This is a genomic window from Pseudomonas fluorescens group sp., from assembly GCF_020093335.1.
Classification (GTDB): Bacteria; Pseudomonadota; Gammaproteobacteria; order Pseudomonadales; family Pseudomonadaceae; genus Aquipseudomonas; species Aquipseudomonas petroselini.
The window spans coordinates 1-54777 of record NZ_JAIOKW010000017.1; the positions used below are offsets into that span (position 1 = coordinate 1).

Sequence of the window (54777 nt, forward strand, 5' to 3'; positions counted from 1 at the left end):
CCTCACCCCCCCCCATTCGGCAACATCCCATTCGCCAAATCATCCACCACCGCCTTCGCCATCTCCCCCAAATAATGCGCCGCCCAGGCAAAACGATCCGCGCCCGTGTCCATGGCTGCGTCCAACGCCAGCATTTTGGAACAGTGCAGCAGCTCGGAGGCATGCTCCAGGGCATCGCGAATGGGTACACCGGAATTGACGCGGAATAGACGGTGGCGGTTGGGCTGCTTGCCGCAGGTGGCGAAGGTGATGATGCCGAGGGTTTTGTTGAGGGGTGGGTTGATCATTGGGCACCTCCGGAATGCGTGGAGGTGTTGAGGATGGTGTTGTGAGGGTACGGCCTTTCAGAAATGCTCATTGGCTTGACTCCTAATGTAGAAAAGAGCCGCCACGTTCGTTTCCAGGCGAATGGGTGGCAGCTATGCGCAGGCTGGAAAACCGGGACAATAGGAACCCGGCAGACCCGAAGGTCTCCCGCGCACAGCCGCCATAACACGGATATGCTGGCACAAAAACACCAGCAGTCGTGATAAAAATAGTGGCACCTGTGCGCTATTGTTCCACGGGTTTCCAGGCCCGACCGTCGAATGTCGACGACACGCCAAAAGTAGCCTAGAGATTGATTAGCAGGAAATCGGCTTTGTGGCTAAACGTGTCTGATGTGGTAGAGAAAATAAAATTAAATGAAACACCAAAAACTCTTTATTCAAAAAACATAAAAGCAGCTGACGAGACCAGTACATACATGAAACCCCAACCAAAGATATTAAACTTAGATTCCTTTTACTCGGACATACTAAAAGAAGACGAATTAGGAGCAACCATCCGCACGCACATTTATATAGAGTCAGCTCTTGAGCAGCTGATTGAAATACTAGTCTCAGATTATGAACACATCAAAAAAATGCAGCTCGACTTTTCTCAAAAGGTAAACCTAGCAGTTGCGATCGGGATGCCAAAAGAGTTCGCCCCCGCACTTTTAGCAGTTGGGACGATTCGAAATAAATTTGCGCACAGGATTGACACAAAAATTGACAAGGAGAAAACAAACAACCTTTACAAACAGTTTTCACCTGATCAAAAAAGTGCGATACATGTATCATTCAATAATACGCTAAAAAATACTCCACTAGGTCAAGTGAGGAATTTTTCCGAAATCACACCCAAAGAGCAATTTGCAATTTTGTCGGTAGCATTAGTAATGCAAATCCTCACCCTAATACAGACACACAGCACATAAAAACAAAAGAGAGCCGCATTGATTAGAATCTAACAATACTGCATTAAAGGCGTAAACCTCAGCGAGAACTGCGCCACTAGTATGAAATTTACAGCATCAACTCATAAGGCCCCAGCGCCTTACTAGTCTGCACCAACCCCTGCCTCATCAACATCTCAAGATAATTTCCCGCCGCCATCGGAGGCCGCTTCAACGCCCGCCTTTGCTTCTGCGCCGCTCCCAACACCGCCGCCTGATCCAGATCCCAGAGATCCGAAATAAAGTCATCCGGATGCATCGGCTCAATGTCGTAGGCAGCCAGTATATGCGGCGGGAAGTCTTTCAAATTGAAGGTCACGATAACCTCAGCTTTACTCCGAATCGCCGCCGCCAGCACGTGACGATCATCAGGATCGGGCAGATCCAAGCTCGAACACAGATCCTCATATCCCGTAACCAAAGCGTCAGGTATCGCCTTGTCCATCATCGCTGACGTGCAATTCACTTGCTCAGCCGTGAGATCGGGTCGGTTCTTGAGTACGTTGCGCTTCCACTCCTCATGAATCTGGCTAGTCCATCTCGCTCGATACAACCCTGACAAGCCAAGCCACATCAGCAAATCCCTGAGGGCCGCCGGGTAGAGAACGCAGGCATCATATACCGCGGTAAAAGGCGAACACCTCATCCGTCATACCCCATTCCCAACTCCTGGGCCTGTTGCGCCAGCGCTTCCATTGCTTCCTGGCTTTCCTCATCTCGCCGCTGCTTGAACGCCATCAAATCCGAAAACCGGATGCGCCGATGCCGACCGGTTTTTGTAAAGGGAATGGCGCCTTCCTCCAGCATCTTGACCAAGTGCGGTCGTGAAACGTTAAGCAGGTCGGCGGCCTCCTGCGAGGTGAGTTCGGCATGCACCGGGACGACCTTGACGGCATTGCCGATCGCCAACTCGCCCAGGATATCGACCAATAAGCGCAGTGCTGAGGTTGGGAGTACGAGCGTGTGGGGTTTGTCTTCTTTGTCGAAAATGTCGATGCGCTGGGTTTCAAACTTGGTCGACAGCAGCGAGGCCAGTTCGCGTTGGCCTTGCACGGCGGCTTCGACTTCCTTTTCCAGCGGAAGGATCGTTTTGGGAAGGTGGTTGGTGATCATGATGCAACTCCGGCGACGCTTAATTCAGTTACGATCAACGCTAAACGAAACAAACGAAAATCGCAATATTCGAAACGGAAATACCGACTGAAGCCCTGTCCACTTTTCCCACACCAACCGCCGAATTAAGCCGATATCAGATTCTGATTACCCCTCGTAGGCTCACTCCCTCGCACAAGGAAGTGAGCCTTCATGTCAGAACGCTTGTACCCACCCACCGAAGAGGACTTACGCAAACGACGGATCCTGACCCCGCAGCCGTCGCGTGTGCCGTATTCGCCGTCTGTTGATTTTTTCGAGCCATCCCCTGCCCCGACACCCACGCTAACCAAACCTCCCGGCTGCGTTTTCATCAAGCCCTGCCAACTGCCTGACGGCATCACCCATTACTTCAACCCGGCCGGGTATGTCCCGTTGGAGCTGATCAAGGAGTACGGCCACTTAAGCCTGCTGGGTGGGCGTGAGGTGGATAGCAGGGGCGCGGTTGCCTTGCGCAAGATCGGCGGCAGCGCATTGCCCGCAGGTTTGGGGCAGTTGGCATTACGCTCGGCGGTTTGGGAGTCGGCGGCCACTGCCGTCGGGGCCGTCGCCGGTGGCCTGTTGACGGGTTTGGTGGCGCTGGCTTGGCCGTCGGAGCTGGGTGACAGCGCGTTCTACAGCGAGGAGCAGTTGCGTTCGATGCAACGGGCGCGCTCGCAGATGCGGTTGCATATCGAGCAGCGCGAGGACGGCACGCTCAAGGGGTATGGGTTTTACACGGGCAACCATGCCGATTGGCAGATGATTGATGTGGTGCAGTTTCAAAGCCGTGGCGATCAGTTTGTGGCGGATTTGGATGAGGGCGTGGAGCTGATCTGGACACCCGCCGCTGATCCCAGTGACACGCTGGGTATTCCAGCCTTGGAGGCTGCGCCGCAGGCGCCGGTGATCTGGATTTATCCGCCGACGGAGAAAGCCGCGCAAATTCTGGTGAACCCGATTTATCCGCCGGAGTATCGGGATTTTATTCTGGTGTTCCCGGCGGAGTCGGGGGTTCGGCCGCTGTATGTGGTGGTAAACCAGCCAAGGAAAGGGCTTAGAAACCCAGACCATGATTACTTTTCTCCACCCGAAACCGAAGACATAACAGGCTTCCCGGGTCTGATTCCCCAAAAGCCTGTGACACCAAGAAAAGGCGGAGCCGGCTTACGTGAACGTTGGATAGACGCAAAAGGAAGAAAAATATTTGAGTGGGACTCCAAAAAAGGCGAGCTGGAAGTCTATCGAAACAGCGATTTGGCACACCTCGGCGCATTTGATCCTTATACCGCCGAGCGTCGAGGACCGGCGGACCCGAAACGTCGTATTTACAGATAAAAAGGAACTCGGAAAATGCTGATGAAAATCAGACTGCGATGGTACGAAAAACACAGTAATGACTTGAAGGCGGATGAGTACTCAGCCGATATCGCAGATCCAGACAATGTTTTTGAAGCATTGGGTTTAGGCGAAGAAACCGCGATATACGCCGACGTATTCAACGTTCAGCCTAACTGGATTACGATTATTCAGCCGTACTTCCAGCACATGATCGAACCCGACCATCACGACTACCAACTGTCCTTCCGCTACCAAGGCGCCTGGCCACCGCCCCCAAAGCAACCCCAAAAGACGTCCTAATGCAATGAAACCCGCACTGCAAAAGCCCCTCCTCTACCGCTCAGTCAACACCCGAACCCATGGCGTGCGCCACGGCAGTTGCCGCGCCTACCGGTATGAGCGGCACACCAAAAGCGAAAAAGACAAACAATCAAACCGCGGTTCGATGCATAGCCATCAACGGCATGGCTTTGATTACACCCCGCTGTTCCGGTTTCTCCTGTCCAAAGTCGGCCACCCATGGGATCAGGTGTTCAGCGAAGCCAAGGCCCGCCTGGATCGTCCAGATCCGGTATTCTGGATGGTCGCGCAACATGAAAGCGACAAGCAGGATTACGTGAGAACGGATGAAAACAGCTACTACAGCGGCTTGTATGTCGACGAAGGCGGCCTGCTGCAAAAGGTCAACCCACAGCTGACGCCCGAGCAGATGAAACCCTGCTGCAACTGCTGCACCCACACCTTCAACGGTGTGGTATGCCCACAGGGTCTACCCCACAATGGCTAACCCTCAACCCGACTTAACCCCACTCCCCGCCTCCGCCACCGGTACCCGATTCGCCGGGTCCGTCACGTCATACACATGCTGCTCACACCCCGAACCCTTGAACTGGAATTCCACCAGGTACACTTTTGCCCTCTCCGGGCGGAACGTATTCATCGCCGGCCCGCAGGTGTAGTAGTAACCCGTGCGGGTGTCGTTCGCGTAACCCGATACCGTGAGTTTCTTGCCGGGGTCGGCCTGGATTTCCAGTTGTGGAAAACGCTTGAACGTGGCGCTGGCAACGGTTTGGTTGAGCTTGGCGATCCAGTTGAAGACCTTGCCTTCGCCGGTGTCCATCACCGTGCCGAGGGCTTCCATGCGTGGGTCGGGGTCGCCTTCGCGGCTGATCGAGAAGTCGACGGCAGGAGTGCCGCCACTGGACTTCATGATGACCTTGGCGTGTTCCGCATCCACAGCCACGGTTTTCTGGCGAAACTGAATGCCGTCCTTGAGCAGGCTGGGCGATGAGTCACGTTGGTTGGATTGACAGGCGCCCAGGGCCAGGGCGAGGGAGAGCAGCACGATTCGCTTCACGGGGATGTCCTTATCGGGGAAGAGTGTGATGACTGGACCCGAATTTAAACGGATTGTTCCGTTTTAGGAGGGGATTAGCGGTGCGGCCGTTTCAAGTGCGGTCAAACACCAACCGCGCGCGCAACCCACCCTGCTCCCGGTTATGCAGCGCCAACCGGCAGCCGATCTTGCCGACGATCATTTGCACAATGGCCAACCCCAAGCCCGCGCCATTGGCATTGCCCCGGCTGTAGAACCGTTCGAACAGGCGCTCCATTTGCGCCTCATCAATTCCCGGCCCCTGGTCTTCCACGCTCAGGCAATGAGCACCAATCACCACCTTCACTTCACTGCCTGCCGGGGAAAAGTTAAGGGCATTGGTCACCAGGTTCTGCAATGCAATCGCCAACGCCGCCGGTTCGGTTTTCACCCAACATTGCTCCTCCCCTTCAAGCACCAGTTCCACACCTTTTTCCATGGCCAAAGGGGTCAACTCGGCAAGTTCTTCGCGCACCAGTTCAGTCAATTGCACACGCTCACACACGGGGTTGTTCAACTGCGGCTCGATGCGGGCCATGGTCAGCAGTTGGCTGCCGATGCGGGTGGCGCGGTCGACGCCGTTGACCAAAAAGTCCAACGCCTCACGTCGCTGCGCCTCAGTGATGGCACTCTGCGCATTCTGGGCGTGAATCCGCAGGATCGCCAACGGTGTACGCAGTTCGTGGGCGGCGTCGGCGATGAAGCGGCGTTCGCGCTCCAGCAGCTCATCCACTTGCACCAACAGCCGGTTAAGCGCGGTTTGCATGGGTTCAAGATCGCTGGGCAAAGGCTTGAGGTGCAAGGGTTGCAAGGTCTCGGCAGTTCGCCCACGGATGGACAGGGCCATGGCGCGCAAAGGTTTGAAGCCCCAGCCGATTACCCACCAGATCAACAGCGTCAGCAGCGGCACGCCGATCAGCGTCGGCCAGAGGGTGTGGCGCATGATGCGCTGGATCACGTCCTGGCGAATGTCATCGCGCTCGCCGACCCAGATCAGCAATCCCTGTTGCGGATCGGCAAGGAGGAAGGCGCACCAGTCATTGCCGTTGTCCATCAGGTCGTGGGAACCGAGGGTCGTCGGCGGTGCCGCCAGCACGGGCGCTTCGGCGGAGCGCACGAGCAATTCACCCGCGCTGTTCCATACTTGGAAGGTCAGGCGGGTTTCATAGGGGTGGGCCACGCCATCTTTACCCACGCGACTCATGGCCTGGTCGAACGCCTGGTACAACCGCTCCCAATCCGCTTCCCCTGGATCCCGTTGGCGCAGCACGCCTTGCAGCAGGCGCGCGCTCTGGGCGAGCTGGGCGTCGTAGACTTCTTCGATTTCATGGTGGCTGTCGCGCAGCACCAGCCAGCTGATCAGGGCGTCACCCGCCAATATCAGCAGCAAGACCGGGATGAGGATACGTGCACGAACCGAGGTCATGGTTTGAGCGCCAGCACATAGCCGACACCGCGCACGGTGCGAATCAGCTCGGTGGATAACTTTTTGCGCAGGTTGTGGATCAGCACTTCCAAGGTATTGCTCTCGACCCGATCCTGCCAACCGTACAGCGCGCGGGACAACCGCTCGCGGGTCACGACTTTGCCGGGGCGCACCATCAGTTGGTGCAGCAGTTGGTACTCCATCGGGGTGACGATGATGTCGGCGTCCTGATAGCGCACTTGCTGGGTGGCCGGGTCGAGGCTGATGCCGGCGTGTTCCAACATCGGTTGTGCGCGGCCCTGGCTGCGGCGCAACAGGGCGCGCACGCGGGCTTTGAGCTCTTCGACGTCGAAGGGTTTGACCAGGTAGTCGTCGGCCCCCGCGTCCAAGCCGGCGATGCGCTCGGCGGTACCGTCGCGGGCGGTGAGGATCAGCACCGGCACGTCATGTTGCTCGGCGCGCAGTTGCTGCAACAGGTCGAGGCCGTCGAGGCGCGGCAGGCCGAGGTCGAGCAGCAACAGGTCGAAGCTTTCCGTGCGCAAGGCATGCAGGGCCGCAACGCCATCCTGCAACCAATCGAGGGTGTAGCCTTCGGCGCCCAATGCCACGCGAATGCCTTGGCCGAGGGCACGGTCATCTTCGACAAGGAGTAGGCGCATAGCAGAATCTCTGTAGGAATCGGCGGCATCATGCCGGGTTCTGGCATGGGTTATTTCGGCAAAGATGTTACGGCGCGTTGCCAACTAAGGTTGCGCTAAGGTTGGTTTTGCACTGTGAAACCTCCCACCTCTGCTGAGAGCTTTTCCATGCGCAAAATTCTCCTGCTGTCCCTGATTCTCGCCAGCCCCCTGGCCGTCGCCGGCCCGCAGTGCACCACCGCCGAGCGTTCGCAATGGCAAGACGAAAAAGCCTTCCAGGACAAGCTCAAGGCTGAAGGCTACACAATCAGCAAGTTCAAAGTCACCGATGGCAACTGCTATGAGATCTACGGCTTCGACAAGGACAAGCGCAAGGTCGAGATCTACCACGACCCCGTCACCGGCAAAGCCGTGAAGACTGAGATCAAGGGCTGATGCCAGGCGAATCCCTGCGCCTGTGGGACCCGCTGGTGAGACTGTTTCATCTGTCGATCGCCGGGGTCTTTGTCGCCAATTACTTCTTTAACGAAGCAGGCGATGACTGGCATGTCTGGCTGGGCTACTACGCCATGGCCTGGCTGCTGGTGCGGTGGGTGTGGGGATTTGTCGGACCGCGCAGCGCGCGTTGGGCGGACTTCTGGCCGACGCCAAAGCGCCTGACGGCCCACATGCGCTCGCTGCTCAACGGTCGGCCCCAGCATCGCCTGGGCCATTCGCCGATTGGCGCGCTGGTGATGCTGTTGATGTTGCTGGCGCTGCTGAGCATCGGCATCAGCGGTTTCCTGATGCAGGAAGTCGACGCCTTGTGGGGAGCCGATTGGCCGCTGCAAATCCACGAAACCGCTGCCAACGTGCTGCTCGGCCTAGTCTGCGTGCATGTGCTGGCGGCGGTGTTCGAAAGTATCCAGGTGCGGGACAACCTGCCGTTATCCATGCTCACCGGTCGCAGGAAGCGCCTGCCGGATGAACCTGCGCAGTAATCCTTTATCCACAGGTCCCCTATGCGCTCCGCCTTATTGATTTGCGGCCTGCTGGCGTTGTTTTTCGCCGCCTGGCAGAGCCATCCGCCCCATATATTGGCGCCGTTTGCCCAGGCCAGCCCGAACACCGCAAAAGTCGCAGCGCCGGCGCAGTACAGCAGCCGGTTCGTGTCCACCCAGCTCACCGACTTTGTGCACTCGTCGTCCGTCACCGCCCTGCCCGGCGGCGACTTGATGGCGGTGTGGTTCGCCGGCTCCCGCGAAGGCGCGGCCGATGTGCAGGTGCGCACCGCACGCTTTGATGCACGCAGCGGCGAATGGGGCGCCGAACAGGTGCTGGCCACGCGCGAAAGCACCCGCGACGGCACCCAGCGCTACATCCGCAAGTTGGGCAACCCAGTGATCGCCCTGGGCCCGGATAAACGCCTGTGGATGTTTTATGTGTCGGTGTCAGTCGGCGGCTGGGCTACCAGTGCGATCAACCTGATGGTGTCGGACGACCTCGGCGCCAGTTGGTCGGCGCCAAGGCAACTGGTGACTTCGCCGTTCTTCAATATCAGCACCCTGGTGCGCGCCGCGCCGGTGTTCCATGCCGACGGTTCCATCGGCCTGCCGGTGTACCACGAGTTCATGGGCAAGTTTGCCGAATACCTGTACCTGAGCGCCGATGGGGCGGTGATCGATAAATTCCGCATCAGCCGCGGCAAGAATTCCCTGCAGCCGACCATCGTGCCGCTGGATGGCCAGCGCGCCGTAGCGATGTTGCGCTATGCCGGTGACACCCATCACCGCGTGCTCGCCAGCCGCACCGAAGACGCCGGGCAAACCTGGAGCGAGCCGTATCCGTTGGAGCCGGCCAACCCCAATTCATCGCTGGCAGCAGTGGCCACGCAGGACGACGGCTTGCTGGTGGCCCTCAACGATCTGCAGGACGGCCGCTTCAAACTCAGTCTCTATGGCACCGACGCCCAGCTCAGCCAATGGCGCACGGTGGTGCAGCTGGATGAGTCTCCCGACCCGCTCGGCCAGCCATTCTCACCCGAGGCCTATAAAGAAATCATCGGCGAAGGTTTCCGTGCTTCCAGCGGCGCCCGGCGTTTGCCGTTGGAGCAGCGCTTCCTCAGCAACCTCGACTACCGCGTGTGCAAACCCCGTGGCTGCGATTTCGAATACGAGTACCCGTATTTCAGCCGCAGCCCGGACGGCATGTACCACTTGGTCTACTCGTGGAATAACACCTTTATCAAACATGTCAGCTTCAACGAAGCCTGGCTGGCGGAGCGGCTGTGATGGTTTATTTGTGGCAGGCGCATTTGAGTTTTGTACTGTTGGGTTTTGTGTTCCTGAGCCTGTTTCGATTCACCGCGCCGTGGCGGCCGTGGTTGCTGCCGCTGTTGGCGGCGGTCAGTTTTATCCCGGTCAATGAATTGCCGCTGGCGGCGTATGTGCGCAGTTTTACCGATGACCTGGCGATCAGCACGTTGGTGTTGCTGGCGTGGGTTGCACTCAGTCGACTGGGCGTGGTGCAGCCGCTCAATCGACGGCACCACGTGCAGACGCTGATGGTGTTTGGGCTGTTGAGCCTGGCCCTGTACCCGGCCACGTTGGGCCTGACCTATTTCGATCCGTACCGCTGGGGCTTCAACCCCCGGCCGATGATTGTGCTGGTGGGCGCGGCCGCACTGCTGATGCTGTGGCTGCGCAATGCCCAGGCGGTGTGGATGCTGGCGATCGGCACGCTGGCCTTCGCGCTGCGGCTCAAGGCGTCGGAAAACTATTGGGATTATCTGGTCGATCCGCTGTTGGCGGGTTACTGCATCGTCGCTGGACTGATGCAATTCAAACTGTGGGAGGGGGCTTGCTCCCGATGGCGGCGTGTCAGCCAGCACCTCCGGCACTGAACCACCGCCATCGGGAGCCCCCCTCTCCCACATTGGATTTGTGTTGTTTTAGAGAATGGGAAAAATGATGAGTGCGTTGCAATCACGCCGCCTGCGCTACGGCGTGGGCGCGATCGGGTTGGTGTTTGCCTTGCTGGCCGCATTGCGGCTGGTGTTTGTGCTGGGTTTTTCCGGCCTTGATTTGAGTACCCCGGCACTGCTGGAAACCCTGGGCATCGGCCTGCGTTTCGACCTGCGCCTGGCGGTGCTGCTCCTGCTGCCGCTGGCGCTGCTGGCCTGGATTCCCCGCTGGAACCTGACCACCCTCCCGGCCCTGCGCTGGCTGGCCCGCGCCTATCTGGTGGTGGCGCTGGCCGTGGTCGGCCTGGTGTACATTGTCGACTTCGGCCACTACGCCTACCTCGGCGTGCGCATCAACGCGACCGTGCTGCGTTACCTGCAAGACGCGCAGATTTCACAACAGATGGTGTGGGAAACCTACCCGGTGCTGTGGATAACCGCGTGCTGGCTGGCGGCGGTGGCCTTGTGGGTGTGGGCGCTGGTCTGCCTTGAGCGGTTGACCCTGGACCGCGCGCCCAGCACCCGCGGCAAACTGTCATTGGTGACTGTTTCCGTCATCGGCGTGATCGGTGTGCTGCTGGCCCTGCTTGGCCGTGTCGCCCATCTCAACCTGGAGAACCCGGTGCCGCTGCGCTGGAGCGACGCGTTCTTTTCCGGCAACCCGCAGGTGGCCGCCGTGGGCCTGAACCCGGTGCTGTTTCTGTACGACACGCTCAAGGTCGGCCAATCGCAATTCGATGAGGTCCAGGTGCGCGAGCATTACCCACAGGTCGCCCACTACCTGGGCGTCGACCGCCCCGATGCCCAGCAACTGAACTTCATGCGCGAACAAGGCGTGCAGCCCTATCGACTGGCCGGCGAGCGAGCGCCCAACGTGATCTTCGTGATGCTCGAATCCCTCGGCACCAGCGCTGTCGGCGCCTACGGCAACCCACTCAACCCCACGCCGAACCTAGACAAACTGGCCACGCAAAGCTGGTTCTTCAAACACTTCTACGTGCCTGTCACCGGCACCGCCAAGACCGTATGGGCGAGCATCACCGGCGTGCCCGACGTCACCCGCCAGGAGACCGCCACGCGCAACCCGCTGATCACGCGGCAACACACGCTGATCAACGCGTTCGAGGGTTACCAGAAGTTCTACATGATCGGTGGCAACGCCGGCTGGGCCAATATCAATGCCTTGATCCGCCAGAGCATCGACGGCGTGCAGATGTTTGAAGAAAGCCATTGGCGCTCGCCACGGGTAGACGTGTGGGGCATTTCCGACCTGGATCTGTTCAAGGAAGGTGACGAACTACTGCGCGCGGTCCCGAAGGACCAACCCTTCTTTGCCTACCTGCAAACCTCCGGCAATCACCGTCCGTTCACCATTCCCAAGCACAACGATGGCTTCCAGGTCCGCGACGTGACGCTGGAGCAGGCCCAAGCCGCCGGTTCACGCAGTGTCGAGCAATACAACGCCGTGCGCCTGCTGGACTACAACATCGGCCGGCTGATGGAAATCGCCAAGGCGGGCGGTTACTACGACAACAGCATCTTTGTGTTCTTCGGCGACCACAACACCCGCATCAGCCAGATTCCGCACATGGCGCCGGCTTTCGAACAACTGGGACTGGAGAGTAATAACGTGCCGTTGCTGATCCACGCACCCGGCCTGCAACCCCGGGTGATCGAAGAAGCCGTCGGCCTGGCGGACTTGCTGCCCACCGTGGCCGGCTTGGCGGGTGTGCCGTTTAGTCACGGCACGATGGGGCGGGATATCCAGCAACCGGCCCCAGAAGGTGAACGCATGGTGCCGCTGGTGTTGCGCGAGGGGACCTTCCCGGTGATCGGCGGCGTGACCCGCCACTTCCTGTTGCAGATGCAGCATGACGGCAGCTCACCGACCCTGCATGACCTGGCATCGCCCACCCCGCGTGACGACGTGGCCGCGCTGCATCCCGATGAGTTTAAGCGTTTGCAGGGGCTGACCCGAGGCCTGCATGAGAGCGCGCGGTTGATGCTGTTCAGGAATGTGCGGGAGTGATTATTTGTCCTGGAACGTTTCGAGGTACGCCAGGATGTTCTCGATCTTCTCCTGGTCACTGATGCCCCAGAAAATCATCCGCGTGCCACTCACCACTTTCTTCGGGGCCTCGATGTAGGCCGCGAGTTTGTCGCGGGTCCAGACCACACCGGAGTTCTTCATCGCATCGGAGTACTGATAGTCAGCGGTCGTCCCCGCAGGGCGTCCGATGATGCCGTTGAGTTCCGGGCCAAAGCCGCCGCGCGCGCCTTCGCCGATACTGTGGCAACCGCCGCAGGTCTTGGCGAAAAGCTTGCCGCCCGCCTCGGCATCGCCCGCAGCAAACGCCGAGTGGGTATTGAGTAACAGGACGAGGGAGAGTAACGCGTACTTCATGATGGCTCCGCATCGGGCAAGGAGTGAGCGATTATGCCTGTATCCGCTGCGCTGCGCCGTTCGAGGAAACACTCTCTAAACCGCTCTAAAACGACCACCCATCGCCCCACAGACATCCAATCGAACCTATTCCAACCCATTCCACTCCACCTTACTGAACCCATGATGGAGGAGTAAGGATCATGGCTCAGCCATCGATTTTGGTACTGGAAGACGACGAAATCATTCGCGCGTTAATGGTGGATGTGCTGGAAGATTTCGGTGCAGTCGTCACGTCTTTTCCTTCGGCGGATGAGGGAATGATTTACCTGGAGCGGGCCGATGATCCGGTCGACCTGATTGTCAGCGATATCCAGATGCCTGGTTTACTCAATGGCTACGATTTGAGCCGCGTGGTTGCACACCGCTGGCCGTCGGTGCCCGTGCTGCTGACCTCCGGTAACACGAAAATTGCGTCGCAGCTGGGAGGGTCGGTGCGGTTTCTGCCCAAGCCGTGGAGCACTGAGCACTTGATTGAGTGTGTGCAAACAGCATTGACACAGCAAGGCATGTCCATGCATTGATAGCTTCGCGATATCACGCTTACCGAACTTCGTTGCAGGCTCGGAGGTCATTATTGATGCAAGGAGCGACTTTTCTGATCCGTCGGTCAGCCTTTTCGCCTTGTGCGCTCAGTTGCCGACGACGAGTTGTGTAGAATTGTCGCCCATTTCCATGCGTCATTCATGGCCGAGAGGCCCACAGTTCGAGCTCATTCAATGCATTCACAGGCCCCTGACGTCGGTGCGCCCTCAACGCTGGAAGCGCTGCGCACCGGTACGGCCCTGCTGCACGTGGCGCTGGAAAAGCGCTTGCCGTTTTTTTCCGAGCGTTTGGATGCCAGCTGGTATCAGCGCTTACTCCAGGCGTACTACGGCTTTTATGCGCCGATGGAAGCGGTACTGTACGACGGTGAGTTGATCCCCGAAGGCTTCGACCCGGTGATGCGGGTGAAAACGCCTACGCTGGTGAACGACCTTCACGCCCTTGGCCTGAATGACCGCGCTATCAACACCCTGCCCCGCTGCGCCAACCTGCCGCCCCTGGATACTCCCGCCGCCTGCCTGGGTGCCCTGTACGTGCTGGAAGGCGCGACCTTGGGTGGCCAGGTACTGCGCCGGGAAATGGCCGAGCGCCTGGACGTGAGCGGCGACAACGGCGGCGCGTTCCTCAACGTATACGGCGCCGAGACCGGCCGTCGCTGGAAAGAATTCCTTGATTACCTGGGCCGCCTGCCGCTGGACGCTCTCGCCAGACAGCACGCTGTGGACGCCGCCCGTTCGACATTCAGCTGCTTTGAGCAATGGCTCGACAGCCAGGAGGTACTGCTATGAAACCCGACGATTTTGAAGAGCTGCTTGCCAACTGTGCCGACGAGCCCATCCGCTTTCCAGGGGCGATCCAGCCCCACGGCGTGTTGCTGACGTTGTCGGAGCCGGACCTGAAGGTCATTCAGGTCAGCGCCAACATCGGCACCTTGTTCGGGCATGCGCCCGAAGCGCTGCTGAACCAGCCGCTGCACACCCTGGTGGGCACCGAACACGCCAAGGCCGTCGCCGCCATGGCCGAAAACAACACGTTTTTCGATGCCCCGCCGCTGCACGTCAGTTTTAACGGCGCGGAGTTCGAAGGCCTGCTGCACCGCCATCAAAACGTGCTGGTGCTCGAGTTCGAACCCCTGCTCAAGGATTTTCGCCCACGGGCCCTCAACGGTCGCACCAGCGACCTGGGCAAGATGCTGCAACGCCTGCAGTCGGCAAAAACCCTGCAAGCGCTGTACGAAATCAGCGTGAATGAAATCCAGGCCATGACCGGCTATGACCGTGTGCTGATCTATCGCTTCGAAGAGGAAGGCCACGGCCAGGTGATCGCCGAGGCGTCCGCGCCGTCCATGGAGCTGTTCAACGGACTCTTCTTCCCTGCGTCCGACATCCCGGAGCAAGCCCGCGAGCTGTATCGCACCAACTGGCTGCGCATCATCCCGAATGCGGCCTACGAGCCAGTACCCCTGCTGCCCAAGCTGCGCCCGGACACCGGCCAGCCGCTGGACTTGAGTTTTGCCACCCTGCGCAGTGTGTCGCCGATTCACTGCCAGTACATGCAGAACATGGGCGTGTTGTCGTCCATGAGTATCTCGCTGATGAAGGGCGACAGACTCTGGGGCCTGATCAGCTGCGGCAACCGCCAGCCACTGTTGGTGCCTAACGACCTGCGCACCGCCTGCCAGACCATCGGCCAGGTACTGTCGTTGCAGATCAGCGCCATGGAAGCCCTGGACCTGAGCCGCCAGCGCGAGGAGAAAGTCGAGGCTTTGGTCCTGCTGGATCGGGCGATGAAGGCCTCGGAAGTCAATGTATTCGACGGCCTGGCACAGCAAGGTCAGTTGCTGATGGACCTGACGCTGTCCGGCGGCGTGGCGATCATCGAAGACAAGCAACTGCACCGCTACGGCAACTGCCCGGAACCGGCGCAGATCCGCGCGTTGCACAGGTGGCTGCAGGAGAGCGGCGAGCCGGTGTTTTCCAGCCATAACCTGGCGTCGGTCTACCCGCCGGCGGTGGAGTTCCAACAGATGGCCAGTGGTGTATTGGCCATGAGCTTGCCCAAGCCCGTGGATAACGGCGTGCTGTGGTTTCGCCCGGAAGTGAAAGAGAACATCAACTGGAGCGGTGACCCGACAAAGCCGCTGGACCTGGAAAATTCCGACGCCGGCCTGCGCCTTCGCCCACGCACCTCGTTTGAAATCTGGAAGGTAGAAATGGCCGGCATCTCCACCAAGTGGAGCCATGGCGACCTGTTTGCGGCCAACGACCTGCGCCGCTCCGCGCTGGAAAACGACCTGGCGCGCCAGGTGCAACGTGAGCAACAAGCCGTGCGTGCGCGTGATGAGCTGGTGGCGGTGGTGTCCCATGACTTGCGCAACCCGATGACCGTGATTTCCATGCTCTGCGGCATGATGCAAAAAGCCTTCAGTTCCGATGGCCCACATACTTCGCGGCGGATTTCCTCGGCCATAGACACCATGCAACAGGCCGCCGCGCGCATGAACGTGCTGCTGGAAGACTTGCTCGACACCTCGAAAATCGAGGCCGGACGCTATGTGGTCAAGCCGGTAGCGCTGGACGTGAGCCAGATGTTCGAAGAGGCCTACTCGTTGCTCGCACCGCTGGCGATGGAGAAAGGCATCGACCTGTCGTTCAACGCCGAGCCTGGGTTGCAGATCAATGGCGACCCCGAGCGCCTGTTCCAGGTGCTGTCGAACCTGATCGGCAACGCCATCAAGTTCACGCCGCGTCAGGGCAATATCGGCATCAGCGCCATGAGCAATGGCGAAGAAATTGTCTTCTCGGTACGCGATTCCGGCGAAGGGATTGCGCCGGAACAACTGCCGCATGTGTTTGATCGCTACTGGACCCAGACGGAAAACAACCCGACCGGTAGTGGGCTGGGGCTGTACATCACGCAAGGTATCGTCCAGGCCCATGGCGGCAAGATCGTTGCCGAGAGTGAAGTGGGTCGGGGGAGTGAGTTTCGGTTTACGGTGCCGAGGGTCATCGAAGACTCGTATACCTGACGCGGTAAGAATGTAAGGTTTGTGTAGGAGCCGGATTTGCCCGCGATGGGCTTAGGTATCTACACCACTCTGGGTACGGCGCTGGACCTGTGGCGAGGGAGCTTGCTCCCGCTAGCGGCCTGGCAGACGAGCTGGATGTTGGATCAGACTGGGTACATATCCGTTATTTAGGTAACGGCCACTATGGGTTCCGCTTTTACAGCGGCTCACTTTTGAAGAGCGCAAAAGTAAGCAAAACGCTCTTGCCCCAACACTCGGCACCTCGCTCACGCTCGGTGTGCCCGTAATCCGACAGCCTGCAAAAGCTACCGGATTACTACAGCGCGTTACACAATGTGGTGGCGGAAAATCGGCTGGCCTTTGTGCAGGAGGGTAAAGAAGGCGCGACCTCTCCCGGGCTGGACGGCTGCGCGAAGGGCCGCGCGGATGACTTCTGATTCGAACCCCGCAGGGCAGTCATATCTTGCAGCAGCGTGTTTATAGCCGACCCGCTTTGGCCTCTATAAGTTTGGCCTCACTTCGCTCCGACAGGCGAAGTAACCCTCTGCTCAATAGAAGGAAACATCCATGCTTAGCGCTATCAACCACTCACTGGGCAATATTCAATACCCTCCCCTGCAGCAGGATGATGCAGAGCCCCAGCGCAAGAAGCGCAGCACTGATGCAATGCACACGCAACCGTACGCTGTCGACGCCCCCCACACAGCAGCCAACGACCGGCCCCGCAAGAACGGCGGCGGGCTAGACAGCCTGGGTCAGGGCAACATCCTTTAAACCGCCTGATGCGAAGGGCAGTGCATGGCCCTTCGTACTCGCCCTTAACAAAACCATGACATTCACTGGATTAATCTTGCCGGTTAAATCCAGTCTGGAATCCATAACTGCATGCCGCACACCGATACACTGCCCGCCGTACTGGCCGGCCCACTGCTGCGACGCCTTGAACCCCGGCGCCTGGTTATGTGGCTGGTGGGAAGTCGAACACTGGCGTTGACGCTGAAGCTGCACCTGCCCGCGCAGACGGTGGAGATAAGCCTCGACCCGTGCCAGGTCATCCCCGTGGGGCGCCATGCCTTTATCCACCTGATCGATGTGCCGTTGAGCGATGCCCTGCCCCTCGACGTAGTCATCAGCTACGACCTGTTGTTCGACAACACCGGCATCGCCGACTGGGCACCGCACCTGCTGTACGCCGACGCCCAACTGCCCAGTTTCGTTTTGCACAGCCGTATCCATCAGTTGGTGCACGGCTCCTGCCGCAAACCCCATCACAGCGCCGACGAAGGCCTGCTGTGCGTCGACCGCCTGCTGGCCGACGCCCGTACCCCGGCCGACCGCCCCGCCCTGCTGATGATGAGTGGCGACCAAATCTACGCCGACGATGTCGCCGGCCCGATGCTACGGGCGATACATGCGTTGATCACACGCTTGGGCCTCTTCGACGAATACCTGGAGGGCGCCGTGGTGGATGACAGCGCCAGCCTCTATGGGCATCGCGCCAGTTATTACCATCGCGCCGACTTGCTGCCCGCACTGGACAGCAACGAAACCCTGCGCGAGCGGTTTTTTGGTGGCGTGAAAAAACCGATCTTCACCAGCAGCACCGCCGACAATCACCTGGTGACCTTCGCTGAAGTCATCGCGATGTACTTGCTGGTGTGGTCGCCCACGCCCTGGACGCTGATCGCACCGCAAACGCCGCAACTGAACGCAGAAGAACAGCAGCGCTATGCCCGCGAACAGGTGCAGGTCGATACATTCCGCGACGGCCTGCCGGGCGTTGCGCGGGTCTTCGCCCACCTGTCCACCTTGATGATCTTTGACGATCACGACATCACCGACGACTGGAACCTCAGCGCACAGTGGGAAGAAACCGCCTACGGTCACCCGTTCTCCAAACGCATCATCGGCAACGCCCTGCTGGCCTATCTGCTGTGCCAGGGTTGGGGCAACCAGCCGGATGTGTTTGACGGGCTGATAAAGCAAAGCCAGGCGCTCACCCTCCAGCCCCAGGCCAACCACCTGGATGCCGCCGCGCAGGATGAATTGCTCGAAGCGCTGCTCATGTTCCAGCACTGGCACTACGTACTGCCCACCACCCCTGCGCTGGTGGTGCTCGACACCCGCACCCGCCGCTGGCGCAGCGAGTTCACCTTCAAGCAACCTTCCGGCCTGCTCGACTGGGAAGCCTTGAGCGAACTGCAACAGGAACTGCTCGACCACCCTTCAGCCATCATCGTCTCGCCCGCGCCGATCTTTGGCGTCAAGTTGATCGAGACAGTGCAGAAAATCTTCAGCTGGTGCGGCCACCCCTTGCTGGTGGACGCAGAAAACTGGATGGCCCATCGCGGCGCAGCCCAGGTGATCCTCAATATATTCCGCCATTCGCGAACGCCGGGTAACTACGTGATCCTGTCAGGTGACGTGCATTACTCGTTCGTCTACGAAGTGCTGATCCGTCATCGCAACGCCGGCCCCCGGATCTGGCAGATCACCAGCAGCGGCATCAAGAACGAATTCCCTCCACGCTTGCTGGAATGGTTCGACCGCCTCAACCGCTGGCTCTACTCGCCGCGCTCGCCCCTCAACTGGTTCACCCGCCGACGCACCATGCAGGTGGTGCCGCATATTCCGGAACATGCCGAAGCGGGCGAACGATTATGGAATTCGGCGGGGATTGGCCAGGTGTTTTTCAACCAACAAGGCCAGCCTGAAGCGATTTACCAGCACAACGCGGATGGCAAGGCGCCGACGAGGATGGTGGCGCCGAAGTAACCCTTCCCACAGATATGAAAGCACGTTCACACCAGGCGTGTGGAAATTTCACAAGCATCTGTTTTAGTTGAATTTATTTGAAAAAATTCAACCCCGTCTTCATTCAAAAAAAGTGCCAGGCTCTGACCTCTCCTCGCGATAAGCCTTATCAATCGCCGATGGTCAAATGAACCTTTTTTGGTACACTCTCCAGTGAACGACCTACATTTCGTGCTGAACGTTGTTTTCTATCGAACCGATGCGGGTAACGAGCCGGTACGCGAATGGTTAATGGAGCTACCTAGGGAAGCCAGAAAACTCATAGGTATCGACATCAAATCCGTCCAGATCGGATGGCCGCAGGGAATGCCTCTGGTTCGAAAGCTGGAGCACCGGCTTTGGGAGGTCAGAACCGATCTTGGGAGGCATATCGCACGGGTGATTTTTACGCTGGTTGACGGTGAGATCGTGCTGCTGCACGGCTTCATTAAAAAGAGCCAGAAAACGCCTGTGGTAGAGCTGGATACCGCGCGGCGTCGTAAAAACAAGCTATGAGGAAAACCACATGAACAAACATATCGGTTCCAACTTCGACGATTTTCTCAACGACGACGGGCTCATTGAGGAAGTATCCGCCGGAGCGTTGAAACGTGTTATCGCCTGGCAGTTGGCTGAAGCGATGAAGGCGCAGAAAATCAGCAAAAAAGCGCTGGCTGAACGTATGCATACCAGCCGCACCGCCGTAGATCGCGCACTCGATCAGAACGATGCAGGCATGACCTTGGCCACTCTGGCAAGTGCAGCACGGGCACTGGGCCAACGGGTAGAAGTTCGGCTTGTACCTGATTCAGACGCAAGGCCCTCGATAAACTGAAACACTGCGTGACCCTTGGATATCGGGAAACACGTTCTACAAAAATGCAGCAATAGCCAAAAGCCATCAACCTTTAGCCTTACATCTGCCCTATTCAAAGCATCCAAGCCCCGTTGTACAGTAGCGCCAGCCACGGAGTATCGGCGTCAACAATGGCAGGCCTTGACGGCTGCCCACGCAAGGAATGCGCAGATGGACGATACCTCCGACAACACTCCGTTGAGGCAAGATTTCTCTCACTTCAACGCCGACATGCTGCACACCGTTCTGGAGTTGGTCAGCGATGGAATCTGGGATTGGAACGCCAATACCGGGTTCGTCTACCGCAACCCAGGGTGGTACGAAATGCTCGGCTATCCCCGCCATGCGCTGGAGAACAGCGTGTTCACCTGGGAAAACGTGATTCACCCGGAGGACTATCCTCAGGTGATGAAGCTGTTTGACGACTACATTCACCGTCGGGCGCCCCACTATCAAGCCGAGTACCGTTGCCGCAAAAAAGATGGCAGCTACCTGTGGATCGAAGACCGGGGCTACGTGATTGCCCGTAATGCTGACGGCTCCGTGGCGCGCATGGTGGGCGCCCACCGCGATATTCATCTCAGAAAATGTTCCGTCGAACAGTTGGAACGACGCAATCAATCCCTCGAAGCGCTGGTGGCAGAACGCACGCACGAGCTGTCGCGGGTCAATCAGCAGTTGCAACTTCAGTTGGACGAGAACCGCTCAATGGCCGAGCGGGATGCACTGACCCTGGTCGCCAATCGCTATCGCCTGGAAAAAGTGCTGCTGGAAGAATGTGACCGTGCCAAGCGCTTTCGCCTGCCACTTTCACTGATTGCTATGGATATCGATGATTTCAAGCCGATCAATGACCGTTACGGTCATGGCGTGGGCGACCAGACGCTGGTACGGGTGGTGGAGTGCCTGGAACACGCTATTCGCCCCGATGACCTGCTGGCCCGCTGGGGTGGCGATGAGTTTGTGCTGGTCCTGCCAAAGACCTCGCTGGAGGTTGCAACGGCATTGGCAGAGCGCATTCGGCAAACGTTGAAGAACCTCCCGAGTGGTGACTTCAAGATCACCCTGAGCCTGGGCGTGGCCCAGCGAAAAGCGCATGAAGCCCCCGCCGCCCTGATGATGCGCGCCGACCAGGCGCTGTATCGCGCAAAGGCTGCGGGAAAGGACGGGGTGTCGGTGTAACACCCCGCAAGGCTATCGAACCGGCGGCGCGTACTGGATGCCGCCGTTGTTCCACAGCGCATTGAGCCCGCGCTTGATCTTCAGCACGCTGCCCTGGCCGATATTGCGCTCGAACACTTCGCCATAGTTGCCCACTTGCTTGACGATCTGCACCACCCAGTCCTTGCGCAGTTTCAGGTCTTTACCGTATTCGCCGTCGGCACCCAGCAAGCGTGCAATGTCAGGGTTCTTGGTGGTCTTGGCCTGCTCTTCGACGTTCTGCGAGGTGATGCCCATTTCCTCGGCATTGAGCATGGCGAACAGGGTCCACTTGACGATGCTGAACCACTCGTCATCGCCTTTACGCACCAGCGGCCCCAACGGCTCCTTGGAGATCACTTCCGGCAGCACCACGAACTCGTCCGGATGGGCCATCTTGATGCGCTGGGCGTACAGGCCCGACTGGTCGGTGGTCAGCACGTCACACCGCCCGGCCTCCAGGCCCTTGGCGCTTTCGTCGGCCGTGTCGAAGGTGATCGGCGTGTACTTCATGCCATTGGTACGGAAGTAATCGGAGACATTGAGTTCGGTGGTGGTACCCGCCTGGATGCACACGGTCGCGCCGTCCAATTGCTTGGCACCGGTGACGCCCAACTTGTTGTTCACCAGAAAGCCGATGCCGTCGTAGTAAGTCACACCGGTAAACACCAGGCCCATGCCCGAGTCACGGGAGCTGGTCCACGTGGTGTTGCGTGAGATCATGTCGATCTCACCGGACTGCAGCGCGGTGAAGCGCTCCTTGGCGGTCAACTGGGTAAACTTCACTTTCGATGCATCGCCGAAGACCGCCGCCGCCACCGCGTGGCACACGTCCACATCGATGCCAGTCATCTTGCCATTGCTGTCCGGTACGCCGAAGCCCGGCAGCCCGTCACTGACGCCGCATTGGATGAAGCCTTTTTTCTGGATGGCGTCCAAGGTCACGCCTGCCTGAGCGGTGCTCGCCAGGCCAAGGGCGGCGGTGGCGCCGATCGCGGCCAACGTCGTTTTGAATGGGTTCATGCAAGGCTCTCCCTGTCATTCCTTATTATTCGGCGCCCCACAGCCCGCGCCGGTTTATAGTGCTGCCGGGCAGTATCAACGGCTTATACCACTGCCACAAACGACCTTTAGGCAAAGGCTCCTTCCGATTTGGAATGAACTGCATGATTTCAAAACGCTTGACCCCTTCGATGACGGCCCTGCAGTGCTTCGAAGCCGCCGCCCGCCATTTAAGCTTCACCCGCGCCGCCGAAGAACTGCACCTGACCCAGAGTGCCGTGAGCAAGCAGGTGGCGCAGTTGGAAGAGATGCTCTGCCACAACTTGTTCGAACGGGTGCGCCAGCGCTTGTACCTGTCGCCGGCGGGGTCGCTGTACCTCGCCGAAGTGCACAAGATCCTGACCCAGGTGGACATCTCCAGCCGCTATATCCTCACCTACGGCGGCGAAACCGAAGTGCTGCGCATCGCCACCCAACCGACCTTCGGCGACCGTTGGCTGGTGCCCAAGCTCAAGGATTTTGCGGCGAAACATCCGAACATTCACTTGGATGTGCGCAACGAGCTGGAGCCTTTTGACGTGTTGCAGGCCAAGGCCGATATCGCGTTTTTCTTCGGCCAGGGCTCATGGCCGGGGGCGACTTGCATCGAGCTGTTCCGTGAGGCGGTGGTGCCGGTGTGTGCACCGGGTTTTGTCCCCGAGGGCAGCGATGCTTCGTCGCGCCACACCTTGCTGCAATGCACCTCGCGCCCGGAGGCTTGGCACGAATGGTTCCTGGAACAGGGCCTGCATTCGCAGAACAGCTACCACGGGCCGCGTTTTGACACGTTCTACATGTGCATTCGCGCGGCGCAATCGGGCTATGGCGTGGCGTTGGTGCCGCAGTACCTGGTGGCCGAAGAACTGGCCCAGGGCAGCCTGATGATTCCGTGGGATTACGCGATGCCCAGCAGCGGCGCGCACTTTATCGCGCATGCCGAACATGCCGGTGAGATTCCCAAGGTGAACGCTTTCCTGAACTGGATGGTGGAATATACCCAAGCACATCCCGACTTTTAATAATGACCCGGCGATTTTATTTCGTTTGCGACAAGGGCGGGCACCCGGCTTAGATAAAAACAAACCCGTCACTGCCGAGTCCCCGATTCATGAGCCGCGAAACCATCAGCCAGTCGATTTCCATCGTTCACCCCATCAGCCTCAGCCACGGTAAAAACGCCGAGGTCTGGGACACTTCGGGCAAACGCTATATCGATTTTGTCGGCGGTATCGGCGTGCTCAACCTCGGCCATTGTCACCCTGGCGTGGTCGAGGCAATTCGTGAACAGGCGACCCGGCTGACCCATTACGCGTTCAACGCCGCGCCTCACACGCCCTACCTCGAGCTGATGGATCGCCTGACGGCGTTCATCCCGGTGGACTATGCGGTCAGCGGCATGCTCACCAACAGCGGCGCGGAAGCGGCGGAAAACGCGCTGAAGATTGTGCGCGGCGCCACCGGCCGTACGGCGGTGATCGCCTTTGACGGCGCCTTCCATGGCCGCACCCTGGCCACGCTCAACCTCAACGGCAAGGTGGCGCCCTACAAACAAAAGGTCGGTGTACTGCCGGGCCCGGTGTATCACCTGCCCTACCCCAGCGCCGACAACGGCGTGACCTGCGCCGAAGCGCTGAAGGCCATGGACCGTTTGTTCAGCGTGGAAATCGACGTCAACGACGTAGCGTGCTTCATCATCGAGCCGGTGCAGGGCGAAGGGGGTTTCCTTGCGCTGGACATCGCGTTCGCCCAGGCCCTGCGGCGCTTTTGCGATGCGCACGACATCCTGCTGATTGCCGATGAAATCCAGTCGGGTTTTGGTCGTACCGGCCTGCGTTTCGCGTTCTCGCGCCTGGGTATCGAACCGGACTTGATCCTGTTGGGTAAAAGCATCGCGGGCGGTGTGCCGCTGGGCGCAGTCGTCGGACGCAAGGCGCTGATGGACAACCTGCCCAAAGGCGGCCTGGGCGGAACGTATTCCGGCAACCCCATCGCCTGTGCGGCGGCCTTGGCCACGCTGGATGCAATGACCGATGAGCACTTGAAAACCTGGGGTTCACAACAGGAAGAGGCCATCGTCCGCCGTTATGAAACCTGGCGCGCACAGGGCCTGACGCCCTACCTCGGCCGGCTCACCGGCGTCGGCGCCATGCGCGGTATCGAGCTGGCCAACGCCGATGGCACCCCAGCGCCAAAACAGCTGGCTCAATTATTGAGCCTGGCGCGGGACGCCGGGTTGCTGCTGATGCCCAGCGGCAAGGCGCGGCACATCATCCGTTTGCTGGCCCCGCTGACCATCGAGTCGGCGGTGCTGGAGGAAGGCCTGGATATCCTCGAGGCCTGCTTCAAGCAGTTGGACTCGTAACGCGCATCCACGGGTTGGCCTGTCCTTGACCTTGCCGGGGACGTCCGGGCTCGCTTGCCCCGAAATACGCCGCCACGTCCACCGCAGCCTGGTTGGGGGCAGGTCAGTAGTCGCTTTTATAGGTTCATCAGACCAGTATGTTTCAACGGGTTCAGCGAAAAGGGCCGTTGATAGGGGTCAGGACGAATCGATGGCAAAAACTTGCACTTGACCATTGATAAGATGCTCCTTGAAGACATGTACGTATTTCTGTACGTTTCAACCATCGATCGAGGACGCCATCATGGAAACCATCAACTACACCAATGCCCGCGCCCATCTTTCCGAAACGATGGATCGGGTTAACGAAGACCACGTACCACTGCTGGTAACACGGCAAAAAGGTGAGCCGGTGGTGATGATTTCGTTGTCAGAGTTCAATGCGCTTGAAGAAACGGCCTATCTGCTGCGCTCGCCTAAAAATGCCGAACGCCTCATCAACTCAGTCAACAGCCTGCAAGCTGGCAAAGCCAAGCCAAGGCGGTTGATTGAAGAATGAACATACCCTTTACCCCTGAGGGCTGGGACGACTACCTCTGGTTTCAACAAAACGATAAGGCCGGGCTCAAGCGTATCAATTTGCTGATCAAGGCCATCCAGAGAGATCCGTTTGATGGGGTTGGAAAACCTGAACCCCTCAAGCACAACCTGAGTGGTTTCTGGTCGCGGCGGATTACAGCAGAGCATCGTCTCGTATATGGAATAGAAGACAATGAGGTACAGATTCTGATGTGCCGCTATCACTACTAACAACCTGCTCAGACCGATCTGAAATTGCCCAATGCAGCGCAAGGAAGCATTCGATGCTTGATATCCTCCAAGGCACGCCCGTTTGGGTTTACGCCATTTACCTGTGGGTCTGCTACTACGGCATCAAGGCCTGCCTGGGCGGCCGCGAGAATCGTCGCTCGCTGGTGATCTTGCCGGTGGTGCTGGTGGTGTGGTCGCTGATGTCGCTGGCGCCTTCAATCTTGTCGAGCGGCGCCTGGGGCGGCGGCGCGGCTCTGGGCAGCCTGGTGGGCATGCTGCTGTTCAATGCGCAAGGCGCCCGGCTGGATGCCAATGGCGAAACCCTGGTGTTGCCAGGCACCTGGAAGACCCTGCTGATCTCACAGTTGTTCTTTGCGGTGAAGTATTACTTCGGCTACCAACAGGCGGTACATCCGTTGCTGCTCAGCACGCCGTCGATGCTGATGACGCTGGGCGGCGTATCGGGCTTTACCGTGGGCCTGTTTTGCGGACGGGCAATCCGGTTGCAACGGACGCTGACGGCATTGCGTCGGGACAAGGGCATTGTGCTGCCTTGACCTGATCCCCCTGCGCGCTGAAAATGCGCGACGCTTTTTTGTCCTCGTTTACTGAAGTAGTGAAATTTCAATGTCCGATTCTTACACCGAAAAATCCGCCCCCGAAGAATCCGTAGTCGCCTTGCAGTCCAAAGCCGAGTACGAAAACGCCATCAATCTTTCACAGCATGTGCCGGCCGCCAAGATCATCAGCGAGATGGTGCTGGACGCTTTTCACACCTCCAAGGAAAGCGACCAGATCCGCGAGCTGCGCGTGGCGATCCGCCAGGCCCATGACGCCTTCGACGACGACAAGGCCTATGACCTGATGGGCCAGCTCAAGCAACTCAAGGATGCAGAAGCCGCAGACAACGCCGCCCTGGAAAACCTGAGCAGCCAGTTTTCCATCAGTCGCATCCTGTCCAGCTTCAAGGACGACCCCGAGTTTCAGGAGTTGGTCTACGGTTTGGCGTTGAAGGTGCTGAACCAGAGCCACCAGGCCATCAGCAACCCGAGCGCCGGCAAGAGCAAGGCGTCACGGCCCAAGAAAGAAGCCGAGGTGTTTGTGATCAGCAAGGATGGCATCAGCGTCACCCTGCCGCTGCGCACGCCGCGCTCGAAGCTGAACGTTGACCGTGAGGCGTTCGAGTTTTTGGGCTTCAGCTTTGTGGGTGAAGGCGATGAAGCGGAGCTGGAGGTGGAGAGCTTTGTGGATAACGCCGGCACCGAGCAGCCGTTGAACCGCAAGAGCGTGATCACGGCGTTGCAGCAGCAGATGGCGTTTGAGGGGTACAGCATCGCGCAGCAGTAACTGACACCATGGAGTAACTGTGGGAGCCCCCTCCCACAGCTTGAATTGTGTCAGTTGATCGGTTCGATCTGCGCCGCAAACACTTCGCGAAACCGCTCCATCTCCAGCTTGTTCCCTACTGTCACCCGCACCCACTGCGGCCAGTCTTTCCACACCCGTCCGATCAGCACGCCTTGCGCGGCCAGTTTCTCGATCACCTGCGCCGCCGGTTGTTTCACGTCGATCATGAAACAGTTCGCCTGGGAGGCCGTGCAGGTGAACCCACGCCCTTTCAGCCAGGCGACCGTCTCGTCGCGCAGTTGGTTATTGAGCGCCTTGCGTTGCGGCAGCAGTTTCACATCTTCAAGGCTGGCGAGGCCGCCAAGCAGGGTACAGCCCGCCGGGACGTTGTCGCCGCCAAACACGGCCAGCCGCTCCAACAGCGCCGGGTGGCCGATCGCCAAGCCCAGGCGGGCGCCGGCCATGCCATAGATTTTCGAAAAGGTGCGCAGCACCAGCAGGTCGTCGTGGTCCTTGACCCAACTGACGACGCTGGGCACGTCGGCGAAGTCGATATAGGCCTCGTCCACCACCAGCACGCTGCCTTTGGGTTTATCCGCCAAGGCTTGGCGGATGGCGTCGATGGGGGTCACGGTGCCCGTGGGGTTGTTGGGGTTGCACAGGTAGAGCATCCCGGCCTGTGGATCGGCGGCGAGCATGGCCGGGATGTCGTGGGCGTGGTCGGCGTTCAGGCTGACCTCCTTCACCGGCGCCCTGCTCGACTCGGCGGCCTGACGCGGCACTTCGTAAGACGGCGTGGGCATTACCAGGCCGCGGGTTTCGCTGGTGAATGCCAGCACGGCATAACGCAACGCGGCCATCGAGCCTGCGAAAACGGCCACTTGCTCCTCGGCAATGCCTTGCTGCTGGGCAAACAACCCGGCCAGGGCGTACATGTGTTTGTAGGGATAACGCCCGGACGTGGCGATCCCTTGCTGCATTGCGTCACGGGCGGCGCGTGAGGGCCCGTAGGGGCTTTCGTTGTAGTTGAGCAGCACCTTATCAGTCTTGGTCGGCGGTGGGCTGGCAACGGCCCAATCCAGGCGCCCCAGCAGTGGCAGGGCTGCGCCCAGGGCGAGAAGGGACCGGCGACTGACGGTGACCATAGGGCTACTCCTTGTAAAGACGTCCTTATAGACGGGTGATGGATTCGCACAACTCGTACAGAGGGGTATGACGAGATAAACCTCCGCAGATTTAAACCCGCGCCCAAGAAAAAGCCCCGCGCTTCTCTCGAAGGCGGGGCTTTTTCACTGCGAGGCCACTCAGTGAGCGTAGGTCAGCAACAGCTCTTTCGGCACTTGGAAATCCAGGGACATCATCACGCTGAGCGCGGTGATGGTGAAGATCGAGAACACGAACAGCTTGCGGGCCCAGACGGTGTCGTCCACCGCCTTGTAGCCGGTCCAGGCCATGTACAACCAGTACATGCCCATGGCCGCCGCGACGGCGAGGTAGCTCATGCCGGCGTAGCCACTGAAGGTCAACATCAAGGTCGCCACGAGGAAGGCCAGGATGTACAGCAGGATGTGTTTCTTGGCGACCTGGATGCCACGCTTGACCGGCAATACCGGAATCGACGCAGCCAGGTAGTCGTTGAAACGGAAGATCGCGATGGCGTAGGAATGCGGCATCTGCCACAGGCTGAACATCACCAGCAGCACCAGCGCAGCCATGTCGAAGCTATTGGTCACAGCCACATAACCAATCACCGGCGGCATCGCCCCCGACAGACTGCCCACCAGCGTGCCGTGAACCGACTTGCGCTTGAGGTACAGGCTGTAGAGGCCGACGTAGATGACAAAGCCGATCACGGCAAACAACGCCGCCAACGGATTGGCCACCTTGTACAACAACACCACGCCGGCGACACCCAGGACGGTCGCGAAGATCAGTGCCAGCTTCAGGGAGATCAGGCCCTGGACCAGCACGCGATTCTTGGTGCGCTCCATCTTGATGTCGATGTCGCGGTCGATGCAGTTGTTGAATACACAACCGGAAGCTACCACCAGGGACGTACCGATCATCGCAGCCAGGAAGATGGCCAGATCGACATGTCCCTGGGAGGCCAGGAAGAAACCGCCCGCCACAGAAAGCACGTTACCGAAAATGATCCCCGGTTTGGTGATTTGGATAAAGTGCTTAAGCGACATCGGGTCTTACCTCACTTCGCCATCATGAACGTATGGATGCTGAACATGATCCATATCGACAGGCCAACCAGCAGCAGGATTACTAAGCCTGCGAAGACGAACGCAATCACGTTATCGCGCTGCTCTTTAGAGCGGTCCAAGTGCAGGAAGTACACCAGGTGAACCAGCACCTGAATCACCGCGAACGCCAAGACGATCATCAAGGTGATCGACTTCGGCAGGGTCGGGTACATCACCAGACCGAACGGGATGAGCGTCAGGATTACCGACAGGATGAAGCCGATAGCGTAAGACTTAACGCTGCCGTGGCTCGCATCATGGCTGTCATGGTCATGGGAGTGTGCATTAGCCATTACAGAGTCCCCATCAGGTAAACAACGGTGAAGACGCAGATCCAGACCACGTCCAGGAAGTGCCAGAACAGGCTCAGGCAGCTCAGGCGAGTCTTGTTGGTGTTGGTCAGGCCGTGTTTATTGACCTGATACATCATCACCGCCATCCACAGCAGGCCGGCCGTTACGTGCAGACCGTGGGTGCCGACCAGCGTGAAGAACGCCGACAGGAAACCGGAACGGTGCGGGCCGTAGCCTTCGGAGATCAGCAGGTGGAACTCGTTGATCTCCATGCCGATGAAGCCCAGGCCGAACAGGAAGGTCAGTGCCAACCAGCTCAGTACGCCTTTTTTGTTGCCCTTGTAGAAGGCCAACATGGCGAAGCCGTAGGTGATCGAACTGAACAACAGCAAGGCAGTTTCGCCGAGCACGTAAGGCAGTTCGAAGATGTCGTGGCCCGACGGGCCACCCGCTACGTTGTTTACCAGTACCGCGTACACCGCGAAGATCGACGCAAACAAGATGCAGTCGGTCATCAGGTAGAGCCAGAAACCGAAAACGGTCATCGGCCCCGAGTCGTGGTGATGGTCATCGTGCCCATGGTCATCGACATGGGCGTGTCCAGCATTGGTCACTAAGTTCGACATGGTTTAAGCCTGTTCCAACGAGGTTTCTACACGGTTGGCCGGGATTTTCTTCTCGGCGACCAGGCGAGCGTGTTGCTCGGCTTCGATGCGTTCGATCGTTTCGACCGGCACCATGTAGCCTTGATCATCACGTGCAGCGTGGACGATGAAGTAACCGATGGTGCCCACCAGGCCCACGATTGCCAGCCACCAGATGTGCCAGATCATCGCGAAACCGAACACGGTCAACAGCGCACCCATCACCACGCCAGTGGCGGTGTTGTTTGGCATGTGGATCGGTTCGTAGTGCTTAGGACGCTGGTACGCAGTACCGTCTTCCTTGGCTTCGGTGAACGCATCAATGGTGTTCGCAGTCGGGATCACGGCGAAGTTGTAGAACGGTGGTGGCGACGAGGTCGACCATTCCAGGGTGTGGCCATTCCATGGGTCGCCGGAGTCGCAAGCGTTCTGCTTACGGTCACGGATGCTCACGTACAGCTGGATCAACTGGCAGGCGATACCCACAGCGATCATGATTGCACCGAACATGGCGACGTACAGATACGGCACCCACTCAGGGTTGGTGGTGGCGTTCAGACGACGGGTCATGCCCATGAAGCCCAGTGCATAGAGCGGCATGAACGCGACGAAGAAGCCCGAGATCCAGAACCAGAATGCAGCCTTGCCCCAGCCTTCGTGCAGCTTGAAGCCGAACGCTTTCGGGAAGTAGAAGCTGAAACCAGCGATGTAACCGAATACAGCACCACCGATGATCACGTTGTGGAAGTGAGCGATCACGAACAGGCTGTTGTGCAGGACGAAGTCAGCACCCGGGATGGCCAGCAGTACGCCGGTCATGCCGCCGATGGCGAAGGTCACCATGAAGCCCAGGGTCCACAGGACCTGGCTGGTCATGCGCAGACGGCCGTGGTAGATGGTGAACAGCCAGTTGAATAGCTTCACCCCCGTCGGGATGGAAATCAGCATCGTCGCCAGGCCGAAGAAGGCGTTGACGCTGGCCCCCGAACCCATGGTGAAGAAGTGGTGCAGCCACACCATGAAGCCCAGTACGGAGATTGCGCCCGATGCGTAAACCATCGAGTGGTGACCGAACAGGCGCTTGCCGGTAAAGGTCGAGATCACTTCGGAGAAGATACCGAACGCTGGCAGGATCAGGATGTACACCTCAGGGTGACCCCATGCCCAGAACAGGTTCACGTACATCATTGGATTGCCACCAAGTTCGTTGGTGAAAATGTGGAAATCCAGGTAACGGTCAAGCGACAGCAGCGCCATGGTAGCGGCCAGGATCGGGAACGAAGCCACGATCAGGACGTTGGCCCAGGTGCAGGTCCAGGTGAAGATCGGCATGTCCATCAGTTTCATGCCAGGGGCGCGCATTTTCAGGACGGTGGCCAGGAAGTTGACCCCCGTCAGTGTCGTCCCGAGTCCTGATAACTGTAGCGCCCAGATGTAGTAGTCCACACCCACGCCAGGGCTGTATTGCAGGCCCGACAATGGCGGATACGCAACCCAACCGGTCTTGGCGAATTCGCCGACACCCAGGGATACGTTGATCAGCACAACGCCGGAAACCAGCAGCCAGAAGCTCAGGGAGTTCAGGAACGGGTAGGCAACGTCACGGGCGCCAATCTGCAGCGGCAAGGCAAGGTTCATCAGGCCGGTGAAGAATGGCATCGCCATGAAGATGATCATGATCACACCGTGGGCGGTGAAGATCTGGTCATAGTGTTCAGGTGGCAGGTAGCCAGGCGAACCCTCGGTGGCCATGGCCAACTGGGTACGCATCATGATGGCGTCGGCAAAACCACGCAGCAGCATGACCATGGCCACGATGACGTACATGACACCGATTTTCTTGTGGTCGACCGACGTCAACCACTCGGTCCACAGGTAGGTCCACTTCTTGAAATAAGTGATTGCTGCAAACAGTGCCAGACCACCCAGCGCGATCATGGCGATGGTAATCATCACAATCGGCTCGTGGAACGGGACCGCATCCCAACTTAATTTACCAAACATCGTTTACTCCTCTGCCCCAGCAGTTGAATGCGAGCCCGTGTCAGAACCTTCAACCGCGGCCACTTCTTTCTTCTCGTGCTTGACCGGCTTGCCTGGTTTCATGCCTTCGTACTTGTCGACGATTTTCTGAAACAGGTTCGGCTCATACGTGGAGTACAGGGCGACTGGGTTGTTCTGGCTTGGTTTGGTCAGGGCGTCGTATTCAGCTTGATCAAGCTGTTTAGGTGCGGCCTTGACTTCGGCTACCCAGGCGTTGAAATCTTCCTGGCTCGTCGAGATGGCTTTGAATTTCATGCCGGTGAAGCCAGCGCCGCTGTAGTTCGCGGAGATGCCTTCCATTTCAGCTTTTTCGTTGGCGATCAGGTGCAGTCGGGTCTGCATGCCTGCCATCGCGTAGATCTGACCGCCCAGGGCAGGGATGAAGAACGAGTTCATCACGGCGTCGGAGGTGATCCGGAAATTAAGCGGGGTGTTTTCCGGGAAGCGGATCTGGTTAACGGTGGCGATACCCAGGTCCGGGTAGATGAACAGCCACTTCCAGTCCAGCGCGACCACTTCGATGTTGATCGGCTTGACGTCGGACTCCAGCGGACGGTACGGGTCCAGCTCGTGGGTCGACTTATAGGTGATGTAACCCAAGGCGATGATGATGAGGATCGGAACCAGCCACACCGCGATTTCGATCTTGGTGGAGTGCGACCACTTCGGCGCGTAGGTCGCGTTGGTGTTCGACGCGCGGTATTTCCAGGCGAAGGCGAAGGTCATGATGATCACAGGCACCACGACCAACAGCATCAGCAGGGTGGCGGTGATGATCAGGTTTCGTTGATCCAGACCGATCTGTCCTTTTGGGTCCATCAAGGTCCACTTGCAGCCTCCCAGCATTAACATCATGCCCAGCAGCGGCAAAAAGCCTAGTAATCGGGGGTACCTGTTTTTACTCATCTCACGACCTCTAAAGCAGCTTGCGCAATGCAGTTGGGTTTTGATCGCCAACACTTCACCCTGCCAAGGGTTGGCATTTCTCTTCGATTGAATAAGAGCCTGCCCGTCACGCCATAACTGTACGTTTCACGGACCTGCGGTGAGTTCTTATTCGATTTCGTGGTTAAAGGCCTTGTTACAGACCAATTCCATTTGGTGCGGATAGTTGAAAGGCTGCCGGAACCTTGGGGTCGCACAGAGCCATCCATCTGCCCCTCGACCGCTCCAGTGCTCAAATATTGAACAGCACAGGACATTCAGTGCGGGCGATTGTAGTTAGCTAGCGATGTATAAACCATGTCTTATAAAGAAATAATTTTTATCGATTACAGCAATAATCCTTCACCATTATTGCAACGGTTCGCGATCTTATCGCGTTCAATTCTCAACAAAAACCACAAAAATTGCCGTGTTATAGGGCAATCCGCCACAGCCCTTACAGCGCGTAAGGGCATGCCAAACCGATGCAACCCCCCATAAAACAAGGCATTCGGACATCACCGAATCGCTGGTTCGGCGTGAGGTGCGTGGCATTGGCGCAACCACAAACTGACAGCACATCTTGGCCGCTTGATGCAAATTTAAGCAGCCGTTTGGCCGGTCAGAAACGTCCTGCGGACGCTTCCGTGTGACAACATGTCGCACGCTGCGCGCACCTGAAATTGTCCGGCGTCACGTTCTGTTCACAAATTCCCACAAGCAAAAACGCCCCGGCCTTCCACTAAGAAAGACCGGGGCGTTTGGGTGATGAGCTCAGGCTGTGTGCTGGCGATTCCGGTAGATACCCAGCGGTACCAGGATCACCGTCAGCACGAAGGCAACCAATGCCCACTGCGCCAGCGACAGGCCGAGTACGGGTGGATAAGGGGTACTGCAGAAGCCGTCGACCTGGAAGCCCAGGGGAAACACCTTGGCCAGGGGCAAGTCATCGACAATCGGTTGCAGCACATCGATGCCGCAGCTCACCTGAGGGAAGAACTGGGTGTACACATGATGGCCGGCGGCGGCCACCCCGCCGAGGGCGCTGAGTATCACCAGGCCTTCAAACAGCGTGAGGGCGCCTTTGGTGCGCATGGCTGCGCCGATGAACGCGAAGATCGCGATCAACAGCAAGGCGTAGCGTTGCAGGATGCACAGCGGGCATGGGGCCTCGCCCAGTACGACCTGCATGTAGAGCGCACCGCCGATCAGCGCCAGGCAGATGATGCCCAGCAACACCAGAAAGCGCCGCTCCCTGCCTAAACGCAATTCGTCACTCATCTCCGTTTCCCTTTGCCTGATTATGGTTGTGGCGTATGGCCGCAAGTTTACACACAGGGAGTGGTTTAAACAGAGGGGGTTAACGGGGGATTAATCTGGAGAAATGTTGTGGCGGACCTGTGGCGAGGGAGCTTGCTCCCGTTGGGCTGCGAAGCGGCCCTAAAAAGATGGGAGCGCTGCGCACTGGAGCGCCAGCCCGGTCCAACGGGAGCAAGCTCCCTCGCCACAGGTTATGTGTACCTATTCCAGGGCCGCCGCTGGGCCGAAGAATTCATAGCGGCTTTGTTTTTCGGGGACACCCAAGGCTTTGAGGTGGCGCTTGATCGCGGCCATGAAGCCTTTAGGGCCGAGGAAGTAGGCATCGATGTCGCGCTGCTCGGGCAACCAGGCGGCCAGTTGTTCCTGGCTCAGCAGGCCGACGTTGTCCGCTGCGGGGCTCACGCCGTCGTCTTCGGCGTAGCAGTAGTAACGCTTGAGTTGCGGGTGCTGGGCCGCCAGGGCATCCACCCAGTCGCGGAACGCATGCACGGCGCCATTACGTGCGCAGTGGATAAAGTGCACCGGGCGCTCAGTGGCCAAGGCGGCTTCGAGCATCGGCAAGGTCGGCGTGATGCCTACCCCGCCGCTGATCAGCACCAACGGTTTGTCGCTGGCCGCCAGGGTGAACTCGCCCGACGGCGGGAACAGGTCGATGGTCGCCCCGACGTGCAGTTGGTCGTGCAGGTAGTTGGACACCCGCCCACCCGCTTCGCGCTTGACGCTGACGCGGTACTGGCCCGCATCCGTCAGGGCCGACAGCGAATAGTTGCGGCGCACTTCTTCACCCTCCAGCACCAGCTTCATGCCGGTGTACTGGCCAGGCGCGGCGGCGAGGACCGGGCCGTTATCCACCGGGGCGAAATAGAAGGAGGTGATTTCAGCACTCTCCTCCACGCGCTTGACCAGCGTGAACGGCCGCGCACCGCGCCAGCCGCCGGGGGCCTGGGCTTTCTCCTCATAGATCGCCGCCTCGGCGCCAATCAGGATATCCGCCAATTGGCCGTAGGCTGCACCCCAGGCATTCATCACCTCGGGGGTCGCGATCTCGCTGCCGAGCACTTCGGAAATGGCGCGCAGCAGGCAGGCGCCGACGATCGGGTAGTGCTCCGGCAGGATCTGCAGCGCCACGTGCTTGTTGATGATCTTGGCCACCAAATCGCCAAGCTGGTCCAACTGGTCGATATGCCGCGCGTACATCAACACGCCGTTGGCCAGGGCGCGAGGTTGGTCGCCGCTCGCCTGGTGCGCCTGGTTAAACAGCGGGCGAACCTCCGGGTACTCAGAGAGCATCATGCGGTAGAAATGGGTGATCAGCGCTTCGCCACCGCTTTCCAGCAAGGGCACGGTGGATTTGACGATGGCACGGTCTTGGGCACTAAGCATGTGAGCCTCCTGGGCTTCTTCACTGATTACCCTGACGCACTCAGTATTCGTGCCAACTTATAAACCAATATTTTTCAGTGAGTTAAATGACTGGTAGTCAATATGACTTCCTACAATATATAGTCATAATGACTACAAGGAGTCATTATGACTGCGAAATCACTGCTCACCACCCTGCTCCCCTTGGTCGCCGACCTGTCCCGCGAACTGCCCGAAGGCGAGCGTTACCGCCGCCTGCTGCAAGCCATGCGCGCCCTGCTGCCCTGCGACGCCGCCGCGCTGTTGCGCCTGGACGGCGACTCGCTGGTGCCGCTCGCCGTCGACGGTTTGAGCGCCGATACCCTGGGCCGGCGCTTCAAGGTCAGTGAGCATCCGCGCTTCGCCGTATTGCTGAGCAGCCCCGGCCCCACGCGCTTCGACAGCGACAGCGAATTGCCCGACCCCTACGACGGTCTGGTCGATGGCCTGCACGGCCACCTGGAAGTGCACGACTGCATGGGCTGCCCACTGTTTGTCGACGACCATCCCTGGGGCTTGCTGACCCTGGACGCGCTCGACACAGAACGTTTCGAACGCGTTGAGCTGGATGCCCTGCAAGCCTTCGCCAGCCTCGCCGCCGCCACCGTCAACGTCGCCGAGCGCATCGAGCGCCTGGCCCTGCGTGCCGAAGACGAACACCAGCGTGCCGAGATCTACCGCCAGGCCAGCGGCCAGCAGCACAAGGAAATGATCGGGCAGAGCAAAACCCACAAACGCCTGGTGGAGGAAATCAAGTGGGTGGGCGGCAGCGACCTCACCGTGCTGATCACTGGCGAAACCGGCGTGGGCAAGGAACTGGTGGCCCAGGCCATTCACGCCGCCTCACATCGCGCGGACAAACCGCTGATCAGCCTCAACTGCGCCGCCCTGCCGGAAACCCTGGTGGAAAGCGAGCTGTTCGGCCATGTACGCGGCGCCTTTACCGGTGCGCTGAACGAACGCCGGGGCAAGTTCGAGTTGGCCAATGGCGGCACGCTGTTCCTGGATGAAGTGGGCGAGCTGTCATTGACGGTACAGGCCAAGCTGCTGCGGGTGCTGCAAAGCGGCCAGTTGCAGCGCCTGGGGTCGGACAAGGAGCATCAGGTGGATGTGCGCTTGATCGCCGCCACCAACCGCGACCTCGCTGACGAAGTACGCAACGGCCGCTACCGCGCCGACTTCTACCACCGCCTCAGTGTGTACCCGCTGCAAGTGCCGGCGCTGCGCGAGCGCGGGCGCGATGTGTTGCTGCTGGCCGGTTTCTTCCTTGAACAGAACCGCTCACGCATGGGCCTGGGCAGCCTGCGCCTGACCAGCGATGCCCAGGCGGCACTGTTGGCCTATAACTGGCCAGGCAACGTACGAGAGCTGGAACATTTGATCGGACGCAGCGCGCTGAAAGCCCTCGGCAACTGTCGCGAGCGTCCGAAGATTCTCAGCCTGAGTGCACAGGACCTCGACCTGCCCGATGTCAGCGCGCCGGTGGTCGAAGCGCCGGTCGACACCGGCCTCGCTGTCACCGGCGACCTACGCCAGGCCACCGAGCATTACCAACGCCAAGTCATCAGCGCCTGCCTGGAACGCCACCAGCACAACTGGGCCAGCGCCGCTCGCGAACTGGGCTTGGACCGCGCCAACCTCGGCCGCATGGCCAAGCGCCTGGGGATGAAATAAAAGGATCCCCTCCTCTAAATGTGGGCTTGCCTGCGATAGCGGTGAACCAATCAAAGATAAGGCGGCTGACATACCGCCATCGGGGGCAAGCCCCCTCCCACACTAGACAGCCTTCGCCTCGAAAACCGGGCTCGTAACCTTAGGCTTACGAAACACCAACACATTCCCCACCATCACCAGCACCAACCCCGCCAACGCCGGCGCGGTCCACTGATACCCCTCGGCAAACGCCGACACATTCAACGCCACCACCGGGAACAGCACCGTGCAATACGCAGCACGCTCCGGCCCCATGCGCCCCACCAGCGTCAGGTACGCCGTGAACCCGATCACCGACCCTGGAATCACCAGGTACCACAACGCCCCGACATAACGCGCACTCCAGTCCATCTCGAACGGGATCCCGCGCACCGCGCAATACGTTGCCAACATCGCCGCGCCATACGCCATGCCCCAGGCATTGGTGGTCAACGGCCGGAGCCCAGCCTTCTGCTGCAGACTCGAGAGCATATTGCCGGCCGAAAAACACATCGTCCCCAACAATGCCAAGCCCAGGCCAAGCAGGGTCTGCGGGCTAGCGGTATGCCCCACCACTTCCGGCCAGAACAACAAGCCCAACCCGGCCAACCCCAGGCCGCCGCCCATCAACACATTACGCGCGACCCGCTGGCCGAAAAACACCCGGGCATTGAGTGCATTCCACAACGTGGCCGTGGAAAACACCACCGCCACCAGGCCGCTGGGGATCCATTGGCTGGCGGTCAGGAAGCACATGAAGTTAACGCAGAACAGGCACAAGCCCTGAGCGACGCAGATCAGGTGCCCGCGGCGGTTCATCACCTGCAACTTGCGGCTCAGCAGCAACAGCGCAAACAGCACCAGCGCCGCCAGGCCGAAGCGATACACGATGGACACAGGAATCGCCACCACGCCCAGCTGCCATTTGAGGGCAATCCAGGTGGTGCCCCAGATCAGCACGGTGAGTAAGTAGAGGGAAAGGTTCATGACGGGCTCCGGTGGTTGAGCCCCAGTGTCACCCTGCCCCTGTGGAAGGGTGTTGCACAATCTTGCGCTTTTGTCGGGCAGCGGGCGCACAGCGCCAGCATCGCGGAGTAGGATGCAAGGCGTCGGAGAGTATTCACCATGCCAGATCTGGAATCCCTGCAAGTCTTTCAAGCGCTTAACCGCTCGCCCAACGCACGGCTCGAAGCCTGCGCCGAGCTCGGTGACGGATTGTCTGCAGCCTTGTGGAGCAACCACCACGACTCGCAGGATTACCAGGCGCCCAGCCATCACACCCTGTCGTGCTACATCGGCGGCGGCACCGGCACGTTCCGGCGCGACCAGCCCGGCACCAAGGGTGGGCCGGACAAGCTGTGCATCTTGCCCGCCGAGCATCAGTCAGCGTGGGTGATCAATGGCGAGATTCGCCTGGCCCATGTGTATTTCAGCCCGGAGCAATTTGCCCTCGGTTGCATCACCCTGCTCGACCGCGAACCCCGCGCGTTGCAACTGCGGGAAAGCACCTTTCTGGAGGACGCCAGCCAGGCCCGACGCTTTCACCAGTTGATCGCCCTCAACTGGCACGAACCCGCCGAGCGCCTGCTGACCAGCAGCCTGGCCCATGAAATGCTCAGCCATACCTTGCTCAGCCAGGTAGGCGCGCGCGAGGGGCTGCGTTTGAAAGGCGGGCTGGCGGCGCATCAACGGCGGCGATTGGTGGAGTACATCGACCAGCACCTGGAAGACCCGATCAGCATGGGCCAACTGGCCGGGATGTGCGCGTTGTCCGAGTACCATTTCGCGCGGATGTTCCGCCAAAGCTTCGGCCTGCCGCCCCATCAATACCTGCTGGCACGGCGGCTGACCCGCGCCCAGGCGCTACTGCGCAGCGGCGCCTTGCCCCTGGGCGAGATCGCGTTGCTGTGCGGTTTCTCCAGCGCCAGCCACTTCACCCATCGTTTTCGCCAAGCCATGGGCGCCACGCCCGGCGAATACCGCCAGGCGCTCGGCGCTTAGGTCATCAACCCCAGGGCCTTGGCCTTGGCCACCGCTTGTGTACGTCGCTCCACACCCAACTTGCTGTGGATGCGCCGCGCATGGGTTTTGACGGTGTGCAGGGAGATAAACAGCCGATCGGCGATTTCCAGGTTGGAGTTACCAAGGGCGATCAACTGCAGCACTTCCAATTCGCGCTGGCTCAGGGGGTTGTCCACCGCGCCCGGCGTTGACGCCTGCGGCTCCATCCCCAGCTCACTCAACAACCCCGGCGAACGCAAACGCAGTTCACGAATCGCCTGCTGCACCTGACAACGACCGGCCAGTTCCAAGCCGGTTTGCAGCGAGCGACGCGCCAGGGCAGCGTCGCCCAATTGCCAGGCCACTTCACCCAATACCAGGTGCAGCTCGGTTTCCAGGCAGAGCATGCCGCGCTGGTGGGTGGTTTCCAGCAAGGCACTGAGCCGCGCCACCGGTTGTTCGGCGCAGCCCAGTTTGACCTCTGCCAGCACCAGCAAATATTCCAGGCGCGGAATCAATTCCAGGGTGGCCGGCGGCGCCTGTTTGGCCAGGGGCCCACGGAAGTGGCGGAGCACACGGCGCACCGCTTCTGCCGTCAGTTCGGCGCGACCTTGCTGCAGCCAGAAATGCCCGCTGACCAACAGCAGCACCGCACGGTACACCGTCTCGGGCACCTGGCGTTGCTGCATCAGCCGTTCCGCGTCGCGCAGCTGCACAAAGGCCTGGGCGTAGTCGCCACGGTTGGCGGCCAGCAGGGCCAGGCCGAGAAAACCATAAAGGACGCGCTTATCCTGGCTGTGCAGGCACATTTTCAAGCCTGCCTGGAAGCAGGCGTCCGCCAGGCTGTCTTGCCCCTGGCGCAATGCCAAGTGCCCGCGCCGCAGGGCAATACGTCCCACCAATGGCCCGGCCTTGAGCCGCTGTTTGAGCAACATCGCCTGCACGTTTTCCAACAAACTCTGTGCCCGATAGGGTGCACCGCGCTGTTCCAGCAACTGTGCGTGATCCAGTTCGAGCAGGGCCTCGAGCAACAATGAACCCTGGGCGCGCGCCAGGCACAGCGCTTCACGGTTCAGGGCCTGGGCAACGTCCAGCTCGCCGCGCAGCAAGGCTTGCTGGGTCAGGCCCGACAGGCACATCAACCGCGAGGTCCAGGCGCTGTCGGGCAAGGCTTGCAACGCTTCAAGGAAATGCTCGCGGGAACGCTCGGCGTCACCGCCCAAGTGCAACAGCCAGCCCCACTGCGCTTGCCAGCGCGCGAGTAAATGCCGCTGCAGTGCCGCCGTCGGTTGCGGAGCGAAGCGCGCCAACTGGTCGATGCATTGCGCGGCCTGGTCGAAGCGCCCGGCGAACAGCAGCGCCGCCGTCACCAGCCCCACCAGTTGCGCCGAGCCGAGCATCAATTCGTCGCCGTGCTGTTCATGCAGGCGCAACAGCAACACCGCGTTCTGCTGACGGAACAAGTCCTCGAAACTGAAATGCTGTAACAGGCTCACCGCCACTTCATATTCTTCGGCCAGCAGCGCTTGTTCAAACGCAGCCTGCCAGTCCTGCTCGGTGGTGAACCACTGGCAGGCGCGACGGTGCCAGGAACGTTTGGCCGGCCAGGGCTCATCGCGCAGCAATTGGGCGAGCGGTGGAAAAACCTGCAACCAGTCGGTGTCTTCCCAAGGCTGGATAAATGCACCGAGGGCCTGTAGGTCGCGCAGGTAGTGGTCACCGTCGCCAAAGCCGAACAGGTGCTCGCACAATCCGGTGTTGAAGCGCGGCAGATGGGCGAGCACGCGCCAGGCTTCGGCCAGTTCCGGCGGCAAGGTACTGAACAGTTCGTGCTGCAAGTAGTCGAGCAAGGTCTTTTCCGGGTGCCCTTCCCCGAGCAAAGCGATACGCACACCGGCACACCAACCGCCGCTGAACTGCAGCACGCTGTCGACAGAAAGCCCCAGCGCCGGATTGAGCAGTTGCTGAATTTCCTCAGGGCTGAACGCCAGATCGGCACCGCACTCCAGCAACTCATCGTCGAGCAGCAACCGTGGCCAATTGCACATCGGCCGGCGCCGCGCCCCCAGCCACCACGTCAACGCCGGGCTGCTGACGGTGAGCAAGCGGTCGAGCAACGCGTCGGTGTCGGGGGTGGGCAAGCGACAGAAGTCATCGAGAAACACCCACGCCGGCGTCTGCCACTGAGTGAGGTCCAGCAGCAGCGTCGCTTCATCGGTGAATGACAGGCCGAGGTTCTGCGCCAGGCGTCGGCAAACGTCGACCGGGCTTAAGGCAACACCGTTGAACGGTAGCCAGTACACCTGGCACCCCACCGGCGCCTGCAATGCACACTCGGCCAGCAACGCACTCTTACCGCTGCCACCCGGGGCGCACAGCAATTTGACCCTGACCTGCGCCGCCAGCAAAGGCTCGGCCAGGCGTGGGCGCAGCAGATGGTGGGCGGACAGCCGAGGCATGAATCCAGGACGGTCCAGGCAGCGTGTCATGGCGGTCATTGCTGCATCCTGCGTTCTTATTGTTATGCAACCAGGCACCTACCCTAGTCCTGTGTTTGGCGGTTGTTGAAGAAGTATTCAGCGGGGTGATTTCCAGCCATGCATAAAACCCCATGTGGGAGGGCCGGTGCGACGATTCGACTTGCTCCCGATGGCGGTGTATCAGTCGGCCCATCCATTGACTGACACGCCCTCATCGGGGGCAAGCCCCCCCACCTGTTTGACCCTGCTTCGATCCGGATCAGCGCACCCCTTCAGCCCTCAGCGCAGCCGGCGTGTAGTCCGCCGCCTTGGCATTGAAACCAAACACAAAGCTGCTCTTCTCCTCGTTCTTCATGCCCAGCGCGATGTAGCGCCCGGCGATGATGTCGTAGAGGGTTTCCACGGTGTACGCCGGGGTCTGGTGGTTGTAGTAGAACTGCGCATGACCTTCGGCAACCCGCCACAGTTGGCCACGGCCGTCGTAGTGGTCCACCAGCGCCACCTGCCAGCTGTCCTCGTCGATGTACATGTGGCGCTTGGCGTAGATATGCCGCTCACTCGGCTTGACCGTGCCCACCACTTCCCACACGCGGTGCAGCTCATAGCGGGTCAGGTCCTGGTTGATGTGGCCGGCCTTGATGATGTCGTCGTACTTGAGCGTCGGTTGGTCGAGCTTGTAGCTGTTGTAGGGGATGTACATCTCCTTCTTGCCCACCAGCTTCCAGTCGTAGCGGTCCGGGGCTCCGGAGAACATGTCGAAGTTGTCGGAGGTGCGCAGGCCGTCCGAGGCGGTGCCCGGCCCGTCATACGCCACTTGCGGCGCACGGCGTACGCGGCGTTGGCCGGCGTTGTAGATCCAGGCCAGGCGCGGCTCTTTCACCTGGTCGAGGGTTTCATGCACCAGCAACACATTACCCGCCAAGCGCGCCGGCGCGGTCACCGACTGCTTGAAGAAGGTCAGCACGTTGGCGGCCTTGGCCGGGTCCATGTCGGGGATCAGTTGCGGCACCGCCACTTCTTCCTCGAAGCGGATCGGCGTGTAGCTGCCGTTGGTCTGCGGCGTGGCCTGGGTGATGATGCGCCGCAGGTTGCCGCCGTGATAACGGGTGATGTGGTTCCACAGCACCTCCACGCCATTCTTCGGAATCGGGAACGCGTAGTAGCGGTTGCCGGTGAAGTTCTCCAGGCCGTTGCCGTCGTTGATCGGCTTGACGTTCAGCGCGCTGCGCTTGATCGATTCGTAGATCTCCGGCGGCAGGTTGACCGTGCGGTGGGTCGGGTACACCGGGATCTTGTAGGTCTCGGGGTAGCGTTTGAACATCGCCACCTGGCCGTCGGAGAGTTTGTCCTTGTACTTGTCGACAGTGGCGGCGGTGATCACGAACAGCGGCTTTTCACTGGCAAATGGATCGGCCAGGAAACCCTTGCTGTCCACCGCACCGGCGTTTTTCGGAATGCCGCCGGTCCAGGCGGGAATTGAGCCGTCGGCGTTGCCGGCTTTTTCGGCGCCTACCGGGGTCAGGGTGGTGCCGAGCTTGGCGGCTTCTTCCGGTGACACGGCGGCCATCACGTTGGCTGCCAGCAGGCTGAGGGCCATTACCGCAAATATCTTACGCATAGAGTCTTGTCCTTCTTTAAGCCAGATCAGAAGTTCACGCCGAAGCTGAGGGCGAGGAAGTCACGGTCGGTCAGGGTGTTGTAGTCGCCACCAAAGAAGTCGGTGTAGCTGAGGCTCGCGGTGTAGGTGTTGCGGTAGTCCGCATCCACGCCAACACTGATGGCCTTGGCGCCTTTGTTGAACAGGCCGTTGGGGCCGTAGCCGGCAACGTCGTGGGACCAGGAGAGGTTGGGCTTGAGGTTCACCCCGGCAATCGCGTTGTTGTAGTCCAGGATCGCCCGTGCGCGGTAGCCCCAAGAGGTAGAGGTGACAAAGCCGTCGGTATCACCCTGAAAACCGTAGGCACCGTAAACCGAGTCTCGGCCGTAACGCAGTTTGGATTTATCTTCCAGGCCGGCGACATGCACAACAGCCGCTTCGCCCACCAACGTCAGGCGCTCGGCGCCCAGGACCTGGTCGAAGAACTGGGTCATGGTGCTTTGGATCTGGGTGATTTCCTTGCGGCGGTAGCCTTTGTTGTCGTCGCCGAAATTGCTGCGGATCGGCGAGGCGGCCTGGCCGGCGACAGGGTTGATCAAGGCCAGGGTCAGGTCCGTGGTATTGAGTTGCACCGGGGCATTGGGCCGGTAGCTGATCTCGCCGGTCCATGCCGTGCCCGTGGGCAAGGTGGTGGAGAAGCTGGCGCCGAACAAGCGGATATCTTCGGGATAATCCAGGTAGTACTGGCCACGGCCAAGCATGAGGCTCTGGACCAAGCCCGCGCCGGAGCCGGGCGCGATGCCGTTGGCGGCGCCGGAGATAGCGCCCAGGGTGGCCAGGCTGGTGTTGTTGGTGATGGTCCCCACCGTTGGCGTACGGCTGTGATAGTTCATGAAGTACAGGCCGTATTCGGTGTCATCCCCCAGCCAGCGCAAGGCGGTGCCGAACTGGCCGGAATCCCGCGCATCACGGTCGCCGGCACGCCGCACGATCACCCCTTCATTGGTCACGCCAAATCCTTGGCCGAACGCCGCCGCCACAGGTTGCAATGGCCTGATCGCCGGGTTCCCGACGGTGTAGTTGTTGGTGCAGCCGTCCGCCGCCACATCGCCACCAAAGAAGGTGCCGCAGTTGTCCAGCACCGTCTGGTCCCACTCCAATTGGTAGAAGCCTTCCAAGGTCAACTGGTTGGTCAGGCTCTGGGAAGCGAACAGCATGTTGACCGGAATCAACCCCTCCTTGATCTCGGCGCCCGGCCGACGAAATGCCGAGACGTCGATGGGGTTGATGCTGTTGATGGAGTTACCGATGAAGGTGCTTTCGCCCCAGCTCACCACCTGCTTGCCCACCCGCACCGTGCCCGGCAAATCACCCAGCGAATAGTTGTGGTAGACGAAGGCGTCGAGGATTTGCGCGCCGCTGGACTTGGCGCCTTCCTTGCGGTTGTGGTTGCTGATCGGCTTGAACTCGCGGTCTTCGTCCTGGAGCTCGAAGTCGTACCAGTACTTGCCGCGCACAAATACGCCCGTATCGCCGTACTTCAATTCAAGGTCGTGCAGGCCCTTGAAGATCTTGGAAAAGGTTTCGCCCTTCTTGAAGTTCAGCCGGCCGTCATCCCCGGTGGACGCTTGCCCGGTGCCGCCATTGACGGTGCCCACCAACTTCTTGTCCGCATCGCGCATGCCCCAACTCGCGCCCACCGACAGCGAGGAATCGAATTGCCCTTCGATCTCGCCAATGTTGAACGAAACAGCCTGTGCCTGCGCACAGCAACCCAACGCAACCGCAGCGGCCAGCGCCTGTGGCTTGAAGATGGCGCGCATTGTTGTTTTTGTCATGCGTCTTCCCCGGTGAGTGACAGAAGGCCCCACCCTACTGCCGACTATCGGGAGCGATAAGCGCACCAAGGAGGGATTCGTGTTGTCGCTCGAAAGGATGACAAGGCGCTCTGGCCGGGGTCTGGGCGCACGCATGCGTCGGGTGGATGGCGGGTTATCAGGAGAATGGATGGAGCGCAGCGTGACTGTTGCCGATTCAGCAACAGTCCTTGTCATGAATCGGCATTACTCATTTTGTTACAAGCAGCTATTCTTGCCGGGCTTTCAGGGCAAACCGCTCGCTTCCGCCTTCGGAAGAAAAGCCAGCCTCAAGATGGATTGATGTCTCTATTCAATCTGTTACCCGTGTTAACGGACGTTGATTTGTAGCTCCTTGATCCAACGTCTTACTTCAGCCGCTGCCTTTGCAGCGGCTTTTTTTTTGCCAAAAATAAAACGGGGCGCCATCAGCGCCCCGTAGGATTAAAGCTTTTTCAAGCAATGATCATAGGCTGTACTTCTGCAAATTGGCCATCATTTCCTTCAAGGCCTCGATGTTGTCCTTGGGGTGTGCCGCCCCTTCAAAGTCGCAGATCTGCTGCCAGTGCGCCGCCACATCCTCGGGTGAAAAACCCGCCTCTGGATCAAAGCCTACACCCAGGCTGCGCTCCCAGCGGGTCTTGCCGATCCAGCCGCCGCCCACTTCAAACAGGCCCGAAGTTTCCTGGCACGCCTCACTGCCCAGGTACACCACCAATGGGCTGACCAGCTCCGGCTTGAGGCGCTCGAACACTTGCGGCGGGATCAGGCCTTCGGTCATGCGCGTGCCGCCTGTTGGGGCAATGGCGTTGACCAGGATGTTGTTCTTGCGCCCTTCCAGCGCCAGGGTGCGGGTCAACCCATACAGCCCAAGCTTGGCCATGCCGTAGTTGGACTGACCGAAGTTGCCGTAGATGCCCGAGGTGGACGCGGTGAAGATCACCCGCCCGTACCCTTGCTCGCGCAGATGCGGCCAGGCGGCGCGAGTGACTTTGTAGGCGCCTTCGACATGCACCCGGTAAACCAGGTCCCAGTCGCTGTCGTCCATTTTGTGGAAGGTCTTGTCACGCAGAATACCGGCGTTGTTGACCACCACGTCGACACGGCCGAAGGCGTCGAGGGCGTTCTGCACGATCTTGTCACCGTCGGTGACAGAGTCATGGTTGGCTTCGGCGATACCGCCGGCTTCGCGAATCTCAGCCACCACACGGTCGGCGGCCGAAGCATTGGCACCTTCGCCCTGGGTGGAGCCGCCCAGATCGTTGACCAGCACTTTGGCGCCATGCCTGGCGAACAACAGCGCATGGGCCCGGCCCAATCCGCCGCCGGCACCGGTGACGATCACGACCTTATCCTGGAACTGCACTGACTCACTCATACCAAACTCCAATGGCGACAATGGGAATGGGTCGAGTGTCAGGCACGGGGGCCATGGTCACAATAACCACGACTGAGCCTGAATGGTGCTCGATAAGGCAGAGGGATGATCATGTGGGCGCTGGCGTACCTGCGATGCAAGCGCCTCGGTCTTTCAGTTGAACCGCTGCGGCGCTATCGCAGGCAAGCCAGCGCCCACACTGGGCCAGCAATGCGCTCACGAAACGCCAGATAGTGCTTGAGCACCTGCACCGGCGCCTCGATCTGCGGGTAGTGACCAATATTGGCCAGCAGCACCGTATCCGCATGGGGCACCAATTCGCGGTAACGCTCGACCATATGGGCACCGGAGATCGGGTCGATCTCGCCATCGATCACCCGCAGCGGCACGTCATCCCGTTGCATCGCCTGCACCCAACGCTCACGCAAACGGCGCCGCTGCGGGACGTAGGCGATGAGTTTGTGCAGGATGCGCGTGCCTTCGTGACTATTGATCAGGCTCCAGAAGTCATCCAGAGCGCTCTCACTCGGGCGGGTATTGGGGCCGAAGATCTGGCTGAAGCTGTCCGCCAGGGCATTACGCCCGAAGGCTCGGCCGATCATCCAACCCAGCGGGCTGAGCAAAAGCTTTTGCACCAGCGCGGCGCGATGAGTTTCAGGGAACAACCCACCATTGAGAAACACACAACTGGCCATGTGAAAACGGCCCTCGTAGTGCCGAGCCAGCAACTCCTGGGCGACGCTGTCGCCGTAGTCGTGGGCCAGCACGTGCACCGGTTGCTCGACGCGCAGGTGTTCCAGCAGCGCCTGTTGCAAATCCGCCTGTTCCAACAGGCAATAACCGTGGTCCAGGGGTTTTGCGGAATCGCCAAAACCGAGCATGTCGCAGGCGATCACCAGGTTGCGCTGGGCCAGCGGTTGCCACAGGTAATGCCAGTCCCAACTGGCGGTGGGAAAACCATGGATCAACAGCAACGGCTCACCCTGCCCTGCCACCCAGTAACGGATAGTGCGGCCATGGAAGTCGAAGGTCTGGCTGCGTTTGCGCCAGACACTGAGGGGGATCTCGGCGAGTGGCATCAGGTTTTATACTCAGGATCGACGCGGTCCAATTTGCGCAGCAACGCCGGCCAGGCCAGCGCGCCCCCCATACCTTGAGCACTCTTGGTGACCGCCGCCGCCATCGCCTTGGCACCGGCAAGTATCTGCGGCCCGATGGCGATCAATTCGGCACCGCCGTTTTGCGCCAGCACCTGGATATCGCAGGCGCGCTGGAAGACAAACATCATCAAAAAGGTGTCGGCGATGGTGTCGCCGCAGGTCAGCAGACCGTGGTTGTGCAGCATCAGGAAATTGTTGTCGCCCAGGTCGGCCTGCAAACGGGCCTTCTCTTCGTGGTTCAGCGCCACCCCTTCGTAGGCGTGATAGGCCAGGCTCGACAAGACGAATATCGACTGCTGGCTGATTGGCAATACGCCCTGTTTCTGCGCCGCCACCGCGACACCGGCAGCGGTGTGGGTGTGCAGCACGCAGGTCACGTCGTGACGCACTTCATGGATGGCGCTGTGGATGGTGTAGCCCGCAGGGTTAATCTCGTAGGGGCTGTCCATCAGCTTGTTGCCGGCCTGATCGACCTTGACCAGGCTCGACGCAGTGATTTCGTGGAACATCAGCCCATAGGGGTTGATCAGGAAATCATCGGTGCCCGGCACCTTGGCCGAGATGTGGGTGAAGATCAGGTCATCCCAGCCATGCATCGCCACCAGGCGATAACAGGCGGCCAGGTCGACGCGGGTTTGCCACTCGGCGGCGCTGACCTGATCTTTGAGACTCAATGACGATAGGACCGGGGCTAAACTCACAATAATGACCTCCTTGGCGCATTTTCTTATTGTTTTTTTGAGTGATGGGCCAGTCTAGTCAGAGGTCGTGGCTGGAGGAGTTGCCTTGGCAGCCAGCTTGATGACCGTGCGGGTCAGCGTTGAGAATAGTTTAAATCCCCACAAGCGGCGTCAGAGAAGTGCCGCCAATAAAGGCGCGGCGCGGGCGATTTTCATGGGCGCCGCCACCGCCAGCCACCGCACTGGATGCCTGGGAATCAAGCGAATTTACGCTAAAGCGCGCAGTGCAGTGACCAGCTCAGCCAGCCAGGGCTCGGCGTCGGTTTCCGGGGTGACGCTTTCGCTGGCATCCAGGCGCAGCATCGGCAGCACTTCACGCACGCCCAGCTCGCCGAACAGCTCGCGCATCTGCTCGCCGCCCCCACAAAAGGTATCGCCATAGCTGGCGTCGCCCAGGCCGATCACCGCACCGGGCAGGCCGCGCCAGGCGGCGGGCAATTGGTCGCGAATGCTCGAATACAGCGGTTGCAGGTTGTCGGGCAGTTCGCCCATGCCGGTGGTAGAGGTCACCGCCAGAAAGGCCTGCGGGGCAAACGCCTGTACATCCGCCAGGCTGGCACGGGGGTTATGCCAGGCTTCGAAGCCGGCCTCTTTGAGGAGGTCGGCAGCGTGACGGGCGACTTCTTCAGCGGTGCCGTAGACCGAGCCGGAAAGGATGGCGACTTTCATCAATCTGATCCTGTAGTTGAGCGAAAGCCTGGGATATTAACAGCTGACGCAAATATTTCGGCGCACCCCGTGCAACATTCAGAGCATGTCATAAACTGCCAACTCCAATCACAAGCCATGGACCGCTCAATGATTAACGCCAAGCTGATGCAACTGGTCATCAACGCTTCCAACGACGGCATCGTCGTCGCCGAACGCGAAGGCAAGGACAAGCCGCTGATCTATGTCAACCCGGCATTCGAACGCCTGACCGGCTACACCCTGGATGAAATCCTCTACCAGGATTGCCGCTTCCTGCAATCGGGCGACCGCGATCAGCCGGCCCTGATGGCAATTCGGGAAACACTGGAGAGCGGTGGCGCATGCCGGGAAATCCTGCGCAATTACCGCAAGGACGGCAGCCATTTCTGGAACGAACTGTCGCTTTCGACGGTGTATAACGAAGCCGACAAGCAGACGTATTTTGTGGGTGTACAGAAAGACGTCACCTTGCAAGTCAAGGCCCAGCAGCGGGTGGGTCAACTGGAAGCCGAACTCAACCAAGTAAAAGCCGAACTGGCTGCGCTCAAAGCGACGAGCGGATTCAACAAAATTTAGGAGATGTCATCATTAGAGGCGATAATGGCATTTTAATACCTCCTACCATTGAGCAAGAGCGATGCAACGCGACGCGCTTCTGACCCAGGATGAGTTGGATTTCATTCAGAATATGCAGCACAACCCGCAGCTCAACCTGCGGGATACTTCGTCGAGCCTGACAGTCAACGGTGGTGCACAGATTCGCGACTTGCTCACCCGACTCGCCGCCCACGACCATCTCACTATCCAGGCGCAGTTCGATAACCAGCAACTGACCTTCCCGCTGCACCTGGTGGAAGATGAGTTTCACGCCGTGCACCTTCGCCTGGGGGTGCCGAGTATCTTCGAAGACGGGCCCATGATCCGTCCGTGGCGTCTCGCGCTTGAGGCCCCGGTGGCACTGGAAAACGTCAACGGCATCGCCGGCGCACTGTGGGTGCACGAAGTGTCATTCAAGGGCGTACTGGTGGAAGTTCGTGGTCGGGTCAAGCCGCCGAAGACCTTTTCGCTTTGGTTCAGCCCATCCGGCTACGAGCGCATCGCATTGCGCGGGACACTGGAGCGGGAAACCGCCCGGGGCTTGTTTGCCTACCGCCTGAGCCAAAGTGATGCAGATGAAATCGAGCGCCTGCGCCAATTCATTCTGCATCAGCACCGCATGGTGCACCCGCAGGCGCACGCCTGATTTCAGGTATCCAGGTTACCGCTGAGAAACTGCTGCAAGCGGCGCTGCATCAGGCGCCCTTCACTGCCCAGGCAACCGATCGACGAACCTGCCAGCGCTTTCTGCGCCAGGTCTGAAGCAGCACCCGCCAGGAACAGCGGGCAATCCAGGGTCAATGCCAGGCGATTGAGGCGCCCAGGCAGGTCATGGTTATGTGCGTGGTTGGAAAAGATGATCAGTGCCTGGGGGCGAGTCTTTTCACAGACCAGGGTTAATTCATCAAACGGCTGGCCCATGCCCAGCACCTTAACAGCCAGATCATCCCGACTGATCAACAGCGCCGCCACCAGCAGCTCCAATTTGCGGCACTCGCCAGGCATGGCCGTCAGCAATACACGGGGCGCAGGCGACAGGGTCGCGGTTTGCAGGCGCTGGAAGGTATGGATACGCAGGAAGGCGTCGAAGAACAGCCACTCACTGGCTTGGCCGAAACGCCCCTGGTGACGCAACAGCTCGTTCCATAAGGGCATAAGAATGTCCTGGAACGCCACGCTGATGGGGTAGAGCGCAAAAATCTGGCCGTACAGGCTCTCCAGTTGTCGGTCGTCAAAGGCGCTGACGGCCTGTAACAGCCGCGTCCGCCATTGTGGCAATTCACCTTCCTCGATCACATCGTGCCCAGCGCGAACCACGTTGGCCTGCAAATCGTCGCGGGCGAGAATCTTGCCCACCTTGCTCACCGCTACACCTCGCTCGATCCAATCGAGGATGCGATTAACGGTCGCAATATCGGCCTTGGAGTAGAGCCGGTGCCCACTCTCGGTGCGTACGGGCTGGATCAGACCATAACGCCGCTCCCAGGCACGCAGGGTGACCGGATTGATGCCTGTCATTCTCGAGACTTCACGAATCGGAAACAGCTCATCTGAATCGAGGGATTCCAGATGCAAATTGCTATCACTTGGGGCAGTAATCACAGGTATGAGAGACCAAAAGACCAACGAAAATTGGATCCTCATTTAACGCCTTTAGACCTGTCTTTTTCAAGGTCTCTGCTTATTCGACCAATGCCTCTGGTGTATTTCTACAAAACGGGAATAATCCTTGCCTGTTTTTACGTAGCGGCACTACCCCGCCGCTATGTTTGTGCGCCCCCTACCCGGCCCAGCGCACCCGAATACTTGGAGATACACAATGTCTACCTCTCCCGTCACCTTGATGGTTGCGCGTCGCGTGGCCAAGGGTCGCTACGAAGAACTGATGGCTTGGCTGCGCGAAGGCGAGCAATTGGCCACGGACTTTCCCGGCTACTTGGGCTCAGGAGTACTTGCCCCGCCGCCCAACGATGATGAATTCCAGATCATTTTCCGCTTCGCCGATGAAAAAACCCTGCATGCCTGGGAGTTTTCAGCCTCGCGCAGTACGTGGCTGAGCCGTGGCAGTGAACTGTTTGCCGACCCTTCCGAGCACCGCGTACGCGGCATTGATGGTTGGTTCGGCGCGGCGGGTGCACGCCCTCCTCGCTGGAAACAGGCCGTGGCGATCTGGCTGGCGTTTTTCCCGGTGTCGCTGCTGTTCAACTTTGTGCTGGGACCACTGCTCGGCGGGCTTGACCTGGCGCCGCGCGTACTGGTCAGCACCCTGGCGCTTACGCCGCTGATGGTTTATTGGTTCATCCCGTTGTCGACCCATCTGTTGGCAAACTGGCTGCATCCTGCCCCGGCACCGCGCAAGAGCACTGAAGCTGCGGCGTGAATACAGGGGCAGCCGGTCGCTGGTATAGTTTCAATCTGCCAGCGATTCGAGCTCCCCATGACCGCAACAAACGCCCCGATCCTGATCACCGGCGCCGGCCAACGTGTCGGCCTGCATTGCGCCCAGCGCCTGTTGGAAGAGGGCCACTCGGTTATTTTCAGCTACCGCAATGAGCGCCCCGGCGTACATGCCCTGCGTGAACGTGGCGCGATCGGTGTGTATGCCGACTTCTCCAGCGAGGCCGGGATTCTGGCGTTTATCGCTGAGCTCAAGACCCGGACCGACAGTCTGCGCGCGATCATCCATAACGCCTCGGCCTGGGTCGCGGAAACGCCTGGCGACGAAAGCCGCGCTTTTACCGACATGTTCAGCGTACACATGCTTGCGCCGTACCTGATCAACCTGCATTGTTCGCCTTTGCTGCAACGCTCTTCACCCGCCGATATCGTGCATATCAGCGATGACGTGGTGCGCAAGGGCAGCCGCCGACACATCGCCTATTGCGCCACCAAGGCAGGGCTCGACAGCCTGACGCTGTCGTTTGCCGCGCAGTTTGCGCCGTCGATCAAGGTCAACGGCATCGCACCGGCCATGGTGATGTTCAACGACGGCGACGACGCAGCCTACCGCGCCAAGGTACTGGCCAAGTCGGCACTGGGCATCGAACCCGGGCCCGAGGTGATCTACCAGAGCGTGCGCTACCTGCTGGACAACCCCTATGTCACTGGTACCACCCTGACCGTCAACGGCGGGCGGCATATCAAGTAAGCCGTTTGTGAGGATGTTGTATGACCTTATCCCTGCCCCACCATTACCGCGAGATCCTCAAGGGCTTGGGCGAAGACCCCGAGCGCGAAGGCTTGCTCGACACCCCCAAGCGCGCCGCCAAGGCCATGCAATACCTGTGTCATGGCTATGAGCAGAACCTGGAAGAGATCGTCAACGGCGCGCTGTTTACCTCTGACAATGACGAGATGGTGATCCTCAAGGACATCGAGCTGTACTCGCTGTGCGAGCACCACCTGCTGCCCTTTATCGGCAAGGCCCACGTGGCCTATATTCCGACCGGCAAGGTATTGGGCCTGTCGAAACTGGCGCGCATCGTCGATATGTTTGCACGCCGCCTGCAGATCCAGGAAAACCTCACCCGGCAAATTGCCGACGCTATCCAGGACGTGACCCAGGCAGCCGGTGTGGCGGTGGTAATCGAAGCCAAGCACATGTGCATGATGATGCGCGGCGTGGAAAAACAGAATTCAACCATGAACACCTCGGTGATGCTCGGCGCGTTCCGCGAGTCGAACACCACGCGCATGGAGTTCCTGCAACTGATCGGACGGAGCAAGTAGCAATGCCACAACTTCAACCAGGCATGGCGCGCATCCGGGTCAAGGACCTGTGCCTGCGCACCTTTATCGGCATCAACGAGGACGAGATCCTCAACAAACAGGATGTGCTGATCAACCTGACCATCCTGTATGCCGCCCAGGAAGCCGTGCGCGACAACGATATCGACCACGCGCTGAACTACCGCACCATCACTAAGGCGATCATCGCCCACGTCGAGGGCAACCGTTTTGCCCTGCTGGAGCGCCTGACCCAGGAGCTGCTGGATTTGGTGATGAGCAATGAGTCGGTGCTGTACGCCGAAGTCGAAGTGGACAAGCCCCATGCGCTGCGCTTTGCCGAATCGGTTTCGATTACCCTGGCAGCCAGCCGCCACCCCTGAATTGTCAGTGAGCCCTATGAACGACCAACAACGCCTCGAACTCGAAGCCGCCGCCTTCCGCCGGCTGGTGGCCCACCTGGACAGCCGCAAGGATGTGCAGAACATCGACCTGATGAACCTCTCGGGCTTCTGCCGTAACTGCTTGTCCAAGTGGTACAAGGCCGCGGCCGATGAACGCCAGATCGACGTCAGCCTCGATGACGCCCGTGAAGTGGTGTACGGCATGCCGTACGCCGAGTGGAAAGCCCAGTACCAGAAAGAAGCCAGTGCCGACCAACAGGCGGCGTTCGCCAAAGGAAAAACCCATGACTGACCTGAACACCCTGCGCGCCAGCCTCAACAGCGGCGAACACGTTTTTGCCGATACCTTGGCGTTTGTTGCCGCAGGTTATGACTACCAGCCCCAAGCCTTTACCAATGGTGATGTAGAAAATGCGGCGGGGCAGAACGAAGGGTCGTGCAAGACCTTGGGCCTGGCACTGCTGGAAGGCTTGAGCGACCAGGAAGCGCTGTTGGCATTTGGTGAGCATTACCGTTCGGTGGTGGCGACGCCTGAGGGCAGTGACCACGGCAATATCCGCGCATTGATCGCAAACGGCCTGGCCGGTGTAAAGTTCACCGCCCAGCCCCTGACTCGAAAATCCTGAATCATACGCGGATCAAAATGTGGGAGGGGCGGTGCGACGATTCGACTTGCCCCCTCCCACATTTGTTTTGCGGTGTTAGTTAGAACGCAGCGTCCTTCAAACCGTCGAGGTAACGCTCGGCATCCAATGCCGCCATGCAGCCAGCACCGGCCGAAGTGATGGCCTGACGATACACGTGGTCAGCCACGTCACCGGCGGCGAAGATACCTTCGATGTTGGTGGCAGTGGCGTTGCCTTCGCGGCCGCCCTGCACCACCAGGTAACCGTCTTTGGCGTCCAGCACGCCTTCGAACAACGAAGTGTTCGGCGTGTGGCCGATGGCGATGAATACGCCGTCGACTTTCAGCTCGTCGAAGCTGCCGTCGTTGTTCTTCAGGCGCGCACCGGTCACACCCATGTTGTCGCCCAGGACTTCATCCAGGGTGGCGTTGAGCTTGA

The 54777-nt window shown here is 59.7% G+C and carries 60 protein-coding genes and 1 pseudogene (1 of these 61 only partly in view); 35 read left to right on the plus strand and 26 right to left on the minus strand.

The genetic code is table 11. From position 1 onward, the window contains the following. Positions 1–2: 2 nt before the first annotated feature. Positions 3–287 (minus strand): DUF3077 domain-containing protein, encoded by a 285-nt coding sequence (locus K7431_RS18195; RefSeq protein WP_015885781.1) that lies wholly within the window; start codon positions 285–287, stop codon positions 3–5. A 365-nt stretch (positions 288–652) separates the two neighbouring features. On the opposite strand from K7431_RS18195, the gene K7431_RS18200 reads away from it, so the two are divergent. Further along, complete coding sequence (locus K7431_RS18200; protein ID WP_139237971.1) at positions 653–1240, plus strand: hypothetical protein; 588 nt, start codon at positions 653–655, stop codon at positions 1238–1240. 88 nt (positions 1241–1328) lie between these two features. On the opposite strand, the gene K7431_RS18205 is transcribed toward K7431_RS18200, so the two are convergent. Next, complete coding sequence (locus tag K7431_RS18205; protein ID WP_015885782.1) at positions 1329–1904, minus strand: PIN domain-containing protein; 576 nt, start codon at positions 1902–1904, stop codon at positions 1329–1331. Next, positions 1901–2371, minus strand: coding sequence for a helix-turn-helix domain-containing protein (locus tag K7431_RS18210; RefSeq protein WP_015885783.1), 471 nt, complete (start codon positions 2369–2371; stop codon positions 1901–1903). The genes K7431_RS18205 and K7431_RS18210 overlap by 4 nt, the downstream gene beginning before the upstream one ends. A 192-nt stretch (positions 2372–2563) precedes the next feature. On the opposite strand from K7431_RS18210, the gene K7431_RS18215 reads away from it, so the two are divergent. From K7431_RS18215 to K7431_RS18225, 3 genes are read left to right on the plus strand one after another with little or no spacing between them, the layout of a single operon-like run. Beyond that, positions 2564–3727, plus strand: a complete 1164-nt coding sequence (locus tag K7431_RS18215; protein WP_015885784.1) for an S-type pyocin domain-containing protein — start codon at positions 2564–2566, stop codon at positions 3725–3727. A 15-nt stretch (positions 3728–3742) separates the two neighbouring features. Next, positions 3743–4030 carry a colicin E3-like toxin immunity protein gene (locus tag K7431_RS18220; RefSeq protein ID WP_015885785.1) on the plus strand — a complete coding sequence of 96 codons (288 nt, stop codon included), beginning with the start codon at positions 3743–3745 and terminating at the stop codon, positions 4028–4030. A gap of 4 nt (positions 4031–4034) precedes the next feature. Further along, positions 4035–4517 (plus strand): hypothetical protein, encoded by a 483-nt coding sequence (locus tag K7431_RS18225; RefSeq protein WP_015885786.1) that lies wholly within the window; start codon positions 4035–4037, stop codon positions 4515–4517. Between the two features lie 3 nt (positions 4518–4520). Here K7431_RS18225 and K7431_RS18230 read toward each other — a convergent pair whose 3' ends face one another. The 3 genes from K7431_RS18230 to K7431_RS18240 form a co-directional block, all read right to left on the minus strand. Beyond that, positions 4521–5087: a hypothetical protein gene (locus K7431_RS18230; protein WP_015885787.1), complete on the minus strand. Its 567-nt coding sequence runs from the start codon at positions 5085–5087 to the stop codon at positions 4521–4523. A 91-nt stretch (positions 5088–5178) separates the two neighbouring features. Continuing rightward, positions 5179–6531 (minus strand): sensor histidine kinase, encoded by a 1353-nt coding sequence (locus K7431_RS18235; protein ID WP_015885788.1) that lies wholly within the window; start codon positions 6529–6531, stop codon positions 5179–5181. Continuing rightward, entirely contained in the window at positions 6528–7190 is a 663-nt protein-coding gene (locus K7431_RS18240) for a response regulator (RefSeq protein WP_015885789.1), read from the minus strand. Before K7431_RS18240 ends, K7431_RS18235 begins: the two co-directional genes overlap by 4 nt. 147 nt (positions 7191–7337) lie before the next feature. On the opposite strand from K7431_RS18240, the gene K7431_RS18245 reads away from it, so the two are divergent. The 5 genes from K7431_RS18245 (at position 7338) to K7431_RS18265 (ending at position 12139) form a co-directional block, all read left to right on the plus strand. Further along, positions 7338–7604, plus strand: coding sequence for a PepSY domain-containing protein (locus K7431_RS18245; protein WP_015885790.1), 267 nt, complete (start codon positions 7338–7340; stop codon positions 7602–7604). After that, entirely contained in the window at positions 7604–8149 is a 546-nt protein-coding gene (locus K7431_RS18250; protein WP_015885791.1) for a cytochrome b/b6 domain-containing protein, read from the plus strand. Before K7431_RS18245 ends, K7431_RS18250 begins: the two co-directional genes overlap by 1 nt. A 21-nt stretch (positions 8150–8170) precedes the next feature. Further along, positions 8171–9439, plus strand: a complete 1269-nt coding sequence (locus K7431_RS18255) for a sialidase family protein (protein ID WP_015885792.1) — start codon at positions 8171–8173, stop codon at positions 9437–9439. Beyond that, on the plus strand, positions 9439–10050 hold the full coding sequence (locus K7431_RS18260; RefSeq protein WP_043205864.1) for a hypothetical protein: 612 nt from the start codon (positions 9439–9441) through the stop codon (positions 10048–10050). Before K7431_RS18255 ends, K7431_RS18260 begins: the two co-directional genes overlap by 1 nt. Before the next feature lie 67 nt (positions 10051–10117). Continuing rightward, entirely contained in the window at positions 10118–12139 is a 2022-nt protein-coding gene (locus K7431_RS18265) for an LTA synthase family protein (protein WP_043206328.1), read from the plus strand. On the opposite strand, the gene K7431_RS18270 is transcribed toward K7431_RS18265, so the two are convergent. Beyond that, positions 12140–12514 carry a c-type cytochrome gene (locus K7431_RS18270; protein ID WP_015885795.1) on the minus strand — a complete coding sequence of 125 codons (375 nt, stop codon included), beginning with the start codon at positions 12512–12514 and terminating at the stop codon, positions 12140–12142. 182 nt (positions 12515–12696) lie between these two features. Between K7431_RS18270 and K7431_RS18275 the strand changes: the two genes are divergently transcribed. The 9 genes and pseudogenes from K7431_RS18275 to K7431_RS18315 all read left to right on the plus strand — a co-directional run bounded on the left by K7431_RS18275 (position 12697) and on the right by K7431_RS18315 (position 20958). Beyond that, positions 12697–13077 carry a response regulator gene (locus tag K7431_RS18275; protein ID WP_015885796.1) on the plus strand — a complete coding sequence of 127 codons (381 nt, stop codon included), beginning with the start codon at positions 12697–12699 and terminating at the stop codon, positions 13075–13077. Between the two features lie 195 nt (positions 13078–13272). After that, complete coding sequence (locus tag K7431_RS18280; protein ID WP_015885797.1) at positions 13273–13887, plus strand: biliverdin-producing heme oxygenase; 615 nt, start codon at positions 13273–13275, stop codon at positions 13885–13887. After that, positions 13884–16127 carry an ATP-binding protein gene (locus K7431_RS18285; RefSeq protein WP_015885798.1) on the plus strand — a complete coding sequence of 748 codons (2244 nt, stop codon included), beginning with the start codon at positions 13884–13886 and terminating at the stop codon, positions 16125–16127. Before K7431_RS18280 ends, K7431_RS18285 begins: the two co-directional genes overlap by 4 nt. Positions 16128–16414: 287 nt before the next feature. Further along, positions 16415–16564, plus strand: a pseudogene (locus K7431_RS18290) (MlaA family lipoprotein); the annotation flags it as partial. Between the two features lie 130 nt (positions 16565–16694). Beyond that, positions 16695–16901 carry a hypothetical protein gene (locus K7431_RS18295; RefSeq protein ID WP_015885799.1) on the plus strand — a complete coding sequence of 69 codons (207 nt, stop codon included), beginning with the start codon at positions 16695–16697 and terminating at the stop codon, positions 16899–16901. Positions 16902–17012: 111 nt separating this feature from the next. Beyond that, on the plus strand, positions 17013–18902 hold the full coding sequence (locus tag K7431_RS18300) for an alkaline phosphatase D family protein (RefSeq protein ID WP_015885800.1): 1890 nt from the start codon (positions 17013–17015) through the stop codon (positions 18900–18902). A gap of 192 nt (positions 18903–19094) precedes the next feature. Continuing rightward, positions 19095–19436, plus strand: a complete 342-nt coding sequence (locus K7431_RS18305; RefSeq protein ID WP_015885801.1) for a type II toxin-antitoxin system RelE/ParE family toxin — start codon at positions 19095–19097, stop codon at positions 19434–19436. A 10-nt stretch (positions 19437–19446) separates the two neighbouring features. After that, entirely contained in the window at positions 19447–19755 is a 309-nt protein-coding gene (locus K7431_RS18310) for a helix-turn-helix domain-containing protein (protein ID WP_015885802.1), read from the plus strand. A gap of 192 nt (positions 19756–19947) precedes the next feature. Then, complete coding sequence (locus K7431_RS18315) at positions 19948–20958, plus strand: sensor domain-containing diguanylate cyclase (protein ID WP_043205866.1); 1011 nt, start codon at positions 19948–19950, stop codon at positions 20956–20958. 12 nt (positions 20959–20970) lie between these two features. Here K7431_RS18315 and K7431_RS18320 read toward each other — a convergent pair whose 3' ends face one another. Beyond that, the gene (locus K7431_RS18320; RefSeq protein ID WP_015885804.1) at positions 20971–21999 is read right to left on the minus strand and encodes an amino acid ABC transporter substrate-binding protein; all 1029 of its coding nucleotides are present in this window, start codon (positions 21997–21999) and stop codon (positions 20971–20973) included. 143 nt (positions 22000–22142) lie between these two features. Here K7431_RS18320 and K7431_RS18325 point away from each other — a divergent pair, with 143 nt between their 5' ends. From K7431_RS18325 to K7431_RS18350, 6 genes are all read left to right on the plus strand, one after another. Then, positions 22143–23036, plus strand: a complete 894-nt coding sequence (locus K7431_RS18325; protein WP_043205867.1) for a LysR substrate-binding domain-containing protein — start codon at positions 22143–22145, stop codon at positions 23034–23036. A gap of 89 nt (positions 23037–23125) precedes the next feature. Continuing rightward, entirely contained in the window at positions 23126–24379 is a 1254-nt protein-coding gene (locus tag K7431_RS18330) for a 2-aminoadipate transaminase (protein WP_015885806.1), read from the plus strand. A gap of 283 nt (positions 24380–24662) precedes the next feature. Further along, complete coding sequence (locus K7431_RS18335; RefSeq protein WP_043205868.1) at positions 24663–24917, plus strand: type II toxin-antitoxin system Phd/YefM family antitoxin; 255 nt, start codon at positions 24663–24665, stop codon at positions 24915–24917. Continuing rightward, entirely contained in the window at positions 24914–25168 is a 255-nt protein-coding gene (locus K7431_RS18340) for a Txe/YoeB family addiction module toxin (protein WP_015885808.1), read from the plus strand. The genes K7431_RS18335 and K7431_RS18340 overlap by 4 nt, the downstream gene beginning before the upstream one ends. Positions 25169–25221: 53 nt before the next feature. Beyond that, positions 25222–25725, plus strand: a complete 504-nt coding sequence (locus tag K7431_RS18345; RefSeq protein WP_015885809.1) for a DUF6622 family protein — start codon at positions 25222–25224, stop codon at positions 25723–25725. A gap of 70 nt (positions 25726–25795) precedes the next feature. Continuing rightward, positions 25796–26515, plus strand: coding sequence for a hypothetical protein (locus tag K7431_RS18350; RefSeq protein ID WP_015885810.1), 720 nt, complete (start codon positions 25796–25798; stop codon positions 26513–26515). Between the two features lie 50 nt (positions 26516–26565). Here the strand turns inward: K7431_RS18350 and ptaA are convergent, their stop codons facing one another. The 8 genes from ptaA to hmpA form a co-directional block, all read right to left on the minus strand. Further along, the gene (gene ptaA, locus K7431_RS18355) at positions 26566–27660 is read right to left on the minus strand and encodes a pyoverdine biosynthesis transaminase PtaA (RefSeq protein WP_015885811.1); all 1095 of its coding nucleotides are present in this window, start codon (positions 27658–27660) and stop codon (positions 26566–26568) included. A gap of 159 nt (positions 27661–27819) precedes the next feature. Continuing rightward, on the minus strand, positions 27820–28707 hold the full coding sequence (gene cyoE, locus K7431_RS18360; RefSeq protein ID WP_015885812.1) for a heme o synthase: 888 nt from the start codon (positions 28705–28707) through the stop codon (positions 27820–27822). Positions 28708–28718: 11 nt separating this feature from the next. Next, positions 28719–29060 carry a cytochrome o ubiquinol oxidase subunit IV gene (cyoD, locus tag K7431_RS18365; RefSeq protein ID WP_010206434.1) on the minus strand — a complete coding sequence of 114 codons (342 nt, stop codon included), beginning with the start codon at positions 29058–29060 and terminating at the stop codon, positions 28719–28721. Then, positions 29060–29686: a cytochrome o ubiquinol oxidase subunit III gene (locus tag K7431_RS18370; RefSeq protein WP_010206435.1), complete on the minus strand. Its 627-nt coding sequence runs from the start codon at positions 29684–29686 to the stop codon at positions 29060–29062. Before K7431_RS18370 ends, cyoD begins: the two co-directional genes overlap by 1 nt. Positions 29687–29689: 3 nt before the next feature. After that, the gene (gene cyoB, locus K7431_RS18375; RefSeq protein ID WP_015885813.1) at positions 29690–31708 is read right to left on the minus strand and encodes a cytochrome o ubiquinol oxidase subunit I; all 2019 of its coding nucleotides are present in this window, start codon (positions 31706–31708) and stop codon (positions 29690–29692) included. A gap of 3 nt (positions 31709–31711) precedes the next feature. Next, positions 31712–32653, minus strand: a complete 942-nt coding sequence (cyoA, locus tag K7431_RS18380) for a ubiquinol oxidase subunit II (RefSeq protein WP_043205874.1) — start codon at positions 32651–32653, stop codon at positions 31712–31714. A 792-nt stretch (positions 32654–33445) separates the two neighbouring features. Beyond that, positions 33446–33952 carry a disulfide bond formation protein B gene (locus K7431_RS18385; protein WP_015885815.1) on the minus strand — a complete coding sequence of 169 codons (507 nt, stop codon included), beginning with the start codon at positions 33950–33952 and terminating at the stop codon, positions 33446–33448. Between the two features lie 240 nt (positions 33953–34192). Continuing rightward, positions 34193–35374: an NO-inducible flavohemoprotein gene (gene hmpA, locus K7431_RS18390; RefSeq protein ID WP_015885816.1), complete on the minus strand. Its 1182-nt coding sequence runs from the start codon at positions 35372–35374 to the stop codon at positions 34193–34195. Between the two features lie 147 nt (positions 35375–35521). On the opposite strand from hmpA, the gene norR reads away from it, so the two are divergent. Next, on the plus strand, positions 35522–37066 hold the full coding sequence (gene norR, locus K7431_RS18395) for a nitric oxide reductase transcriptional regulator NorR (RefSeq protein ID WP_015885817.1): 1545 nt from the start codon (positions 35522–35524) through the stop codon (positions 37064–37066). 102 nt (positions 37067–37168) lie between these two features. On the opposite strand, the gene K7431_RS18400 is transcribed toward norR, so the two are convergent. Next, positions 37169–38071: a DMT family transporter gene (locus K7431_RS18400; protein ID WP_043205876.1), complete on the minus strand. Its 903-nt coding sequence runs from the start codon at positions 38069–38071 to the stop codon at positions 37169–37171. A gap of 138 nt (positions 38072–38209) precedes the next feature. Between K7431_RS18400 and K7431_RS18405 the strand changes: the two genes are divergently transcribed. Beyond that, a complete protein-coding gene (locus tag K7431_RS18405; RefSeq protein WP_015885819.1) occupies positions 38210–39085 on the plus strand; it encodes a helix-turn-helix domain-containing protein in 876 nt (291 codons plus the stop codon). Here the strand turns inward: K7431_RS18405 and K7431_RS18410 are convergent. The 3 genes from K7431_RS18410 to K7431_RS18420 all read right to left on the minus strand — a co-directional run bounded on the left by K7431_RS18410 (position 39082) and on the right by K7431_RS18420 (position 45000). Beyond that, complete coding sequence (locus K7431_RS18410; RefSeq protein ID WP_043205878.1) at positions 39082–41583, minus strand: LuxR C-terminal-related transcriptional regulator; 2502 nt, start codon at positions 41581–41583, stop codon at positions 39082–39084. The genes K7431_RS18405 and K7431_RS18410 overlap by 4 nt on opposite strands. Positions 41584–41824: 241 nt before the next feature. Next, positions 41825–43183 carry a DUF1329 domain-containing protein gene (locus K7431_RS18415; RefSeq protein WP_015885821.1) on the minus strand — a complete coding sequence of 453 codons (1359 nt, stop codon included), beginning with the start codon at positions 43181–43183 and terminating at the stop codon, positions 41825–41827. Between the two features lie 26 nt (positions 43184–43209). After that, on the minus strand, positions 43210–45000 hold the full coding sequence (locus K7431_RS18420; RefSeq protein WP_015885822.1) for a DUF1302 domain-containing protein: 1791 nt from the start codon (positions 44998–45000) through the stop codon (positions 43210–43212). A gap of 79 nt (positions 45001–45079) precedes the next feature. Here K7431_RS18420 and K7431_RS18425 point away from each other — a divergent pair, with 79 nt between their 5' ends. Next, positions 45080–45322 carry a hypothetical protein gene (locus K7431_RS18425; RefSeq protein ID WP_148270936.1) on the plus strand — a complete coding sequence of 81 codons (243 nt, stop codon included), beginning with the start codon at positions 45080–45082 and terminating at the stop codon, positions 45320–45322. Positions 45323–45484: 162 nt separating this feature from the next. On the opposite strand, the gene K7431_RS18430 is transcribed toward K7431_RS18425, so the two are convergent. The 4 genes from K7431_RS18430 to K7431_RS18445 all read right to left on the minus strand — a co-directional run bounded on the left by K7431_RS18430 (position 45485) and on the right by K7431_RS18445 (position 48965). Beyond that, positions 45485–46396 carry an SDR family oxidoreductase gene (locus K7431_RS18430; RefSeq protein WP_015885823.1) on the minus strand — a complete coding sequence of 304 codons (912 nt, stop codon included), beginning with the start codon at positions 46394–46396 and terminating at the stop codon, positions 45485–45487. A gap of 173 nt (positions 46397–46569) precedes the next feature. Further along, on the minus strand, positions 46570–47475 hold the full coding sequence (locus K7431_RS18435; RefSeq protein WP_015885824.1) for an alpha/beta fold hydrolase: 906 nt from the start codon (positions 47473–47475) through the stop codon (positions 46570–46572). Next, positions 47475–48257, minus strand: coding sequence for a class II aldolase/adducin family protein (locus tag K7431_RS18440; protein WP_015885825.1), 783 nt, complete (start codon positions 48255–48257; stop codon positions 47475–47477). Before K7431_RS18440 ends, K7431_RS18435 begins: the two co-directional genes overlap by 1 nt. Before the next feature lie 246 nt (positions 48258–48503). Next, the gene (locus K7431_RS18445) at positions 48504–48965 is read right to left on the minus strand and encodes a flavodoxin (protein WP_015885826.1); all 462 of its coding nucleotides are present in this window, start codon (positions 48963–48965) and stop codon (positions 48504–48506) included. A 129-nt stretch (positions 48966–49094) separates the two neighbouring features. Here K7431_RS18445 and K7431_RS18450 point away from each other — a divergent pair, with 129 nt between their 5' ends. After that, positions 49095–49562, plus strand: a complete 468-nt coding sequence (locus tag K7431_RS18450) for a PAS domain-containing protein (protein WP_015885827.1) — start codon at positions 49095–49097, stop codon at positions 49560–49562. A gap of 61 nt (positions 49563–49623) precedes the next feature. After that, complete coding sequence (locus K7431_RS18455; protein WP_015885828.1) at positions 49624–50229, plus strand: hypothetical protein; 606 nt, start codon at positions 49624–49626, stop codon at positions 50227–50229. 2 nt (positions 50230–50231) lie between these two features. Here K7431_RS18455 and K7431_RS18460 read toward each other — a convergent pair whose 3' ends face one another. Further along, positions 50232–51191: a MerR family transcriptional regulator gene (locus K7431_RS18460; protein WP_370636127.1), complete on the minus strand. Its 960-nt coding sequence runs from the start codon at positions 51189–51191 to the stop codon at positions 50232–50234. Positions 51192–51402: 211 nt separating this feature from the next. Between K7431_RS18460 and K7431_RS18465 the strand changes: the two genes are divergently transcribed. The 6 genes from K7431_RS18465 to K7431_RS18490 are packed head-to-tail and all read left to right on the plus strand — an operon-like array spanning position 51403 to position 54339. Then, positions 51403–51963, plus strand: a complete 561-nt coding sequence (locus K7431_RS18465; RefSeq protein ID WP_015885830.1) for an antibiotic biosynthesis monooxygenase — start codon at positions 51403–51405, stop codon at positions 51961–51963. A gap of 57 nt (positions 51964–52020) precedes the next feature. Beyond that, on the plus strand, positions 52021–52731 hold the full coding sequence (gene folM, locus K7431_RS18470; RefSeq protein WP_015885831.1) for a dihydromonapterin reductase: 711 nt from the start codon (positions 52021–52023) through the stop codon (positions 52729–52731). A gap of 20 nt (positions 52732–52751) precedes the next feature. Next, a complete protein-coding gene (gene folE, locus K7431_RS18475) occupies positions 52752–53312 on the plus strand; it encodes a GTP cyclohydrolase I FolE (RefSeq protein ID WP_015885832.1) in 561 nt (186 codons plus the stop codon). Positions 53313–53314: 2 nt separating this feature from the next. Then, complete coding sequence (folX, locus tag K7431_RS18480) at positions 53315–53692, plus strand: dihydroneopterin triphosphate 2'-epimerase (protein ID WP_043205882.1); 378 nt, start codon at positions 53315–53317, stop codon at positions 53690–53692. A 16-nt stretch (positions 53693–53708) separates the two neighbouring features. Next, on the plus strand, positions 53709–54005 hold the full coding sequence (locus tag K7431_RS18485; RefSeq protein ID WP_015885834.1) for a DUF1244 domain-containing protein: 297 nt from the start codon (positions 53709–53711) through the stop codon (positions 54003–54005). Beyond that, on the plus strand, positions 53998–54339 hold the full coding sequence (locus tag K7431_RS18490) for a HopJ type III effector protein (RefSeq protein ID WP_015885835.1): 342 nt from the start codon (positions 53998–54000) through the stop codon (positions 54337–54339). Before K7431_RS18485 ends, K7431_RS18490 begins: the two co-directional genes overlap by 8 nt. A gap of 79 nt (positions 54340–54418) precedes the next feature. Here the strand turns inward: K7431_RS18490 and trxB are convergent, their stop codons facing one another. Continuing rightward, on the minus strand, positions 54419–54777 hold the 3' portion of the coding sequence (trxB, locus tag K7431_RS18495) for a thioredoxin-disulfide reductase (protein ID WP_015885836.1). 604 nt of this gene lie beyond the right edge of the window; only the last 359 of its 963 coding nucleotides appear in the window; the start codon falls outside the window, past its right edge; it ends in the stop codon at positions 54419–54421.

What these genes read in the sequence shown, in the direction of transcription:
- K7431_RS18385 (WP_015885815.1), bottom strand. Translation starts at nt 33,952, where the DNA reads ATGAGTGACGAATTGCGTTTAGGCAGGGAGCGGCGCTTTCTGGTGTTG.
- K7431_RS18350 (WP_015885810.1), top strand. Translation starts at nt 25,796, where the DNA reads ATGTCCGATTCTTACACCGAAAAATCCGCCCCCGAAGAATCCGTAGTC.
- K7431_RS18300 (WP_015885800.1), top strand. Translation starts at nt 17,013, where the DNA reads ATGCCGCACACCGATACACTGCCCGCCGTACTGGCCGGCCCACTGCTG.
- K7431_RS18455 (WP_015885828.1), top strand. Translation starts at nt 49,624, where the DNA reads ATGCAACGCGACGCGCTTCTGACCCAGGATGAGTTGGATTTCATTCAG.
- K7431_RS18335 (WP_043205868.1), top strand. Translation starts at nt 24,663, where the DNA reads ATGGAAACCATCAACTACACCAATGCCCGCGCCCATCTTTCCGAAACG.
- K7431_RS18410 (WP_043205878.1), bottom strand. Translation starts at nt 41,583, where the DNA reads ATGACCGCCATGACACGCTGCCTGGACCGTCCTGGATTCATGCCTCGG.
- K7431_RS18270 (WP_015885795.1), bottom strand. Translation starts at nt 12,514, where the DNA reads ATGAAGTACGCGTTACTCTCCCTCGTCCTGTTACTCAATACCCACTCG.
- K7431_RS18265 (WP_043206328.1), top strand. Translation starts at nt 10,118, where the DNA reads ATGAGTGCGTTGCAATCACGCCGCCTGCGCTACGGCGTGGGCGCGATC.
- K7431_RS18210 (WP_015885783.1), bottom strand. Translation starts at nt 2,371, where the DNA reads ATGATCACCAACCACCTTCCCAAAACGATCCTTCCGCTGGAAAAGGAA.
- K7431_RS18245 (WP_015885790.1), top strand. Translation starts at nt 7,338, where the DNA reads ATGCGCAAAATTCTCCTGCTGTCCCTGATTCTCGCCAGCCCCCTGGCC.
- K7431_RS18330 (WP_015885806.1), top strand. Translation starts at nt 23,126, where the DNA reads ATGAGCCGCGAAACCATCAGCCAGTCGATTTCCATCGTTCACCCCATC.
- cyoD (WP_010206434.1), bottom strand. Translation starts at nt 29,060, where the DNA reads ATGGCTAATGCACACTCCCATGACCATGACAGCCATGATGCGAGCCAC.
- K7431_RS18220 (WP_015885785.1), top strand. Translation starts at nt 3,743, where the DNA reads ATGCTGATGAAAATCAGACTGCGATGGTACGAAAAACACAGTAATGAC.
- K7431_RS18255 (WP_015885792.1), top strand. Translation starts at nt 8,171, where the DNA reads ATGCGCTCCGCCTTATTGATTTGCGGCCTGCTGGCGTTGTTTTTCGCC.
- K7431_RS18195 (WP_015885781.1), bottom strand. Translation starts at nt 287, where the DNA reads ATGATCAACCCACCCCTCAACAAAACCCTCGGCATCATCACCTTCGCC.
- K7431_RS18320 (WP_015885804.1), bottom strand. Translation starts at nt 21,999, where the DNA reads ATGAACCCATTCAAAACGACGTTGGCCGCGATCGGCGCCACCGCCGCC.
- K7431_RS18465 (WP_015885830.1), top strand. Translation starts at nt 51,403, where the DNA reads ATGTCTACCTCTCCCGTCACCTTGATGGTTGCGCGTCGCGTGGCCAAG.
- K7431_RS18205 (WP_015885782.1), bottom strand. Translation starts at nt 1,904, where the DNA reads ATGAGGTGTTCGCCTTTTACCGCGGTATATGATGCCTGCGTTCTCTAC.
- K7431_RS18325 (WP_043205867.1), top strand. Translation starts at nt 22,143, where the DNA reads ATGATTTCAAAACGCTTGACCCCTTCGATGACGGCCCTGCAGTGCTTC.
- K7431_RS18405 (WP_015885819.1), top strand. Translation starts at nt 38,210, where the DNA reads ATGCCAGATCTGGAATCCCTGCAAGTCTTTCAAGCGCTTAACCGCTCG.
- norR (WP_015885817.1), top strand. Translation starts at nt 35,522, where the DNA reads ATGACTGCGAAATCACTGCTCACCACCCTGCTCCCCTTGGTCGCCGAC.
- K7431_RS18340 (WP_015885808.1), top strand. Translation starts at nt 24,914, where the DNA reads ATGAACATACCCTTTACCCCTGAGGGCTGGGACGACTACCTCTGGTTT.
- K7431_RS18370 (WP_010206435.1), bottom strand. Translation starts at nt 29,686, where the DNA reads ATGTCGAACTTAGTGACCAATGCTGGACACGCCCATGTCGATGACCAT.
- K7431_RS18250 (WP_015885791.1), top strand. Translation starts at nt 7,604, where the DNA reads ATGCCAGGCGAATCCCTGCGCCTGTGGGACCCGCTGGTGAGACTGTTT.
- K7431_RS18275 (WP_015885796.1), top strand. Translation starts at nt 12,697, where the DNA reads ATGGCTCAGCCATCGATTTTGGTACTGGAAGACGACGAAATCATTCGC.
- K7431_RS18490 (WP_015885835.1), top strand. Translation starts at nt 53,998, where the DNA reads ATGACTGACCTGAACACCCTGCGCGCCAGCCTCAACAGCGGCGAACAC.
- ptaA (WP_015885811.1), bottom strand. Translation starts at nt 27,660, where the DNA reads ATGGTCACCGTCAGTCGCCGGTCCCTTCTCGCCCTGGGCGCAGCCCTG.
- K7431_RS18420 (WP_015885822.1), bottom strand. Translation starts at nt 45,000, where the DNA reads ATGACAAAAACAACAATGCGCGCCATCTTCAAGCCACAGGCGCTGGCC.
- K7431_RS18450 (WP_015885827.1), top strand. Translation starts at nt 49,095, where the DNA reads ATGATTAACGCCAAGCTGATGCAACTGGTCATCAACGCTTCCAACGAC.
- cyoA (WP_043205874.1), bottom strand. Translation starts at nt 32,653, where the DNA reads ATGAGTAAAAACAGGTACCCCCGATTACTAGGCTTTTTGCCGCTGCTG.
- K7431_RS18240 (WP_015885789.1), bottom strand. Translation starts at nt 7,190, where the DNA reads ATGCGCCTACTCCTTGTCGAAGATGACCGTGCCCTCGGCCAAGGCATT.
- K7431_RS18415 (WP_015885821.1), bottom strand. Translation starts at nt 43,183, where the DNA reads ATGCGTAAGATATTTGCGGTAATGGCCCTCAGCCTGCTGGCAGCCAAC.
- K7431_RS18235 (WP_015885788.1), bottom strand. Translation starts at nt 6,531, where the DNA reads ATGACCTCGGTTCGTGCACGTATCCTCATCCCGGTCTTGCTGCTGATA.
- folE (WP_015885832.1), top strand. Translation starts at nt 52,752, where the DNA reads ATGACCTTATCCCTGCCCCACCATTACCGCGAGATCCTCAAGGGCTTG.
- K7431_RS18280 (WP_015885797.1), top strand. Translation starts at nt 13,273, where the DNA reads ATGCATTCACAGGCCCCTGACGTCGGTGCGCCCTCAACGCTGGAAGCG.
- K7431_RS18225 (WP_015885786.1), top strand. Translation starts at nt 4,035, where the DNA reads ATGAAACCCGCACTGCAAAAGCCCCTCCTCTACCGCTCAGTCAACACC.
- K7431_RS18485 (WP_015885834.1), top strand. Translation starts at nt 53,709, where the DNA reads ATGAACGACCAACAACGCCTCGAACTCGAAGCCGCCGCCTTCCGCCGG.
- K7431_RS18260 (WP_043205864.1), top strand. Translation starts at nt 9,439, where the DNA reads ATGGTTTATTTGTGGCAGGCGCATTTGAGTTTTGTACTGTTGGGTTTT.
- K7431_RS18400 (WP_043205876.1), bottom strand. Translation starts at nt 38,071, where the DNA reads ATGAACCTTTCCCTCTACTTACTCACCGTGCTGATCTGGGGCACCACC.
- K7431_RS18345 (WP_015885809.1), top strand. Translation starts at nt 25,222, where the DNA reads ATGCTTGATATCCTCCAAGGCACGCCCGTTTGGGTTTACGCCATTTAC.
- folX (WP_043205882.1), top strand. Translation starts at nt 53,315, where the DNA reads ATGCCACAACTTCAACCAGGCATGGCGCGCATCCGGGTCAAGGACCTG.
- K7431_RS18435 (WP_015885824.1), bottom strand. Translation starts at nt 47,475, where the DNA reads ATGCCACTCGCCGAGATCCCCCTCAGTGTCTGGCGCAAACGCAGCCAG.
- cyoB (WP_015885813.1), bottom strand. Translation starts at nt 31,708, where the DNA reads ATGTTTGGTAAATTAAGTTGGGATGCGGTCCCGTTCCACGAGCCGATT.
- K7431_RS18285 (WP_015885798.1), top strand. Translation starts at nt 13,884, where the DNA reads ATGAAACCCGACGATTTTGAAGAGCTGCTTGCCAACTGTGCCGACGAG.
- K7431_RS18315 (WP_043205866.1), top strand. Translation starts at nt 19,948, where the DNA reads ATGGACGATACCTCCGACAACACTCCGTTGAGGCAAGATTTCTCTCAC.
- K7431_RS18445 (WP_015885826.1), bottom strand. Translation starts at nt 48,965, where the DNA reads ATGAAAGTCGCCATCCTTTCCGGCTCGGTCTACGGCACCGCTGAAGAA.
- K7431_RS18295 (WP_015885799.1), top strand. Translation starts at nt 16,695, where the DNA reads ATGCTTAGCGCTATCAACCACTCACTGGGCAATATTCAATACCCTCCC.
- K7431_RS18430 (WP_015885823.1), bottom strand. Translation starts at nt 46,396, where the DNA reads ATGAGTGAGTCAGTGCAGTTCCAGGATAAGGTCGTGATCGTCACCGGT.
- K7431_RS18310 (WP_015885802.1), top strand. Translation starts at nt 19,447, where the DNA reads ATGAACAAACATATCGGTTCCAACTTCGACGATTTTCTCAACGACGAC.
- K7431_RS18215 (WP_015885784.1), top strand. Translation starts at nt 2,564, where the DNA reads ATGTCAGAACGCTTGTACCCACCCACCGAAGAGGACTTACGCAAACGA.
- hmpA (WP_015885816.1), bottom strand. Translation starts at nt 35,374, where the DNA reads ATGCTTAGTGCCCAAGACCGTGCCATCGTCAAATCCACCGTGCCCTTG.
- folM (WP_015885831.1), top strand. Translation starts at nt 52,021, where the DNA reads ATGACCGCAACAAACGCCCCGATCCTGATCACCGGCGCCGGCCAACGT.
- cyoE (WP_015885812.1), bottom strand. Translation starts at nt 28,707, where the DNA reads ATGTCGCTTAAGCACTTTATCCAAATCACCAAACCGGGGATCATTTTC.